A 55,206-nucleotide genomic window follows, 5' to 3' on the forward strand; every position below is an offset into this window, starting at 1 on the left:
ATATGGATTGTACCGCATGGCAATACAGGTCCTGATATCGAGCGATTTGGGGTCGGGCGTCGGTTGTCGCAGGTCTATATCCTGATTTCTACACCCGAGAAGTGGTGCCCGTTTGCCAACCATTGGTTGGGATATACCGGATCGTTGCGCTCCGTTTATCCGGAGGTCGGCGTGGCGCGGCGGGGGTCGTCGGAAGCCGCCCGGGTGAATTCGATGGCGAGGCGGGGTCGGGAGAGTCACATGTCGGGGGACGTGGGACGGCCGTCGGGCGGCCCGAGGGCACGAGTGGGCCGCGACTCCTCGGCGTCGGTACCGCCCAGCCCGGACCGATTCCGCCGCCTCGTACACCGCCCGCGCGTCGGTTGTCCGCCGGCTATTAGTCGACCTGTACCTACATCGATCAAGTGCCCCGACAGCCGGTCGTGTTGCGCGGGGAGGCTGCTGGAGGCATGCCGCTCCGGCCCCGGGTCGGCGCCCGGTCGACGGCGATTCGGCACCGAACCTGTCCCGTTCGGGCATGACTCGCCCCGGTTCGGTGCCGAACTCCCGGTCAGCGGCGGACCGCTCCCGCGGTGAGGGCGATGACGGCCACGAGTACCGCGGGGATGGCCAGAGCCGTGGTCAGGCTGGTGTGGTGGGCGATGAAGCCGATCACCGGAGGGCCGGCCAGCAGGCCGATGTACGCGATGCCGGTCACCCGGGAGATGGCCCATGCCGCCGGAACCCCGGGGGTGTTGCCGGCCGCGCTGAACGTCACCGGGGCGACCGGGGCCACGCCGATGCCGAACAGGGTGAAGCCGAGTACCGATACCGCCGGCCAGGGGGTGACCAGCGCGATCGTCATGCCCAGCGCGGCGATCAGCGCGCCCACGCGCAACACGCGCACCGGGCCGAAGCGTTCCACCACGTGGTCGCCCGCGAAGCGGCCGGCCGCCATGGCCACCGACATCCCCGCGAAGCCGAGGCCGGCGACGCCCGCCGAACTGTCCAGCGTTTCGCGCAGGTGCACCCCGCTCCAGTCGGCGACCGCGCCCTCGCCGACGAAGGAGCACAGGCCGATCAGCGCGAGCAGGACCACCGCACGGTAGCCCGCGAGCAGTCGGCCCAGGCCGCCCTCGGTCGGGGCGGGTGCGCGGTCCGCGTCGGTGGTGGTCTCCGGCGCGCGTACCGGCTCGCGGACATGGGGGTCGTCCGCGGGACCCAGAAGTGCCCGCGACCCCACCCACACCGCGACCGCCAGTACGCCGGCCATGATCGACAGGTGCACCCTGGGGGTGATGCCGAGCGCCGCCGCGCCGGAGCCGATCAGGGCCCCGAACAGGCCGCCCAGACTGTAGCCGCCGTGCAGGCTGTTCATGATCGGGCGGCGCAACCGCTGTTCAATCGCCACGCCCTGGGCGTTGGCCGCGACATCGGTGAAGCCCATCAGGCCACCCAGGACCAGCAACCCGACCGCGAGCGAGGGCAGGTCCCACGCGAACGCCGGCAGCAGCAGGGACAGGCAGCCGCCGATCACCGACACCCGGGCGACGCGTCTGCTGCCCCAGCGCCCGGCGGCGGTGCCCGCGAGTTGCACCGCCACCAGCGCGCCGACCGGCGAGCCGAGCAGGGCCAGGCCCAACTGGGCGTCGTCCAGGTCCAGATCCTCCTTGAACTGGGGGATCCGGGCCAGGAAGTCGGCCACCGCGGCGCTGAACGCGAAGAAGACGAACAGTGCCGCGAACCGCGCGCGACGCAGCCGCGCGACGGACGGTGTCTCGGCCCGTTCCCCCAGCGTGCTCACACCGCGCAGGAGCCGTCGGCGCAGGCGTCGCCGGCGGCCGGCTCCGGGGCGGACGACGAGCCGTCGCGCTCGCGCATCCCCTCCTGCACCTGCTTGAGCACCCGGAGGAAGGTGGCGGACTCCTCCGCGCCCTGCACCGCCCACGTGCCCTCGAAGACGAACGTCGGCACCGCCGTGACGCCCATCTCCCGCGCCTCGTCGATCTCCCGCCGCACCTCGGCGACGCCCTCGTCGGAGGCCAGGTAGGCGAGCACCCGATCACGATCCAGGCCGGCCTCGACCGCGAACTCGGCCAGGCGGGTGTGGTCGGCGACGTTCTCGCCCTCGGTGAAGTACGCGGCGAGCAACCGGTCCTTGAGCGTGGCCTGGGCCGCCGGGCCGTACTCGGTCAGCGCGAGCCGCAACACCCGGTGTGCGGTCAGCGTGTTCACGGCCAGCGCGTTGGCGAAGTCGAAGGTGATGCCCTCGCCCGCGCCGATCTCGGCGAGCCGGGCGTTCATCGCGTCCAGGTTGCCCGCGCCGAACTTCTTCGCCAGCCGCTCGCGCAGTGGGGCCGGTTCCGTGGGCGTGCTCGGGTCCAGTTCGTACGGGCGGTACGTGACCTCGACGTCCTCGCCGCCGGGGAACACGGCCAACGCGCGCTCGAAGCGCCGCTTGCCGACGTAGCACCACGGGCACGCGATATCGCTGTAGATCTCGACCTTCACTTGCTCTCCAGCCTTCCGGATCGGGGGCCCGGGGTGGGCGCGCGGTGTCGGCCGCGACGGCGCGTCGGGACGCGGGAAATTCGGGCGGTGTACGGGTCGGGCGCGGGTCGGGTGTACCGGCGGCCCCGGTGCCGGACGCACCCGAGACGAAACATTCGTGCAGGCGTCATCATTCCCCAACCGCGACGTATCGCGGCTTCGGGGCCTGGGCATAGCCTGTCCGCTGCTCGTCTCCCGTCACCCGGACATCACGCCGCGTGGGCGCGGCGTCACCCCCGAGGAGTCATCGTGGACCAGATCACCCAGTATCGGCGCGCCGTCGAGAGCTTCCGCCTGCTGCTGGCCGAGGTCGGCGACGCGGAGTTGACCCTGCCCTGTCCGTGTTCGGAATGGGACGTCCGGGCCCTGCTGGCACATGCAACCGGCGCGCAGCGCGGCCTCGCGTCGGCGCTGACCGGGCCGAACGAGCCGGTCTCCGAGGACCCCCGCGAAGACTTCGAGGCGGCGGTCGAGACGATGGTCGCGACCTTCACCCCGGAGCGGGTCGCCGCCGCCATCAAGACCCCGTTCGGCGAGCGGACCGGCGGCTTCCTGCTCGGCATGGCCACCGGCGACATCTTCGTGCACGCGTGGGACCTGGCCCGGGCGCTGGGCCGGCCGAGCGACCTGGACCCCGAACTCGCCGAGGAACTGCTCGAGCGTATGCGGCAGACGCTTCCGGACGCGGCCCGCGGCGAGGGCCGCGCGTTCGGCCCGGAGCAGCCGGTCGACCCGGACGCGCCGGCCGCGGACCGACTCGCCGCGTTCACCGGACGCGTGGTCAACTGACCGCAAATCGCCGATCGGGCCCGGGACATCCCGGGACAAGCCCTCCCGGACGCGGCAACTGACGGTACGTCAGGCTGCGCGGAGGGCGGTCGGCGGTGTAAGCACGTCAACGCACACCCCCAGTCGATCGGGAGTATCGATGAGCACGTCGCAGCACGATCACGGCCGGATGGATCCGCCTCGCGTCCAGGAGGTGGCCGACGGAGCGTACGCGTACATCCAGCCGGACGGCACCTGGTGGATCAACAACACCGGGTTCCTGGTCGGTCCGGAGGGCGTCGTCGCGATCGACGGCTGCGCCACCGAGGCCCGCACCCGGACCTTCCAGGAGACGATCGCCAAGCACACCGATGCACCGGTGCGCACGCTGATCAACACGCACCACCACGGGGACCACACGAACGGGAACTACCTGTTCGAGACGGCCACGATCGTCGCGCACGAGAAGACCCGGACCGAGATACTGAACCTCGGGATCATGGAGGTCGAGTCGATCTGGCCGGGCGTGGGCTGGGGCGGCGTGCGGGCGGTGCCGCCGTTCCTCACCTTCACCGAGGGCGTCACCGTGTACGCGGGCGAACTGCGGGCCCAGGTCCGGCACTTCGGTGCCGCGCACACCTCGAACGACTCGGTGGTGTGGCTGGAGGAGCAGAGCGTCCTGTACACGGGCGACCTGATCTTCAACGGCGGTACTCCGTTCCTGCTGATGGGTTCGCCCGCCGGCTACCTCGAAGTGCTGGAGAAGGTAAAGGAGTTGGGCGCGACGACGTTGGTCCCCGGGCACGGCGAGGTGTGCGGTCCGGACCAGATCGACTACGCCATCGGGTACACCGAGTTCGTGCTGGAGACCGCGCGCAAGGGCCTCGACGCGGGTCTGGACCCGTTGAGCGTGGCGCGGGAGACGGACCTGGGCGAGTACGCGGCGCTGTCCGACTCGGAGCGGATCGTGGGCAACCTGCACCGGGCCTACGCGGAGTTGGGCGGGGTGGAGCGGGCGGGGGCGATCGACATCTACGCGGCGCTCGGGGACATGGTGACGTTCAACGGGGGCAAGCCGCTCTCGTGCTACGCGTAGTTGTGGTTGGCCGGCCTGGCGGCCTGGCCGGCCTCGAACGCCGGCCGGGCTGATCTGTCCGGCCTTCGGCCGAGTGGCCTCAAACGCCGGCCGGGCTGAGATTTTGGCCCGGTCGGCGTTGTCGTGTGCGGCTTCGGGTTCCCGGCGTGTTGTTGCCCCCCTCGGGCTTTCGGTATTGCGTGTGGCTTCGGAGTGCACCTCCATGGGCTTCCGGTGAGTGGAAGGGGGCTGTGGGGGGTTGGGCGGGGTGGGGTTAGCGTCCGGGGGCGGGGCGGTGAATGGAGATGGTGTGGACAAGGTGGTCGGGGCGGCTGCTGAGGCGGTTTCGGATGTGTGGGACGGGGCCTCGATTGCCGTTGGGGGGTTCGGGCTCTGTGGGATTCCTTCGGTGTTGATCGGTGCCCTGCATGCGCAGGGGGCCACCAGGCTGAGGGTGGTTTCGAACAACTGCGGCGTCGATCGGTGGGGGCTCGGCATCCTGCTGCATGCCGGGAGGATCGCTCGGGCCACCGGTAGCTACGTGGGGGAGAACAAGGAGTTCGCCCGGCAGTACCTCGCCGGGGAACTGGAACTGGAGCTGACCCCTCAGGGCACACTGGCCGAGCGGTTGCGGGCCGGTGGTTGTGGGATCCCGGCGTTCTACACGCCGGCCGGGGTCGGGACGCAGGTCGCCGACGGTGGACTGCCCTGGCGCTACGACGCCGCGGGCAACGTACTGGTGGCCTCGCCGCGCAAGGAGGTCCGCGTCTTCGACGGCGTCGAGTACGTCCTGGAGGAGGCCATCACCACCGACTTCGCCCTGGTCCGGGCGGCCCGCGGCGACCGGCACGGCAACCTGGTGTTCGACAAGTCGGCGCGCAACTTCAACCCCCTCGCGGCGATGGCCGGTCGGATCACCGTCGCCGAGGTCGAGGAACTGGTCGAGCCGGGCGAGCTCGATCCCGACGCGGTACACCTGCCCGGGGTGTTCGTCCAGCGCGTGGTGGCGCTGACCCCCGCCCAGGTCGCCGAGAAGCCGATCGAGAAGAAGACCACGAACGGCGTGCCGGCGGTGCGCGGAACGGTGCGCGACTGATGGCCCTGACCAGGGACGAGATGGCCGCGCGGGCCGCGGCCGAGCTGATCGACGGCTCCTACGTCAACCTCGGGATCGGGCTGCCCACCCTCGTGCCCAACCACATCCCGGCCGGCGTACACGTCGTGCTGCACTCGGAGAACGGCCTGCTCGGCGTGGGGCCGTACCCGACGGAGGACGCGGTCGACCCGGACCTGATCAACGCCGGCAAGGAGACCGTCACGGTCCTGCCCGGCGCCTCCTACTTCGACTCGGCGCTCTCCTTCGGGATGATCCGAGGCGGCCACATCGACACCGCCATCCTGGGCGCGATGCAGGTCAGCGTGGTCGGCGACCTGGCGAACTGGACCGTCCCCGGCAGCATGATCAAGGGCATGGGCGGCGCGATGGACCTCGTGCACGGCGCCCGCCGGGTGATCGTGCTGATGGAGCACGTGACCAGGAAGGGCGAACACAAGATCGTCGACGAGTGCTCCCTGCCGCTCACCGGGAAACGGTGCGTGCGGCGGATCATCACCGACCTCGCGGTGCTCGACGTGACCGATCGCGGCCTGCTCCTGGTCGAGACCGCCCCCGGGGTGACCGCGGACGAGGTGCGCGCGAAGACCGGTGCGCGGCTGCTGACCTGACGCCGTCCGCCGAGGTCGGGGCGTGGATCGACCGGCGCCGATGTGATCATTTAGCGATACCGACGCATCGTCGCCGGTCCTCGGCACGTACCGGAACAAGGAGCACCAATCGTGAAGTTCGCGACCTTCGACCTGAATGGCTCGATCCACTCCGGAGTGGTGTCGGGCGAGGAGGCGGTACATCCGCTGCCGGCCGGAGAGACCCTGCTCGGCCTGATCGAGCGTGGCGCCGAGGCCCTGCGCGTGGCGGGCGAGCAGGCCCTGGCCGGCCCCTCGGTCGCGCTCGCCGACGTACGCCTGCTGCCGCCGCTCCAGCCGCCCACGGTCCGCGACTTCGTGGCGTTCGAGGAGCACGTCGAAGGGGCCATGATCACCGTGCAGGGACCGGACGCGGTCGTGGTCCCGGAGTGGTACGAGCTGCCCACCTTCTACTTCACCAACCCGTACGCGATCATCGGCCCGAACGACCCGGTCCCGATGCCGCCGGGGTCGGCCGTGCTCGACTTCGAGTTGGAGGTCGGCATCGTGATCGGCCGGGCGGGTCGGGACCTGACGGTGGATCAGGCGGCCGAACACATCATCGGCTACACCATCTTCAACGACTGGTCGGCCCGCGACCTCCAGTCCCGCGAGATGCGGGTCGGCCTCGGCCCGTGCAAGGGCAAGGACACCGCGACCACGCTCGGCCCGTGGTTGGTGACGGCGGACGAGTTCGAGGAGTATCGCGACGCGGACGGCTTCCTGGACCTCGCCATGCGCGCCTCGGTCAACGGCGTCGAGGTCGGTCGGGACTCGCTGGTCAACATGGGCTGGCCGCCCGCCGAACTGGTCGCCTACGCCTCGCGCGGCACCTGGATCCGGCCCGGCGACGTGCTCGGCACCGGCACCTGTGGCAACGGTGGTTGCCTGGGCGAACTGTGGGGCCGGGGAAGCGAGTTGCCGTCGCTGCGCGCCGGCGACACGGTCTCGCTGACGGTCGAGGGCATCGGTACGGTGGCCAACACGGTCGTCGAGGGCGCGGCCCCGCAGCCCATCCCGGCGGCGCGCAAGCGCCCGCGCACCCGCAGGGACTCCTTCGACGCGTGAGCCGGCGACGCCCGGCCGGCGAACCCCGCCCGGGGCCGCCGACCGGGCGCGGGTTCGGCCGTTCGGCCGCCGCGACCACCTCGAAGCCCTCGCCGGCCGGCAGCAGGGTCAGGACTTCACGCAGCAGCGCGTCATCCTCGGCGATCACCACCCGCACTGCGACCCCGCCCGCAGCCGGGTCGGTCCGCCGGCCGGACCGTGCAGCGTCACCCGGCCGTCCAGGGCGTCCGCGCGGCGGCGGCGCCGTCCAGGCCGCGTTCGTCCAGGATCGGCGACTCGTCACCGAAAGCGTCGATGCGACGGGAGGCGGGCTCACGCGCCGACCGGCGCGGGCCGGCCGCGTCGCGTCGGGTCCAGTGCCCACAGCAGCAGCGCGAGCGCGCCGAAGCCCGCGCCGAGCAGGCAGACGGCGGTCCAGCCCGCCGCCGCGTACAGCGTGGTCGAGGCGATCGCACCGCCCGCGCTGCCGATCGAGTAGAAGATCATGTAGCCGCCGATCAGCCGACTGCCGGCGTCCGGACGGAGTGGGTAGATCAGGCTCTGATTGGTCACGTGTACCGCCTGGACGGCGAGGTCGAGCACGATCGTGCCCACCACCAGGGCCCACAACGACCGGCGGGTCAAGGCGAGCGGCAGCCAGGACACGGTCAGCAACACCAGCGCGATCCCGGTGACCCGGTGTGCGTGGCCGAGGTCGGCCAGCCGCCCGGCCGGGATCGCGCCCAGCGCGCCGGCCGCGCCGGCCAAGCCGAACGCGCCGATCGCGGTGTGCGACAGGGACAGCGGAGGTTCGCTCAGCGGCAGGGCGATGCTGCTCCAGAGGGTGCTGAACGCGGCGAAGATCAGCAGGGCGAAGCCGGCCCGGACGCGGAAGACCGGTTCCTCGACGAACAGCCTCACGGTCGAGCCGAGCAGCCTGCGGTACGACAGCGGGGCAGTGCCGGCGCGCCGCCTCGGGAGTACGCGGTACAGCGTCGCCGCCAGGACCAGGGTCAGCGCGGCCGAGCACAGGTACACCGCGCGCCAGCCCGCGAGGTCGGCCAGCACACCCGAGACGGTGCGGGCGAGCAGGATGCCGACGACCACGCCGCTGGTGACCGCGCCGACCACGCGACCTCGTTCGGCGGGGGCGGCGAGCGAGGCCGCGTAGGCGACCACCGCCTGGGTGACCACGGCGAGCAGGCCGACCGCGATCATCGCCGGGAACAGCGGGGCGGCTCCCCGGGCCGTCCCGACGGCGACCAACGCGACCGCGAGCAGCGCGAATTGACCCACGATCAGGCGGCGGCGGTCGATCAGGTCGCCCAGTGGGACGAGCAGGAACAGGCCGAACCCGTAGCCGACCTGGGTGAGGGTGACCACGACGCCGACCGTGCCGGGGGCGAGGCCGATGTCGTGGCCCATGGTGACCAGGAGCGGCTGGGCGAGGTAGACGTTGGCGACCGCGACGCCGGCGGCGATCGCGAAGAGCAGGGTGAGGGCGCGAGATATCCGGTTGCAAGTTGCCACCAGGTGACCATAGGCAACCTTGGTAGCATGTTGCAACCGGTGGGGTGAGTGAGAGGACGAGCCATGGTGCAGCGCACGCGGTTGGACGAGGACAGTTGTCCGGTGGCGCGCTCGGTGGACGCGATCGGCGACTGGTGGTCGCTGCTGATCGTGCGCGACGCGTTCGACGGGAGCCGCCGGTTCGGCGAGTTCCAGCGCAGTCTCGGGGTGGCCAAGAACATCCTGACCGCCCGACTGCGGGCCCTGGTGGCCGGCGGGATCCTGGAGACGGTGCCCGCGTCGGACGGCAGCGCCTACCGGGAATACGTGCTGACCGCGAAGGGGCGCGACCTGTTCCCCGTGGTCGTCGCGCTGCGGCAGTGGGGCGAGGCGCACTGGTTCGGGCCCGGCGAGCCGATGTCCAGGCTCCTGGACCGACGCGACGGCCGCCCGCTGCGCACCCTGGAGGTGCGTGCGGCGGACGGCCGCCCGATCCGGCCGGAGGACACCGAGGTGGAGCGGGTCGGCGAGGTCGGCCAAGACTGACCGACCGGGCGAACCCGCGCTACCTGCCCGGGACTTCGGTGAGCCCGAGGTGGTCGAGCAGGGTGAAGAACAGCTGCTCGACGAACGGATCCCGGCACAAACCCAACAACTCCAGGATCGGCTCGGGCCGCACCTCGTAACCGGCCGCCGCCGCCCACCGCACCGCCGCCTCGGCGACGCGCGGCCGGTCCTGCTCCAGCCACGCGGCGGCCTCGTCTTGGAACCGGGCGAAGTCGCCCCGCCCGCCGCCCCGATCCCACCGGTTCTGCGCCAACCGCGAGGCGGCGGTGCCCGGGTCGAGCCACCCCTCCCAAAAGTGCGTCCCGCTCAGTCCCTGGACATGCGCGACATCGCTCTCGAACACCCCGCACACCAGCACGGGGGAGCCGGTCCGGGCGGCCAGGTCGGTCAACCACGGGCCCTGGAAGGCGTACGGATCCTCGAAGTGGCGCACGTGCACCGCGCGCCAGCCGTCGCGGTAGGCCCACTCGGCATAGACCGGATGGCCCTCCCCGCCGACATACGGCGCCAGGTCGGCCAGCGGCGTGTCCGCACGTAAAACGACGATGTCCCCGTTGAACCCCATGGCCACCCCTTCGGTCGCGATGTCCGTTGCGGCCCAAGGTAGGTACCGCGTCCGACAACCGACCGGGTGCCGGGGACGGAGGGTGTGCCGAGGGTCCTCGCGCGACGGCACCGGGCGACTCTCCCGTCGCGGCCCGGACCCACCGCCGGCGTCAGTTCCCGGTCTCGGCGACCTGCTCCACCGCGCTCGTCCCGTTGCCCTCGCGCGACTCCCACTCCCAGGTCTCGTCCAACCGGATCCGACCGTCGGGCAATACGACGACGGCGCTCACGCAGTGCCCGGAGGCGGTGCCCCCGGAGCGGTTCAACTGCACATAGCGGAAGTCCAGCGTGTCCCCGTCGCGGGTACCGACGAGGTGACCGTGCACGATGTCGCCGCCGTCGTACTCGGCCCAGATCCGGCCGTCCACCTCGTGGTACGCGAACAGCGTGGACGCGTCCACCTCTCCGTGCTCGGGCCGACCGAGCGGGGCGAAGCGAAGTCCATCCAGGGAAGGTGCGGTCATTGCGGGCTCCTTCGGGTGCGAGCGCGAGGCGCATCGGCGCTTGGTAGCCCGCAGCGTAGGTGCCGTTTCCCGGGGCCCGATTCCGGGGTCGGATCGTCGACCGGGGAAGAATTCCGCTCCCGAAGGATCCTCACTCCCGAACGTTTTCCGGTTTCGAACGTTTCCCGCTCTACTCGTCCGGGGTGCCCTTCCAACGCCACTTGCCCACCCGGCGCGGATGGCCCGGCAACTCGGTGCGGCCGGTACACCACAGCAGGGCCGGCCACGGCTCGAAGCCGGCGGGGGCGTCGGGGAACATCCGGGCCAGGACGCGGGCGCAGATCTCCGGGTCGGGCCGGTAGTCGAAGCCGAGCCCGGCCGCCATGTCGTGCATGTGGACCATCACCTCGACCATGCCCATCGCGGCGAAGCCGTCCGGGTCGGAGACGCCGTACGGGTGATAGGCGCGGTTCGAGTCCGGCTGCGTGGTGACCACCGACGCCAGGATCGTGCCGCCGGCACGGACCGCGTACAACATCTGGGCCGGCGTCGGGTCGTCCTCGGCGTGGATGTCGACCGGGACGTAGTCGTCCATCCGACTCGACGCGACCTGACCCGCGTAGCCGTACAGATCCCCGACCACGTGGACCAGCGTGTCCCAGCAGTCCCAGTCGAGGTCGCCGGCCGGCCGCGACCAGTCCCGATCGCCTTCGGTCGCCTCGGCCAACACGGCGACGGCGTGCGCGACCGTCGCCTCCAGATCCTGCGCTGCGTGTGTTCCCATCCGGCGAGTTATACCGGCGCGACTGCGGGAACGCACGCGACTATCGCCGGCGGCCACCCCCGTGTGGGGCCCGTGGGGGCGCGGGTGAGGATGGAGCCGTGCCCGTGGCTCCGCTCACCGTCCCGTCGATCGCTGCCGACGGCCGTGTTCGCCGGATCGTCCCGTCCTCGGAGAACGCCATGACCTCGACTGCCCCAGCCCCCGACGGCCGCGATTTCGCCGCCGTCACGATCGTGCCGATGCGCGCCGAGCACGCGGAGTCGGTGCTCGCGATCTATCAGCTCGGCATCGATACCGGCAACGCCACGTTCCAGGAACACGCGCCCGACTGGGCCGAGTTCGACGCGGGCAAGCTGCCCGACCACCGCTTCGTCGCGCTCGACGGGACCGGCGGCGCGGTGCTGGGGTGGGTGGCCGCGAGCGCGACCTCGCGCCGCCCGGTCTACCACGGTGTGGTGGAGACCTCGGTATACGTCCACCCCGACGCGGCCGGCCGGGGCGTCGGCCGTGCGCTGCTCGCCGCCCAGATCGCCTCGACCGAGGCAGCCGGCGTATGGACCATCCAGGCCGGCGTCTTCCCCGAGAACGCCGGCAGCCTCGCCCTGCACGCCGCCCTCGGCTTCCGCACCATCGGCGTGCGCGAACGCGTCGGCCGCCACCGCGACCGCTGGCGCGACGTCACCCTCCTGGAACGTCGCAGCCCCACGGTGGGCTGACCCGCGCGGATCCGACGGTCCGTCAGATCCCATCCCGGTATGCCTTGACCTCTCCGGACACCGATGAATAATCGAGATCGGTTGTAGTGACCAAGGATGTGAGTGTTCGGCTTGGGGTGGGCCGGTCCGGGGCGCGGCGAAAACACCTCGCGGCGGGCCGTCCGCCCGGAACGAGGAGACGGTACATGCGCGCGATCCTGCACACCGCCACGGGCGCCGAGATCCGGGACGACGTCACCGTACGTGATCCGGAGGCCGGTGAGGTCCTGGTGCGGATCGTCGCCACCGGTGTCTGCCACAGCGACGTCAGCGTGCTCGAAGGCGTGATCGAGTGGCCCACACCGTCCGTGCTCGGCCACGAGGGCGCCGGCATCGTGGAGAAGGTCGGCGCGGGGGTCGGCGCGGTCGCGCCGGGCGACCACGTCGTGATCACCACGATCGCCGCGTGCGGGATGTGTCGGCACTGCCAGACCGGACACCCGAACCGCTGTCGGCAGACGCTGGGCAACCGCGGTACGCCGTTCGCGATCGGCGACGAGCCGGTGTGGAACTTCGCCGGGGCCTCCACCTTCGCCGAGCTGACCCTGGTCAAGGAGATCCAGTGCGTGTCCATCCCCAAGGACGTGCCGCTGACCTCCGCGTGCCTGGTCCCGTGCGGCGTGGTCACCGGCGCGGGCGCCGTACTCAACCGGGCCAACGTGCTCCCCGGGCAGACCGCGGCGGTGATCGGCCTCGGCGGCGTCGGCCTGTCCGCCGTCCAGGCGCTGCGCCTGAAGGGCGCGGGCCGGGTGGTCGGCATCGACACCGTGCCCGGCAAGTTCGAACTGGCCGGCGCGTTCGGCGCGACCGACTTCGTCAAGTCCGGCAAGGGTGTCGATGTCGCCGACGAGATCCGCACCCTGTTCCCGTACAGCGACGAGGTCAAGGTCGGCGTGTTCGGCGCGGGCGGCGTGGACTGGATCTTCGAGTGCACCGGCATTCCGGCCGTGCTCGAGAACGCCATGGAGGCGCTGGACTGGGGCGGCACGCTGATCGCCGTCGGCCAACCGGCGCAGACCGCGACCGCGAGCATCCGGATCGCCAACCTGCTCCAGTGCGACCGGGGCATCCTGGGCACCCGGGCCGGTGGCGTACGTCCGCACGAGGACATCCGGACCATCGTCGAGCTGTACCGCCAGGGCAAGTTCGACCTGGACGCGCTGGTGTCCAAGGTCTATCCGGCGGAGGGCTTCCACGACGTCCTCGACGACATGCACCACGGACGGATCGCGCGCGGGGTCATCGCGTTCTGATCCGCCCGCCCCGAAACGCCGAAGCCCGACCGGGTCGCGGAGCCGTCCACCCGCTCATTCGTTCGTTCCCCCGCTCATTCGTTCACCCGTTCCCCGAGAGGATCGCGGCAGGCATGACGGAGACTCGCTCGACCGAAGGGGCCGCGTCGTCCGTCGCCCCGCCCCCCGGCGGCAACTGGGGCCGCTGGGGCGCGGAGGACGAGCGCGGGGCGCTGAACCTGATCGAACCGGAGGGGGTGCGAGCCGCCGCGCACGAGGTCCGGACCGGGCGCACGTACTCCCTCGCGCTGCCCATCACGCGCGGGAACCAGCCGGCCTTCGACTTCCGCGGCTCGCCGCAGCGATTGACCCTGGTGAGTCAGACCGACGCGATGTACGACGGCTTCGAGGGCGGCGGCGACGTCGGATCCAACGAGGACGTGCTGATCATCCCGTCACACAACCTCACCCACATGGACGCGCTCTGCCACGTCCAGGCGAAGGGCCGCTTCTACAACGGCTTCCCGGCCGACACGTTCCGCTCGCACACCGGCGCCGGTCGCTGTGGTATCGACAAGCTGGGCGCCTTCGCGACGCGGGCCGTGCTGCTCGACCTGCCCCGCCACTTCGACACGCCGCATCTGGAGGGCGGCTACCGGATCACCGCCGCGGATCTGGCGGGTTGCGCCGAGCGGCAGGGGGTCGAGGTGCGGTCCGGCGACGCGTTGCTGGTGCGGACCGGCTACCTCGACGAATACCGGGCGATCGAGGCGTCCGGCCGCGAGCCGTCCTTCGCCCAGCCCGGCCTGTCGCTCGACGCGGTCGACTACGTCCGGGACCGGGAGATCAGCGTCGTGGGCGCCGACAACAGCGCGATCGAGTGCATTCCGTTCGACGACCGGTTCCTGTCGGTACATATCGCGTTGCTGGTGGAATCGGGTGTACCGCTGCTCGAACACCTGTGGTTGACCGATCTTGCGGAGGGCATGGCGCAGGCGGGTACCTATTCGTGCCTGCTGTGCGTATCCCCGCTTCCGGTCACCGGTGCAACGGGCAGTCCCATCAATCCGGTTGCCATTGTCTGATCGTCGGACGACTGACATAGTCCATGGGCAGGTCGTCTCGGTCTCGTTTCCTCCGTCGGGACCGAGGCGACCGCTCGGATCGAGCCCGCAACACCCGCCTCCGGTAGGCCTGTACGCACTCGCACATGCCCGTACACGCACGTACATCCGTCGAGGCACCGAGGCACCCACTCCACAATGCGACGCATTTGCCGAGTCGCCCACCGGGCCGATCCGGCCGCTCGGGCACGGAATCCGGAATCCGATACGGGTAATGCACGTTATCGCACAGTATTAAATTGACGTAGTCAAGGACTGCTATCATGGCGGGGTGAACTCCACCGAAAACGTCGAAGCGATCCAGCGGGCGCTGGAGGCCCTGCTTCGGCGCCACGCCAGCCGCCGAGTGTACGCGGGCCAGGCCGCCGCGGCGGGCGCGACCATCTCGCAGCCCGCCTATGTGCTGCTGCGCCGAATCGAGAAGCAAGGCCCGCTCCCCATGGGGGAGTTGGCGCGCATGACGAACATGGACCCGGGCGCCACCGCGCGTCAGGTGGGCCAGTTGGAGCGGGACGGCTACGTCCGGCGCTCGCCCAGTCCGGACGACGGTCGGGTCAGCCTCGTCTCGCTCACCCCGCGCGGCGATTCCGTGCGGCGCCGGTTGAACGACGTCATGGATCGACGGATGAGCGAGATGCTCGACCGCTGGAGCGACGAGGATCGCGAGACGTTCGCCACGCTGCTGCAGCGATTCGTCGAGGAGATGGCCCAGGGTGAGATTCCCGCGGCCGAGGTCGAGGACAGCGCGGTCTAACCATCCGACTGTTCGTCATATTCCATATTGATTGCCGGGGTTGGCCGTACGGGCGTTCGCAGCAGCTGCGTTCGTGACATTCGACGGCGGGCCCCGGCAATTTTTGTGGGCAATCGCGCGGGTGCGGTGGGCGGTCGGAATGCGCGAAGTCATCACTTGATTTGGTCAAGGATCCCGCTTACCGTCCCAGGGTGATCAAGTTCGACATCCGCGACGGGGTTGCCGTCGTCACGCTGGATCGGCCCGACAAACTCAATGTGTTCTCCGGGGGTATGGGTTCGGCCCTCGGGGATGCCTACGCGCGGTGCGACGCCGACGACGCGGTGCGCGCGGTGGTACTCACCGGCGCGGGGCGGGCGTTTTGCGCGGGCGCCGACATGTCGCCAGAGGCGGACAGCTTCGCGGGGCCTGGGCCTGGGCCGGCGCCGAGCGCGGGGGGCGGAGTGGCGGCGCGGTCGCGGGAGTTCAGCGCGTCGCCGGTGCGGCCGGCCGCCTGGGAGGTGCGCAAGCCGGTGATCGCGGCGATCAACGGGCACGCGATCGGCATCGGTTTCACGCTGGCGATGCAGTGCGACATCCGGCTCGTGGCCGCGGACGCCAAGCTGGCGATTCCACAGGTTCGGCGCGGCATGGTCCCCGACGCCCAGTCGCACTGGACGGTACCGGCGGCCACGTCGCGGGCGGTGGCCGCCGACATCCTGCTGACCGGGCGCACCTTCCGCGGCGCCGAGGCGGCCGTACTCGGCCTGGTGTCCCGCGCGTTGCCCGCCGACGAGGTGCTGCCCGCCGCGCTGGAGATCGCGCGCGACATCGCGACCAACGTGCACCCGATGTCGGCGGCGCTCACCAAACGACTGCTGTGGGCCGATGCCGGGCTCGACGAGGTCGAACGCCTGGAAACCGCCTACCACCGCGTGCTGATGGGCACCGACGACGCCCGCGAGGGCCCGCGCGCGTGGTCCGAACGGCGCACACCACGCTGGACCGGCACGGTCACCGGCGCGTGGGACGGTGTACTGGCGGCGGAATCATCGCAACAGCCGGCCCCTTCGGTACGACAGGAGCACCAGTGACCCCCTCTCCGCCGACACCCCGTCGCCTGACAACCCCTCAGCTCGATGTCATGGCAGCCGGCCTCACCCTCCGCGACATGCAACGGGCCGCCGCCGCCACAGAGCGCGCCGGGTTCGACGGCCTGTGGCTCACCGAGGGCGGCCGCACCGCGTACACCGCCGCCACCGCCGCGGCGCTGGCCACCGAGCACCTGACCGTCGGGACGGGCATCGCGGTCGCGTTCGCCCGAAGCCCGATGGTCACCGCGTCGGCGGCCTGGGAGTTGGCCGAGGCGACCGGCGGCCGGTTCGTACTGGGCCTGGGTACCCAGGTGCGGCCGCACATCGAACGGCGCTACTCCGCCGAGTTCGACCGGCCGGGCCCACGACTGCGCGAGTACGTCGGCGCGCTGCGGGCGATCTGGGCGGCCTTCCGCGGCGAGGAACGGCTGCGGTTCAAGGGCGACTTCTACCGGTTCACCCTGATGACGCCGGAGTGGACGCCGGGCGGCTCGATCGCCGACCCGCCGATCTACCTGGCCGGGGTCAACCCGTGGATGTTGCGCATGATCGGCGAGGTGGCCGACGGCCTGCACGTCCACCCGCTGCACAGCGTGCGCTACATCGACGAGGTGGTCCGCCCCGAACTGGCCACCGGCGGCGCGGCCGACGACTTCGCGCTGGTCTGCCCGGTGATGACGGCCACCGGCGACACCGACGAGGAGATCGAGACCGAACGCGAGAAGCTGCGCCTGCGCCTGGCCTTCTACGGCTCGACCCCCGGCTACGCGAAGGTCTTCGAAACCCACGGCTGGAACGACCTCCAACCCCGCCTCAACCGCCTCTTCGCCACCAAGGACCGCCAGGCCATGGCCACCGCCATCACCGACGAGATCCTGGACACCCTCACGGTAACGGCCCCGTGGACCGACCTGGCCCAGTCCCTCCTGACCCGCTACGAAGGGGTGGCAACCCGAGTGGTTGCATACTCGGCGGTGAGCACTTGGCGCGAGAACCCGACCTTGCTCGAACGCTGGACAGAGGTGACACGCCAGTTCCACGAAGGGAGCTGAGCGTTCCCGGCGAGCGTTGCACTGTCGGTGGCGGGTGGCGGGTGGCGGGTGGCGGGTGGCCGGTGCGGCGTTGGTCGGAGTCGGTGGTGGGCCGCCGCCGGCGTGCGGGGATCCGAGACTCCGGCTTTTGGCGAGGCGGGTGTGTTGGTCGGCGGAAAAGCGGCCGGCAGCGGCGGGCGGGGTGGGTGCTCGGGTTGGGTTCGCCGGGGGTGCGTTTTGGAGTGGGTCGGGTGCTTCCGTTCGTGCGTTGTGCTTGTGGTTGCGGGTGGCCGGTGCGGGGTTGGTCGGAGTCGGTGGTGGGCCGCCGCCGGCGTGCGGGGGTCCGAGACCGGAAGCTTCCGGCGAGACGGGCGCGTTGGTCGGCTTAAAAGCGGCCGGCGGCGGCGGGCGGGGTGGGTGCTCGGGTTGGGTTCGCCGGGGGTGCGTTCCCGAGTGGGTCGGGTGGTTTCGGCACGCGTTGCGCTTTGGGTTGCGGGTGGCTGGTGCGAGGTCGATCTGAGTTGGTGGTGGGTCGCCGCCGGCGTGCGGTGCTCCGAGACTTGGGGCTTCCGACGAGGCGGGTGTGTCGGTCGGCGAAAAAGCGACCAGCGGCGGCGGGCGGGGTGGGTGCTCGGGTTGGGTTCGCCGGGGGTGCGTTTTGGAGTGGGTCGGGTGGTTTCGGCGTGCGTTGTGCTTGTGGTTGCGGGTGGCTGGTGCGGGGTTGGTCGGAGTCGGTGGTGGGCCGCCGCCGGCGTGCGTGGTTCCGAGACCGGAAGCTTCCGGCGAGGCGGGCGTGTTGGTCGGCGAAAACCGGCCGGCAGCGGGGGCCGGAGAGCGCTTGGGTCGTGCCCTCCGGGGAGCCTTCCCGGGTGGGTCGGGACGTTGCGGGGGCGTTGGAGGGGAGTTGGGGCTCGAAACCGGATAGCGATGGGTGGTTGTGGGCTTCGAGGCTCGGTGGCCTGCGGTTTTGCGAGGCCGAGGCGGAAAGTCGGGCGACGAGTGCCGGTTTCGTGCGCTCCGACCCCCTCAACGCCGGAGCGAAGACCGAAACCGCACACTCGGAGCCGGCTTCGAGCACTGCCACTCCAAAGAGGCCGTCAAGGCGACCGAAAGTGCCCAGCGAGAGCCGAAACCGGATCCCGAGGCACCCCAAACGCTCTCCTCTCCGCGCTGACCTGCGGTTTTCTCCCACACCGAGGCCACGGCGCCCAACGCCGTCCGGTTTCGTGAACTCTCGCCCCACACCCGCCCACTGCATCTCGAAAAAATGCCCTGCCCGACCCACTCCGGAAGGCTCCCAACCGCACCGCCCTCCCTCCCGCCGCTGCCGGCCGGCTTTCGCCGACCACCACGCCTCCCTCGCCGGAAGCTTCGAGTTTGGAGCCCCGCACGCCGGCGGCGGCCCACCACCGACTCTGACCGGCCCCGCACCAGCCACACCCGCAGCCAAAGGCGTAACGCGCGCCGGGACGTGCGGCCAGATCGGGAAGGCTCCCCGGGAACCTGACCCGACTCGCCTCCCTGCCCGCCGCTGCTGGTCGCTTTTTCGCCGAGCAACGCGCCCGTCTCGCCGGAAGCCGGAGTCTTGGAGCCACGCACGCCGGCGGCGGCCCACCACCGACTCTGACCGGCCCCGCACCAGCCACACCCGCAGCCAAAGGCGCAACGCGCGCCGGGACGCGCGGCCAGATCGGGAAGGCTCCCCGGGAACCTGACCCGACCCGCCTCCCTGCCCGCCGCTGCTGGTCGCTTTTTCGCCGAGCAACACGCCCGTCTCGCCGGAAGCCCCAAGTCTCGGAGCACCGCACGCCGGCGGCGGCCCACCACCGACTCCGACCGGCCCCGCACCGGCCACCCGCAACCACAAGCGCAACGCGCGCCGGAAGCACCCGACCCATTTGGGAACGCACGCCCGGCGAACCCGACCCGAGCGCCCTCCCTGCCCGCCGCTGCCGGCCGCTTTTTCGCCGACCAACACACCCGCCTCGTCGGGAGTCCCAGGTCTCGGAGCACCGCACGCCGGCGGCGGCCCACCACCGACTCCGACCGGCCCCGCACCGGCCACCCGCAACCACAAGCGCAACGCGCGCCGGAAACACCCCACCCACTCGGGAAGGCTCCCGGCGGACCCGTTGCCCGGTGCCCGCTCGGGGCCAACGGCCTTGTCTTGCCGGAGAACCCCGTGCCCCCGTGCGACCGGTCGGGCACGGCAGAGTCGTAACGCCCCCACTTCCACCCCCGCCCCCATGCACCTTGGGCCGCCAGACCCCGTCCCAGACCCCGTCCCAGACCCCGACAGGGAGCTGACGGCCCGTCAGGGAATTTGTATACTAAAGCGGGAACAACCGCCCAAACCTCCCGCCCTCACCCTTCCGCGCACTTCCCCGGCGTGCTAAACACTGTCAATCAGTTCGGCTGGAGTGCACCGATCCGGTTGGCGATGTCCACGAGACATGCCGGCCTCATCGAGGCCGAGTGGCGTTTTGCCCCCGCATATTCCGTACAAAACCGGGCGTGTCGCCCTAGTGACACGTGTCCGGTGCGCGTCCCTGCACAGAACGGAAAGTACCGGTATGTCTGCGACCGTTGAAGTATCCGCGAAGCCGCCGGAGCCCGGATCCGACCCGTCCTCCGTCGATACCGGTCGACTGGAAGGGGTCTCCAAGGGCCGGGTGTTCGCCGTCCTGGCCGTCGTCGTGATGTTCTCCGAGGTCGTGCCGCTCCAGTACGCGATGATCTCCTCGGCCGTGCCGGAGATCGCCCCGTCGTTCCGGTCCGTCGGCGAGAGCATTTCGTGGATGGTGGTGATCCTGGGCCTCGTCGGCGGCGCGGTCAGCCCCCTGATCGGCAAGCTTTCCGATGTCTACGGGAAGAAGCGGCTGCTGCTCGCGACCAGCGTGTCGTTCCTGGTCGGGTCGTTGATCTGCGCGGTGACCAGTTCCTGGCCGCTGTTCCTGGTCGGCCGGGCGCTCCAGGCGGTGGCCTTCGGCATGACCGCCGTGGTGTACGGGCTGATTCGCGACCTGATGCCGCGCAAGTTCATCCCGGTCGCGATCGGCGTCTCGGCCACCGGGCTCGGGTTGTCCGCCGCGCTCGCGCCGGTGGTCGGCGGACTGCTCACCGAGCACTACTCCTGGCGCTCGTTGTTCTGGTTCCTGGTCGTTTACATGGCCGTGCTGATCCCGCTGCTGCTGATCGTGGTGCCCGAGTCCAAGCTGCGGGTTCCACAGAAGGTGGACTACGTCGGCGGCGTCATCCTCGGCGGCGGACTCGCGCTGATCCTGCTGTACATCAGCCAGGGACAGGCCTGGGGCTGGGGCAAGCCCTCGGCGTTCGGGTACGCGCTCGCCGGCGTGGCCGTGATCGGGCTGTGGGTGCTGTGGGAGAAGCGGGTGGAGAACCCGATCATCGACCTGAAGTTGCTCACCGCGCCGCGCGTGGCCCTGGTGCTCGGGATCGCGTTCCTGGCCAACATGATCATCGGCATCCAGAACTACCTGACCAGCTACATGGGCCTGACCCCGGACAACGTCAAGCAGAGCACGCTCGACAAGTACGGCGACGGCGCCGTCCAGAGCGCCAAGGCCATGGGCGCGCCCGAGGCGATGTGGGCCGGCATCGCCGACCAGGTCAAGGCGGCGGTGTCGTTCAACGACTCGCTCGACTACGCGCTCGGCTTCACCCTCCTCGGCCTCGCCCTGCACGTACTGATCTGGCAGTCGATGTCCAGCATGATCGCGGGCCCGCTGGCCGGCCTCTGGGGACAGCGCAGCGGGTTGCGGATGCCGATGATCGTGGGTGTCACGACGCTGACCCTGGCCGGCTTCATGTACGTGTTCATGCACGACTCTTGGCAGCTCATGCTGATCTGCGGCGTGGTCTACGGCATCGGCTTCGGGATGTACTACGCCGCCGCGCCGAACCTGATCATCGAGGCCGTGCCGCAGGAGCAGCAGGGCATCTCGTCCAGCATGCTGGTCGTCGCCCAGTCCTTCGGCGCCTCGGTCGGCGTCGCGCTGCTGTCGCCGATCTTCACCAACAACCGCCTGCGGATCACCGGTCCGGCGCCGAGCGGCCAGGGCCTGGCCACTCAGGACGCCTGCGACCCGCGCGGCTGCACCTACACCACGGACGCCTTCACCACCGGCTTCTGGATCCTGATCGTATGCGGACTGCTGGCGCTGGTGATCGCCCTGGTCATGCGGCACGGCCGCAAGCCCGCCACGGGCGGCCTGCTCCACTAGCGCCTGTGTGTGCGCCCGCGCAGGCGCGAGCCGGCCGCACCACCGATCGCACACCCGCTCGCGGTGTGTGACGCGGCGTCAGGACCCGTGGATCCGAGGGGGATTCACCGGATCTGACGCCGCGTCGGCGATACCCCCCAGTGATTCGGTCGGCGACCCGGCCGACTATCCCTCGCCCACCATCGTCTCCAACAAAGCCAGCAGCCGCTCCGCCTGCTGTTCCGGGTCGCCGTCCGCCGGGGTGAGGCGCAACTCCGGCTTCTCCGGAGCCTCGTACGGGGCGGAGATGCCGGTGAAGTCGCCGATCTCGCCGCGCCGGGCCTTCGCGTACAGGCCCTTCGGGTCGCGGCGTTCGCACTCCTCGATCGGGGTGTCGACGAACACCTCCAGGAACGGCAACCCGTCCCGGGCGTGCAGCGCGCGGACCCGGTCGCGGTCGGCGCGGTACGGGCTGATCACCGGGACGATCGCGACCACGCCCGCGTCGGCGAACAGCCTGGCCACCTCGCCGACCCGGCGGATGTTCTCGGTCCGGTCCTCGGCGCCGAAGCCCAGGTCACCGTTCAGGCCCAGCCGCACGTTGTCGCCGTCCAGGCGATACGCGGTGACCCCGCGCTCGACCAGCAGCCGTTCGGCGATCACCGCGACCGTCGACTTGCCCGAACCCGACAGGCCGGTGAACCAGACCGTCGCCCCGAGCGACGGACGCTGCTCGCGCGTCACTCCGCCCTCGTGCCAGACCACGTTGCGCTCGCTCACGACTCTCCATCCGCCCGTTCGCATTGAACCCGAGGATTCGTACCGTACGGGGCGCCCGGGCGCGGCCCGGTCCCGGTCCAGCACCCGGACGCCGAGCAGGGGATCCGCGAAACCGATCCGCGAAACCGATCCGCGAAACCGACGCGAATCTGACGCCTCTTCAGATTTACCTTCACAAAGAGCTAACCTGCGCGCGGGACCGAGCCACACCCGCCCGGCCCGAGACGCGACACACGAGACGCGAGATGTGAGACCCGAACGTGAGGGAGGCCGACCGGCCATGGCCTGGACACCACCACAACGCGCCGCCTGGACCGAGACCCTGGCGGCCGGCGCCATCCCACCGCTCACCGACGACCTCGACCGCCCCTTCGACGCCGACACCCTCCTCGGCGAGGCCCGCGCCCGGGCCGGCGGCGCGGTGGACCCGGCCGGCGACCCGGAGACCGCCGACGTCGACCTCACCCTCACCGATACCGACCCCGCCTTCCGCGAGGGCCTGGACCGCCTCCTCCATTCCCTCGAACACGAGGCGAATCTGGACCGGGTCGGCCGCTGGTGGGCGTACGCCTGGGTGAATCGGCTCCTGGACGTCCGGCTCCAGGTCGCTCGCTACGTCCGCGCCGACCCCGGCGTGCGCGACGAGCCGATCGAGCGCCCGATCTTCGTCACCGGTGGCCCCCGCACCGGCACCTCGATCCTGCATGCGCTGCTCGCCCGCGATCCGGCCAACCGGGTGCCCACCACCTGGGAGTTCCTGCGCCCCGTCCCGCCGCCGGAGCCCGCCACGCGCGACGCCGATCCGCGCATCGCGCTCGCCGAGCGGGAGATTCGCTTCGTCACCGCGGCCGTTCCCGCGATGGATGCGATCCACGAGAAGAGCGGCACGCTGCCCAAGGAGTGCATCAGCGCGCACGCGCTCGCGTTCCGCTCCGAGGACTTCACCGGGCAGTTCGCGATCCCGTCGTACGCCGCGTGGCTGGCCGACTGCGACATGCGGCCCGCGTACGCCTACCACCGGCTGGTCCTGCAGATCCTGCAGCGACGTACGCCGGGGGCGACCCGCTGGGTGCTCAAGTCGCCCGCGCACCTGCTGACCCTGGACGCGCTGGTCGAGGTGTATCCCGACGCGCGCCTGGCGGTGACCCACCGCGACCCGCTCACCGTGCTGGCCTCGCTGAGCAGCCTGATCGCCACCATTCACCACGCGTACGGGAATCGCTCCGACATCCGCGACGTCGCGCGGACCCAGAGCGATCTGTGGTGCACCGCCTATGCCCGGCTCACCGCGTTTCGCGACGCGGGCCGGATCGCCGAATCCGACTGGCACGACTCGACCTACGCGGACTTCATGCGCGATCCGATCGTGGTGGTACGGGAGTTGTACGCCGGGTTCGGGCTGGAGTTCGGTGCGGAGGCGGAGGGCCGGATGCGGGCGTATCTGGCCGCGCGCCCGCAGGGGCGGCACGGGCGGCACGCCTATGCGTTCGGCGACCTCGGCCTGGAGCGGGAGGACGTACGATCCCGACTGACGGACTATCAGAAGCGGTTCCGGGTTCCGACGGAAGAGATCTGACGTGCACTTGGACCCGAACGACCGGCCCCGGCCCGACACTTCCGCCTCCGGTGTGGTCGACGGCACTGCCTGGCGCGCCTATTGCGAGCGCATGGCCGCGCTGGGCGATCGTATTCTCGAGGCCGACTTCCCCGGCGCGACCGACGCCGACCGGGCCGAGGGCATCCGGCACCTGGCCAATCAGGTCGCGTGCTGGTTGACCTACCAACTCGCCGCGACCGATCCGGAGAACCCGGCCTTCTTCACCCACAACGACCTGGCCTACCGCTGGGGCGGCCCGAACGTGGACCAGAACGCGCGGCGTGCGCCGATCGCCTGGGACGGCGTGTACCGCCTGACCGTGACCATGAACGCCTGCGAGAAGTTCGTACTCCAGGTCAAGCCGGGGGACATGCACGCGGGGCGCACCGAGGTGTTGGCGGAGACCTCCTCCACCGTGCTGGGTGTGGGGCCGGGCGATACGGTCGAGATCGTGCTCAGTGCCGACCGGCAGCCGGGCAATTGGATCGAACTCACGCCGGACGCGCGGGTGTTGCATGTGCGCGACTACTACTTCGACTGGACGCCGGAACAACCCGCGATGCTCGCTCTGGAACGCCTGGACACCCAGGGGCGACCGGCCTCGCGGGTCACCCCGGAGCGGGTCGCGGGCATGCTGGCCGGCGCGGCGACCTCGGTGGAGAACTCGATCGAGGTCTGGAACGACTGGGTTCGGGCGACGGGTGATCGGCAGCCGGTGAACACGTTCAGTACGCCCTCGACGGTGGCCGGTGGGGTCAAGGAGGTCGTCTACGGCTTTGCGCGGGTGCGGCTGACGGATGATCAGGTGCTTGTGGTGGAGACCGATCCCCGGGTTTCCGGGCAGTGGGACCTGCAGCTGTACAGCCCCGGCTGGTTCGAATCGCTCGACTTCGCCAACCGGCAGACCTCGCTGAACCACGTGCAGGCCGAGCACGATCCGGACGGGTGGATCCGGGTCGTGATCGGGGCGGTGGATCCGGGCGTGCCGAATTGGCTGGACACCGAGGGGCGGGCGGAGGTCTTCGCCACGCACCGGTGGCTCGACCCGTACGCGCAGCCGGCGGTTCGGGCGGTGGTCGTTCCGCGCACGTCGGTGCGGGAGCACGTGCACCCGTCGACGCGCACGATCGGGGCCGCCGAGCGGCACGAGTCCCTGCGAAGGCGCGCGGAACACGTGGCCTGGCGGTTCCGGGCCTGAACCCGGGCTCGGGCCCGGGCCTGGGCCTGGCGGCCGGGTGGTGGGTCGTTGCGTGCGGCCGGCGGCTGCGGTTGGTGGCGCCTGCGGCGGGCGTCCTCAAGCGCCGGACGGGCTGGAGGTGGTGCCGTTCCCCTCGGCGCGCGGGCTTCGCGCCGGGTGGGCTGGTGTTGGTTGTGCTTGGTGCCGTTGGTTGCGGTCCGTGGCGCCTGCGGCGGGCGTCCTCAAGCGCCGGACGGGCTGGAGGCGGTGCCGTTCCCCTCGGCGCGTGGGGCCCGGACGGGGTGGGGTGGGTGTCTCGCGGTTGGTGTGGGCCCACGCGAGGTTTGGGTCAGACCTTGGCCGGTTCCGTGGACGGGGTCGGGGTTGTCGGGGTGGGCTCCGGGTTTTTGCGGAGTGTGGAGGCTGCGTCGTTGTCGCGGATGGTCAGGGCGGCGATGGCGCCGAGGACTGCCAGGGCCGCGGCGACCAGGAACGCTACGTGGTACGCGTGCAGGTTCGGGGTCGGCGCGCCTCCGCCGTGGCCGGTCATCGTGCCGATGCCGGCCAGGATGCCGGCCAGCAGTGCCACGCCCAGGGCCGAGCCGAGCTGGCGCTGCACGTTGAAGATCGTCGAGGCGCGGCCGTTGTCCGCCGGCGCGGTCCGCGCGAACGCCGCCGCCTGCATCGGGATCATCACGTGCGCCATCGACGCGCCGGTGCAGAACATCAGCACCACGATCAGCACGGCCGCCGTGTCCCCGTCGACCAGCGCGAGCAGCGACGCACACGCGCCGATCCCGAGCAGGCCGCCCGCCATCAGCCGACGCGGGCCGACCACCGGGTACAGGCGCGAGACCCACTGGGTGGCGATCACCACGCCGAACGCCTCCGGGAAGGTGAGCAGACCCGTCTCCAGGGCCGACTTCCCGAACGCCTGCTGCTGCATCAGTGGGAAGACGTACAGCACACCCAGGAACGCCGCCGAGTTGACCATCGACACCACGTTCGTGCTGACGAACAGCCGGTCCCGGAGCAGCCGCAGGTGCAGCATCGGCTCCTTGACCCGCAGTTCGACGAAGACCATCGCCACGCACAGGAGCAGCCCCGCGATCCCGGTGGACAGGATGATCGGCGAGCCCCAGCCCTTGGTCGCGCCCTCGCTCAGCGCGTACATCAGCAGTGCGAAGCCGGCCCCGGACAGTACGAAACCGGGCAGGTCGAAGCGGCCCGCCTTGGGGTTGCGGTACTCCTCCAGGAACATCAGGCCGAACACGAACGCGGCCACGCCCACCGGCAGGTTGATGTAGAAGACCCAGTGCCAGGACGCCTTGTCCACGAGCAGCCCGCCGAGCACGGGACCGAGCGCGGGGGCCAGCGCCGTGGGCACCATCAGGATGCGCGAGGCGCGGACCCGCTCCTCGGGCGGGAAGACCCGGAACATCATCGCCATGCCGACCGGCGTCAGCATGCCGCCGCCCGCGCCCTGGAGGATGCGGAAGAGCACCAGTTGGTCGATGCTCTGCGCCAGGCCGCACAGCGCGGACGCGCCGGTGAACAGGGCCAGCGCGATCAGGAAGACGCGCTTGGTGCCGAACCGGTCGCCCAGCCACCCGGACGCGGGGATGAACACCGCGAGACTGACCAGGTAGCCGACGGCGACCGTGGCGAGCGACGCCTGGGACGCGCCGAGGTCCTTGCCGATGGCGGGCAGCGCGACGTTGATGATGGTGACGTCGAGGATGTTGACGAACATCGCGGCGACGAAGACGGCGCCGACCACGACCTTCTGGCTGAGACGTGACGCGGATATGGGCGGCATACGGGTGGGGCCTTCAATCAGGAGGCGAGGAGGGGAGAGCGGGCGCAGCTTATTTATACTGAGCGAAGCTCAGTATATCTTTTCGTACGCGTGTAGCCGACAGGTTATTTGCGGCCCGGGCGCGTTCCCGGCCCCCGCGCCCCGGACACCACAACGCCGACGGTCCGGGAGACCTTCCTCCCGGACCGTCGGCGTGACGCTCGTTACCCCGTTCTTTACCCCGTCCTACAGGTGGTCGGGCCGCTTCGCCCGTCGGTTCCCCGCTCGCGCGCTCAGTGCTCGCCCTCGCCCCGGGGCGGCAGGCCCAATGCCTCGCACGCCGCGTTGTACTGCGCGACGACCTCGATCCGGACGTCCCGGCGCTCGGTGATCGAACGGCTCCACGGCACTCGGACCTCGACCGGCGCACCCGCCACGATCGCCGAGTAGTAGGCCGCGTCGCCGTCCAGGCCGGTCATCGTCGCCGAGGTGGCCTCCGGCCGGCCGCCCAGACCGCGTGCGATCAGCAGGCAGTCGTCGGGGTGGTCGTCGTTCATGTGCTTGCAGACGGCGGTGATCGCGTCCGCTCCGAACGGGTTGACGGTCGCCTCGCTCATGCGGGTCGCCTCCGGCGGTCGGCGGTGGGGATGCGGTGGGGGATACGGGTGGGGGAGTGCTCAGCCGGACACGGAGTCGCGGCGCCGACGCGACGCGAGCACCGAGCCCACGCCGAGCACCAGCATGCCCGCGCCCACGTAGCCGAGCTGCGTGCTCGACGCGCCCGTCTTCGGCAGTTGCGGCTGACCGGCCTCGTTGGTGGTGCCGGTCTGCGGCGGGGTGTCGGTCGGGGCCTTGGCGGCGGGTGCGCCGGCCGCGCCGGCGAAGGACACCGGGAGCCACACGTCCTGGTCGCGGTTGGCGAGGTCGGTGTGGTCGTTGAAGGTGGCCACGAAGCACGCCGTGGCGGCGCAGTCGACCTTCGCCTTGTCCTTGCCCTCGAAGCTCTGCGTGGGCTTGAGCTTGACCGTGAACGTGCCGTCCGGGCCGACCTGCGGGACGTAGCCCGCGTTGCCGTACTGGGTCGGCACGCCGCCGGCCGGCTTGGCCACGGTCTGCGCGACGTACACGCCCTTGCCCGGCTTGTAGCCCTTGCCGGTGACGGTGATCTCCTCGCCGCCGGCGGCCAGGCCGGTCGACTTGGACAGGGTGATCGTCGGCGCGTCGGCGGCCGAGGCCGGAGCGCTCGCGAACGCGGTGAGGCCGAGGCCGGCGATCGCGGTCGCGGCGACGGCCGCGGCCGTACGGGACTTGTGCATGTGGACTCCGAACGAAGACTGGCTGGTGAGGAGGTAGGGGAGGTGCGGGAGCGGGCCGGCGGATCAGGCGCTCGGGCGGCGGCGCTTGACCAGGACACCGGCGACGACCAGGACCACCACGACGCCGGCGACCACGCCGATGATCAGGCCGGTGTTGCTGTCGTCGTCGTCCTTGTCCGCGGCCGAGGCCTTCGCCGGAGCGGAGGCGGTCGCGGCCGGTGCGCCGGCGGAGGCCGGGGGCTGCGCCGTGCCGCCCGCGCCCGGGGCGCCGGCCTGCGGGGCGGCGGTGGCCGGACCCGGCGTGGCCGGCAGGCCCGCGATCTCGCCCTCGAAGCCGATCGGCAGGTAGACCTCCTGGGTCCGGTCCTTGCCGTTGGCCGAGTTCGAGGTGGCGATCGCGCATCGCGTCTTCAGGCAGTCGACCGCGCCGAACTTGGCGGCCACCTTGATGTCGGTGCTGAACGAGCCGGTCGCGTCCGCCTCGGTGGGGCCGGCGAACGAGCCCATGTCGCACGCGCGGCCCGCGCCCTGGGCGGGGTCGCACGGGAGGATGAACAGCCGTACGCCCGGCGTGAAGCCCTTGCCGACCAGCTTGACCACGTCGCCCGCCGGGTTCAGGCCGGTGGTCTTGACCGCGCTCAGCGTGGCCTTGCCCGCCGCCGGCGTGCCGGTCGCGTGCGCCGGGCCCGCGAGGCCGAGAACCAGCCAGGCGAGAAGGAGGGTCGCGGTGGCGGCGACGGCGCCGCCGAGGCGTCCGGTGCGGGCTGGGCTCACGTTGTTTCCTCTGGGCCGACCGTACGCTTGCGTACGGAATGATTGGAGGTGAGGCTATCCTAAGACGGGTCGGGTCACCGGAAGGCTCGGGGGTGGTTCCGAGACGCTTCCGAGATGCGTTCCGACGGGCGCTGTAGGCCCGTTGCCATGTTCCTCCCGGGTCGTCTCCGGGTCGTCTCCGGGTCGACTCCGGGTTTCTCCCGGCCCGCCGGCCCACCCGATGTGACCCCACCGACAACGTGCCGACAAGTTGTCGGTAACTTATTGACGGCACCGTACGGCGCCGCACAGACTGCGGGGGCCGGCGGAAACGGGCGAAGAACCGATTCCCCGCAGATGCTTTGTCATGGGCTTCGCCATGGCCGAAGCGCCGACTCCGCACGGGCAAAGGCGCCCGATCCTCCACAGTTCGCACCGTACGCACCCATTCGTGCGTGTCCGGTAGATCTTGTCGCACCTAGGGGAAACCTCATGACCACGACCGAGACCGCCGAAACCGCCGGTGCCACCCCGACCTTCGCCGAGACGCTGCGCAAGCGCTCATGGGCCTTCCACCAGGAGGCCGAGGGCTCGGGCTTCCTGGAGGCCCTGATGAAGGGCGAACTGACCCGCGACGCCTACACCGCGATGGTGGCCCAGCACTACTGGGCGTACGTGGTGCTCGACGACGCCGCCGACACCATGCGCGAGCACCCGATCGGCGCCCCGTTCGCGGACGCGCGCCTCGACCGCCGGGCGATCCTGGAGGCCGACATGCTCTTCCTGGCCGGCGAGGGCTGGCAGGAGCGCTGGCCCGCCAACGAGGCCACCCGGCGCTACACCGACCGGATGCGGGAGAAGTGCTACGACTGGGCCGGCGGCTTCGTCGCCCACCACTACACCCGCTACCTCGGCGACATGTCCGGCGGCCAGTTCATCGCCAAGCAGATGCGCAAGCACTACGACCTGCCCGGCACGCGGGGCAGCGACTTCTACGTCTTCGACGGACTGGGCGACCTGACCGTGTGGAAGGACGCGTACCGCGCGGCGATGAACGACGCCCCGTGGGACGAGGCCGAGCAGGAGCTGGTGATCCAGGAGGTGCTGTTCGCGTACGACATCAACAGCGCCGTACTGCGCGAGCTGGGTCAGGACCTGGACCGCTACCGCAAGGCCGCCTGACCCGCCCGCGGCCCTCGGCACGACCGGCCGGCAGACCGCCTCCGGCACCGTTGCGAACCCGCCGCTTCGGACTCACCGCACGACCCGGGGGCCCACCGTCCGATGCGCCGTCCGACAATGGATGGCGCATCGGATCGGCAGGGGGAGCAATGACGAACTACCTGGCACGGCGCGTCCTGGGCGTCGTGGTGGTGATGTTCGCCGTCCTGACCGGCCTGTTCCTGCTGCTGCACGCCTCCCCGGTCAGCCCGGTCAACCAACTCGCGCCGCAGGTCGCGGCCGACCCCGTGGCCCGGGCCGCGGTCGAGCACCGGATGGGTCTGGACCGGCCGCTGGTGACCCAATACCTCGACTACGTCGGCGACGCGCTGCGCGGCGACCTCGGCACCTCGCTCTACGACGGCACCCCGGTCGCCGACCAGATCGGCCGGGCGCTGCCCGTCTCGCTCGAACTGGGGCTGATCGCCTCGGTGTTCGCGGTGATCCCGGCCGTCGTCCTGGGCGCGTGGTCGGTGCTGCGCCGCGGCGGGGTCGTCGACCACGGCACCCGCGTGCTGACCGTGCTCGCGATGTCCCTGCCCGGCTACTGGCTGGCCGTGGTCGCGCTCGTGGTGGTCGGCGACAGCCATCCCGATCTGCTGCCCAACGCCGGCGGCTTCGTCACCTTCGGCGAGGATCCCGCGGCCAATCTCCGGGTGCTCGTGCTGCCCGCGATCGTGCTCGGCCTGGCCACCTTCGCGATGCTCACCCGTTCGCTGCGCGGTGGCCTTGCCGACGCGATGGCCTCCGACCACGCGATGTTCGCCCGCGCGATGGGCGGCTCGCGGCTGCTCACCCTGCGTCGGGTGGCGCTGCGCGGGGCGCTGGTGCCGACGCTGACCGTGGCCGGCGTACTGATCGGCGGCCTGCTCTCGGGCACCGTGCTGATCGAGAACGTGTTCCAGATCCCCGGGATCGGCCAGCTGATGGTCACCGCCTTCCAGCGGCAGGACTATCCGCTCGCGCTCGGCGCGTGCGTCGCGACCTCGGCGATCTTCCTGCTCCTGAACCTGGTGGTCGACCTGCTCTACCCGCTCGTCGATCCGCGCACCGCCGCGGGCGTGACCGGCGACCTCGCGGGGCGGACCGCGTGAGGGCCCGGAAGCTCGGCGTGGCCGGGTGGATCGGCGTGGTCTGTGTACTGCTCTATCTCCTGGTCGCCACCGTCGGCCGGTTGCAGGGCGATCCCGCTGCGCTGGTGGCCGCCGGACCCGAGGCGCCCTCGCTCGGGCACCCGTTCGGCACCGACCACCTGGGCCGCGACCTGCTGGCCCGGACCGCCGAGGGCGCCTGGACCTCGCTGCTGATCTGTCTGTCCTCGGTCGGCCTCGCGATCGTGGTCGGGGTGCCGCTGGGCGTGCTGGCCGGGCGTCGGCACGGCGGCCGGCTCGACGGGCTGCTGATGCGCGCGGTGGAAACCCTCCAGGCGCTGCCGCAGTTCGTCTTCGTGATGTTCCTGATCGGTCTGATGGGCACGGCCGACATGCACTTCGGGCCGCTCACCGTGGGTAACGGGGCCCGGGTCGCGTTCGCCATCGGCCTCGGCTTCGTGCCCTACTTCGCCCGCGTCGCGCGCGCCGCGACCGTGGTGGAGATGCAGGAGGACTACGTGGCCAACCTGCGCGGCCTGGGAGTGCCGGAGCGGGAGATCCTGTTCCGCGAGGTGCTGGTCAACGTCTGGCCGCCGGTGCTCGGTCAGGCCTGTCTGGCGATGGCCATCGCGGTCTTCGCCGAGGGGGGTCTGAGCTTCCTTGGTCTGGGCGTGGCCCCGCCGCATGCCACCCTGGGCAATCTGATCGCCGACGCGGGCGGGCAGATCATCGGCGGCGACTGGTGGTACGCCACGCTGCCCGGCACGGTCCTGATGCTCGGCATCCTGGGCTTCAACCTGCTCGGCGACACGGTCGGCGGCCGACCGCACCGCCGCGCGCGACCGGCCCCGAGCGCCACTCGCGTCCCGGGCCAACGACACAGCTCCACCCCGACCCCCAAGGAGACCCAGTGACCCCGGTGCGCAGAGTCGGCCTGAACCGTCGAGGCTTTCTCGGCCTCGCGGCGCTCGCGGCGGCCGGCGGCACCGGCGTGCTCACCGCATGCTCCGGCTCCTCGGGCGCCAAGCGGGTGGCCGATCGGCACAAGGACGGCATCCTGCGGATCGGCGTCGCCTCCGCGCCCAGCAGCCTCAATCCGCTCGACTCCGGCTCGGAGATCACCCGCTGGATCGCCGAGCCGATCATGGAGAGCCTGTACCGCTACGACAACACCCTCGCCTCCGTGCCGTTGCTCGCCGACGGCGAACCGCAGATCAGCGACGACGGACTCGCCTGGACCATCCGGCTGCGTCAGGGCGTGCTCTGGCACAACGGCACGCCGTTCACCGCCGACGACGTGGTGGCCACCCTCGCGCACATGCTCGACCTGTCGGCCGGCAGCGAGTGGATTACCTACATGCTCGGCTACCTCTCCCGGTTCGAGAAGGTCGACGAGCACACCGTGCGGATCGTGCTGAGCAAGCCGTACGGGCTGCTGCGCTCGCATCTGACCAACCTGCCGATCACCCACCGGGACTTCGTGGCCCGCAAGGACACGATGATGGGCACCGGGCCGTACCGACTCGACACCTTCGTGGCCGGCCAGAGCTTCACCCTCTCCCGCTTCGACCGCTACCACGGCGGCCAGTACCCGGCCGGTACCGCGCCCGCGTTCGCCGGCATGCAGTACACCGTTTTCACCGACGCCAACACGCGCGTGCTGAGCCTGCGTCAGGGCAAGGTCGACCTGATCACCGCACCGTCCTTCGCCACCTTCGACACCATCCGCAAGGAGCGCTCGCTCGCGCTGGTGCTCACCGAGGCGCCGCTGGACGTGCTCAGCTACGTGATGATGCGCAAGGAGCCGTTCAGCGACCCGGACTTCCGCAAGGCGGTCGCGCTGTCGATGGACCGCCAGGGCGTGTTGCAGCGGGTGTACGGCGGCGAGGGCACCATCGGACAGGGCCCGATCGGGCCCGCCGAACTCGGCTGGGACGCCGGGTTCGCCCCGTTCGCACCCGCGCCCGACCTCGCCCGGGCCCGCGACCTGCTGGCCCGGGCCAAGACCGGCAAACGCTCGTTCACCGTGACCATCGGTACCAACCAGGGCATCCGCGACGTCGCCCAGGTGCTGGTCGCCGGCTGGAAGCAGGTCGGACTCGACGTGACCATCGAGCAGTTGGCCGGCGGTCCCTGGTCGAACAAGTGGCTCTCGCGCGACTACGACATGTTGATGAACACCTTCTCCTCCGGGTTCACCTCCGGCCCGGCGAACTACCTCACGCTCGCCCCCGCCGGATCCACCAACGTGCTCTCCTGCGGCTACGCCAACCCCGAGGTGGACCGGCTGATCGACACCGTCTGGCAGACCTCGAACGACGCCGAGCGGGTGGCCGCGCTGTCCCGGGTGGACCGGCTGCTCGCCGAGGACGCGGTGATCACCCCGCCGGTCTACCCCAAGCTCGCGCTCGCCCAGCGCGCCGAATTGTCCCCGCTCGACCCCACGATGTTGCGGATCAGCCGGCTCGACCCGCACCACCTGCGGTTCGTGTGATGGCGGACACGCGCGCGAGTGCCGCGCCGCTGCTGCGGGTGCGCGACCTCGACGTCACCTATCCCGGCCCGGTGCCCGCCGTGCGCGGGGTCTCCTTCGACGTCGCGCCGGGCGAGATCCTGGGCCTGGTCGGCGAGTCGGGCAGCGGCAAGAGCAGCGTGTGCACCGCGCTGACGGGCCTGCTGCCGGCCGGCGCGCACCGCCGCGCCGACGCCATCGAGTTCGAGGGCACCGACCTGGCCGCGCTGCGCGAGCGCGACCTGCGCCGGGTGCGCGGCCGGCGGCTGGCGTTCGTGCCGCAACAACCGATGACCTCGCTGGCGCCGACCACGCCCGTCGTGCGCCAACTGCGCTGGTACCTGGGCGATCGGCTGGACGACGTCGAGGTCCGCGAGACACTGACCGGCATCGGCCTGGGCCCGGTCCTGGACCGCCCGCGCGACCTGCCCGGAAGCTTCTCCGGCGGGCAGCTCCAGCGGGTGGTGATCGCCATCGCCGCGCTTGCGCACGAACCCGCACTGCTGCTCGCCGACGAGCCCACCACCACGCTGGACGCGACCGTGCAGGCCCAGGTGTTGCGGCTGCTGCTGACCCTGCGGGACAAGCTCGGACTGGCCCTGATCTACGTCTCGCACGACCTCGCGGTGGTGTCCACGATCTGCGACCGGGTCGGGGTGATGTACGGCGGCCGACTGGTCGAGACCGCCCCCGTACGGGAGTTGTTCGCCGCGCCGCGCCACCCGTACACCCGAGCGCTGCTCGCCGCGATGCCCGCGACCACGCCGGCGGATCGGCCGCTGCGCGCGATCGAGGGCACCGCCGAGGGGGCGAACCTGCTGCCGGGCTGCCCGTTCGCGCCGCGCTGCCCCCAGGTGCTGGGGGTGTGTCGGGAGCGCATGCCCGAGCCCACCGCACACGGGGCGGGCATGGTGCGCTGCCACCTCGCGAGTGAGCGGGTCGGGGCATGACCGCGCTGCTCGACGTACAGGGGCTGACCCGTCGGTTCACCCTGCCGCGACCGTTCGGCCGGCGGACCGCGCCGCGCGTGGTGCACGCCGTCGAGGACGTCTCGTTCGAGGTCGCGGCCGGCGAGGTGTTGGCCGTGGTCGGCGAGTCCGGCTGCGGCAAGACCACCGTCGCCCGGGTGCTCGCGGGCCTGGACACCGCGACCTCGGGCACCGTCGCCCTGGCCGGCCGCGAGCTGACCGGCGCCCGAACCCCCGCCGACCAGCGGCTGGTCCAACTCGTCACGCAGAACCCGCGCGCCGCGTTCAACCGCCGCCGCACCCTGCGGCACGCCCTCGACCAGCCGCTGCGCGTGCACGGCCTGGGCGCCGGCCGCGCCGAACGGGACGCGCTGGTGGCCGAGATGGTGGAGCGGGTCGGCCTGTCGACGGAGCACCTGGACCGCTTCCCCGGCGAGCTGAGCGGTGGCGAACTGGCCCGTCTGGTGCTGGCCCGCGCGCTGCTCGTGCGCCCGCGGGTGCTGGTCCTGGACGAGCCCACCGCGAGCCTGGACGCGAGTGTCAAGGCGAGCGTGGTCGACCTGCTGCTGCGGCTGCGCACCGAGTCGGACCTGGCGATCGTGGTGATCACCCACGAGATCGACATCGCCCGCCGGCTCGCCGACCGGGCCGCGGTGATGTACCTGGGGCGGATCGTCGAGGTGGGTCCGGCCGCCGCGGTCCTGGCCCGGCCGCGCCACCCGTATCCGCGCCTGCTGCTCGCGAGCGTGCCGGTACCCGACCCCGAGCGCATCGGCCCCGCGAGCGCGGCCGACTTCGGCGCGGGCGCGATCGGCGAGGTGCCCTCGGCGCTCGACCCGCCGTCGGGCTGCGCGTTCCATCCGCGTTGCGCGCTCGCGACCGAGGTGTGCGCCGAGCGGCGGCCGGTGCGGGAGGCCCTGGACGACGTCGAGGTCGCCTGCCACCACCCGCACTGAGACCGGAGCGGGGCCGGCCCGAACCCGCTCCGAGACCCGGCGCGGCTCAGGCGGGAATCGGCCGGCCCGCCGCCCGGAGCAGCCGCCCGGCGACCACCTCCGGCACGATCCGGAAGAACCGGTGCGGGTGTTCCGACTCCCACATGGGCGGCAGCACCTCGGCCAAGCGCGCGCCCTCGTGCGATTCGTCCACCCCAAAAACCCGGCCGGTGACCGTGACGGTCCACCCGTCGTGCTCGCGTGCGTCCCAGGCGTCCGCCTCGAATGCGCACACGCTGTCGTGCAGCGCCGCGTGTAGCCGCCGGTCGGCGGCCAGGCGGAAGGCGAGCGTGCCCCGGTCGAGCCGGAAGCACACCGGCAGGATCGCGGGCAGCGCGTCCAGGGTGAACACGACCCGCCCGATCGGCACGGAGGCCATCAGGGCGAGCGCGTCCTCGGGCGCAAGCTCGCGCAGGGCCCGCGCGTATCGATTCGTGTCGTGCCGCATGCCTCCAGCGTGCTCGGGAGCCGGCCGCCCGCGCAGGGGCAAAAGTCCCGGATGTGTGGACCGTCGGTCGGCCGGGTGGAGGCCGATCACCGAGGAGTCGCGCATTCGGGTATCGATTCGGTGTACGGCGGCGTGTCGGCGCGCACCGCTATCCTCCGGGTATTCCGCAAATCCGGAAAGTTGATCAACATTTCGCCGAGCACTCGCTTTATCGACCCCACTTGGTCCATTGCGCACGGATAATCGCCGTACTCCTCATGCGGAAGGCGGAACTCCGCACTACTCCGCAGGGAGGGGATCGGGTGACGAAACCTCCTCAGGTGCCCGGAAACCACCGGGGCATGCCGGACGTCCTGAGTGGTACGGGGATCGTCGAGGGTGCCCCGGACGTTCGTGGTGATAACAAAAGTGTTTCGCGAAGGAAAAGTCCGGGTGAGCTATGACACGCGTGTTCTCGGTGCTTGATCGATCCGACTTCGATCGGGCAAGCTGAACCGTCAGACCGACCGGGACGGCACGAATTCCTGGCCAACTGTAATGTTGGGGATGTTTTCGGGGGCCCAGGGAGAGATATGGGGAGTGATTCCCGCGGTCTCGAGCGCGCACCCGGCGCGAGTGACGACGACACGGCGGGCATCGACGCCGCGATCATCGACCCGGACGTGGTCATGCGTCAGGCCGGGCACGAGAACTTTCCCGTGGCGATGGGGATCCTGCGCCCCGGCCACCGGCGACACCTGCTGGCCGTCTACGGCTTCGCCCGCCTGGTCGACGACATCGGCGACGAGGCCGAGGGGGACCGGGTCGCCCAGCTCGACGCGTTCGAGACGGACCTGCGCCGGGTCTTCACCGGCGAACCGCGCCTGGAGGTGCTGCGCCGGCTGCAACCGAGCGTGCGCGAACTCGATCTGCCGATCGAGCCGTTCCTGGGTCTGATCGAGGCCAACCGGCAGGACCAGGTGGTTCGCCGCTACGCGACCTACGACGACCTGGTCGCGTACTGCGCGCTGTCCGCCGATCCGGTCGGCCGGATCGTGCTGCACGTGTTCGGCCGCGCCACCGAGGAACGCATCGCCCGCTCCGACGAGATCTGCACCGCGCTCCAGATCGTCGAGCACCTGCAGGACGTGGCGGAGGACCTCGCCCGTGACCGGATCTACCTCCCGCAGGAGGACATGGACCGGTTCGGCGTCACCGAGGCCGACCTCGCCGCGCCCGCCGCCGCGCCCTCGGTGCGGCGGCTGATCGCCTACGAGGCTCACCGCGCGACGCGGCTGCTGCGCACCGGCGCACCGCTCGCGGGGACACTGCGAGGGCGCGAGCGTCTCGCGATCGCCGGGTTCGTGGCCGGTGGAAGAGCGGCCCTGGCCGCGATCGGCGACGTCGGCTTCGACGTCCTGGCCCACCGGGCGAAGCCCGGAAAGGCCGCCCTGCTGCGCGAGCTGTCCGGCGTACTGGTACGAAAGAGGTAAAAGGGGAACCATGGACGTCGACGCTTCGTATGCGTATTGCGAGCGCCTGACCCGCAATCAGGCGCGTAACTTCTACTACGGCATCAGGCTGCTGCCCGAGCCCAAGCGCCTCGCGCTCAGCGCCGTGTACGCCTTCGCGCGAGAGATCGACGACATCGGCGACGGCGACCTGCCCGCCGACCGCAAGGTCGCCGAGCTGGCCCGGATGCGCAAGCAGCTCAAGGACCTGAGCGCGGACCGCGATCCGGTCGCGGTCGCGCTCGCCGACGCCGCGACCCGGTTTCCGATCCCGCTGTCCGCGCTCGACGAACTCATCGACGGCGTCGAGATGGACGTACGCGAGACCGAATACGAGACCTTCGACGAGTTGCGGGTCTACTGCCGCTGCGTCGCGGGCACGGTGGGCCGGCTCTCGCTGGGCATTTTCGGCTCCCGCGACTCGCTGCACGCGCCCGACCTGGCCGACACCCTGGGCATCGCGCTCCAGATCACCAACATCCTCCGCGACATCAAGGAGGACAAGGACAACGGCCGGGTCTACCTGCCCCGCGAGGACCTGGCCAAGTTCGGCCTGGAGGACGCGTGGCACCGGGGCGGCCGGTTCACCCAGAGCGGCGCGTTCGACGACATGGTCCGGTTCGAGGCCGAGCGCGCCGAGCAGCTCTTCGAGCGGGGCTTGACCCTGCTCCCGCTGCTCGACCGGCGCAGCGCCGCCAGCACCGGGGCGATGGCGGGCATCTACCGCCGGCTGCTCACCCGGATCCGCGAGGAGCCGGGCCAGGTGCTGATAGGTCGGCTCTCCCTCCCGGGCTGGGAGAAGGCCGAGATCGCCGCGCGCGCGCTGGCCGGACTGCCGGTCGGCGCCCGCTCGCTGCTCGCGCGCGGGCGGTGAGACGTCGAGCGTTGACCGGCCCGGAGCCGGTGGGACAAACCGGTCGCAGGGGCCGGTACAGGGATTGATCACGTGGGTACGGAGCAAGGCATGAGCGCACGCATGGTGGTGATCGGGGGCGGCCTGGCGGGCATCACCGCCGCACTCGCCGCCGCCGACGCCGGCGTCGAGGTCACCCTCCTGGAGGGCCGACCCAGACTGGGCGGGGCGACGTTCTCGCTGCGCCGCGACGACATGTGGCTCGACAACGGGCAACACGTCTTCCTGCGCTGCTGTACCGAATACATCGCGTTCCTGGAGCGCATCGGCAGTGCCGACAAGGTCTACCTCCAGCCCCGGATGGACGTCCCGGTCCGCACCCCCTGGGGCACCCGGACCCGGCTCGCCCGCTCCGGCCTGCCCGCCCCGCTGCACCTGTCCTCGGCGCTGGCCCGCTACCCGCTGCTGACCATGGCCGGCCGGGCCCGGGTCGGCCTTGCCGCGCTCGCCCTGCGCCGGCTCGACCCGACCGACCCCGCCCTGGACGAGGTCACCTTCGCCGCGTGGCTGGACCGGTTCGGCGTCACCGCCCGCGAACGCGAGGCGATGTGGGACCTGATCGGCATCGCCACGCTCAACCTGCCCGCGACCGAGGCCTCGCTCGCCATGGCGGTCAAGGTCTTCCGTACCGGCGTGCTCGACCGCAACGACGGCGCGGACATCGGGTGGAGCCTGGTCCCGCTCCAGGAACTGCACGGCGACGCCTCCGCCCGCGCGCTCGCCAAGGCCGGGGTCCGGGTGCGACTGCGGGCCCGGGTCGACGCGCTCGACGCCGGCGCCGGGGGCTTCGTCGTGCACGCGGGCGGCGAGCGGATCGAGGCCGAGGCGGTGGTGCTGGCCGTGCCGCACTACGACGCGGCCCGGTTGTTGCCCGCGGGTGCCCTGCTGCTCGACGACGTGCTCGCCGACCCGAACCTGCTCACCGGCCTCGGCACCTCGCCGATCGTGAACCTGCACGTGGTCTACGACCGCCCGGTCCTGGACGTCCCGCTCACCGCGGGCGTCGGGAGCCCGGTCCAGTGGATGTTCGACCGCAGCGCCGGACACGGACTGGCGCCGGGCCGCTACGTGGCGGTGTCGCTGTCCGCGGCGGGTCGGGAAATCGACCTGACGAGTGCGCAGCTGCGGGATAGGTTCGTCCCGGAGCTGGCCCGCGTGCTGCCCGCTGCCCGGCAGGCCGGGGTGGAGCGGTTCGTGGTCACCAAGGAACGATCCGCGACCTTCCGTCCCGCCCCCGGTTCGGGCCGGCTTCGTCCCGGCCCCCGGACCGCGATCCCCGGTCTCGCCCTGGCCGGGGCGTGGACCGCCACCGGATGGCCCGCGACGATGGAGGGCGCCGTTCGCAGCGGCCTTTCCGCCGCTCGTGAGGCCCTCCCGCATCTCGGCCGCACCCGTGCCATTCCGGAGAGGACGACGCCGCTATGACGCTCGCCGACGCATCGATCGCCCCCGCCGTGCTCGATCGCGCGCGCGAGGCGAGCCGCCCCGCGCTGCGGGTCGCGACCGCCCGACTCGAACCGCCCCTGGCTCGCGTGGCCGCGTACCACATGGGGTGGGCCGACGAGGCGGGCCGCGAACTGCCGGGCAACGGCGGCAAGGCGCTGCGCCCCGCCCTCGCGCTGCTGTCCGCCGAGGCGGTCGGCGCGCCGACCGCCGTGGGCGTGCCGGGCGCGGTCGCGGTCGAACTCGTGCACAACTTCTCGCTGATCCACGACGACCTCATGGACGGCGACGAGGAACGTCGGCATCGGCCCACCGCGTGGAAGGTCTTCGGTCCCGGCCTCGCCGTCCTGGCCGGCGACGGACTGCTCGTGTTGGCCGAACAGGTCCTGATGGACGCCGACGAGGCGGACGGCGATCGCGCCGCCCGCCTGCTCACCGAAGCGACCGCCAGGTTGATCGACGGACAGTCCCAGGACCTGTCCTTCGAGGCCCGACTCGACGTCACCGTCGAGGAGTGCCTGACCATGGCGGGCAACAAGACCGGGGCCCTGCTGGCCTGCGCGTCGGCGATCGGGGCGGCCCTCGCGGGCGCCGACGAGCGCACCGTGCAGGCGCTGTACGGCTTCGGGCACCACCTCGGCGTCGCCTTCCAGGCGGTGGACGACCTGCTGGGCATCTGGGGCCGACCCGAGGTGACCGGCAAACCCGCCTGGAACGACCTGCGCCGGCGCAAGAAGTCCGTGCCGGTCGTCGCCGCGCTCGCGAGCGACACGACCGCCGGCCGTGAGCTGGCGCGCATCTACACGGACGAAGGACCGCGCAACGAGGAGGGACTGGCCCTGGCCGCGCGCCTGGTCGAGGAGTCGGGCGGACGTGCCCGCACCGAGACCGAGGCGGCTCGGCGCCTGGAGCAGGCGATGGCCTGCCTGGATTCCCTGGACGTCCCGCAAGGTACCTACACGGACCTGACCTCTCTCGCGGCCTTCACCACCACTCGGGAGTTGTGAAGAGATGACAGTGACCGCCCAGCCGGGAATCGGCGATGTCAGTGATGACCGGGTCAGGGACGCGCTCGACAAGGCCGTTGCTCATCTGATGGAGCTTCAGGACGATGCGGGCTGGTGGAAGGGGGAACTCGAGACCAACGTCACGATGGATGCCGAGGATCTGCTCTTTCGCGAGTTCCTGGGCATCCGCACCGAGGAACAGACCGCGGCGAGCGCCCGGTGGATCCGGGCCAACCAGCGCGCCGACGGCACCTGGTCGACCTTCTTCGGCGGCCCCGCCGACCTGTCGGTGACGGTCGAGGCCTACGTGGCACTGAAGTTGGCGGGCGACGACCCCGACGCCAAGCACATGGCCGCGGCGGCGGAGTTCATCCGCGACGGCGGCGGCCTGGCCGAGACCCGGGTGTTCACCCGCTTTTGGCTGGCCTTCTTCGGCTGGTGGTCGTGGGACGAACTGCCGGTGCTGCCACCGGAGATCGTGTATCTGCCCAAGTGGTTCCCGCTCAACGTCTACGACTTCGCCTGCTGGGCCCGGCAGACCATCGTGCCGCTGACCATCGTCAGCTCGATGCGCCCGGTCCGGCCCGCGCCGTTCGGCCTGGCCGAACTGCGCCCGACCAAGCCGGTGGTGGGCAAGACCGCCGCATCCGACCCGTGGTCGCGGGTGTTCCGGGCGCTGGACGCCGGGCTGCACCAGTACCGCAAGCGGCCGATCAAGCCGATCCGGCAGGCCGCGATGCGCAAGGCCGAGCAGTGGATCATCCGCCGCCAGGAGGCCGACGGCGGCTGGGGCGGCATCCAACCGCCGTGGGTCTACTCGCTGATCGCGCTCCGGCTGATGGGGTATCCGCTCAACCACCCGGTGATGGCCCAGGGCATCAAGGGCCTGGACGGCTTCACCATCGTGGACACCGACGAGGACGGCGAGGTGCGCCGCCGGTTCGAGGCATGCCAGTCGCCGGTGTGGGACACGGGCCTGACCCTGGTCGCCCTGCGGGACGCGGGGGTCCCGGCGGGTGACCCGAGGGTGGTCAAGGCGGCCGGGTGGCTGATGGACGAGGAGATCCGCGAGGTCGGCGACTGGGCGGTGCGCCGGCCGCATCTGGAACCGGGCGGCTGGGCCTTCGAGTTCGCCAACGACTACTACCCGGACACCGACGACACGGCCGAGATCGTGATGGCCCTGCGCTACACCGATCACCCCGACGGGGCGCGCAAGGCCGCGGTCCTGGACCGGGCCGAGCGGTGGACCGCCGGGATGCGCAGCAAGGACGGAGGGTGGGGCGCGTTCGACGCGGACAACGTCAGCATCCTGCCGCTGAAGTTGCCGTTCAGTGATTTCGGCGCGGTCACCGATCCGCCCTCGGCCGACGTGACCGCGCACATCGTGGAGATGCTGGCCGACGGCGGCGCCCGCTACAGCTCCTATGTCGCCGACGGCGTCAAGTGGCTGATGGAGCATCAGGAGGCGGACGGCTCCTGGTTCGGCCGCTGGGGCGCGAACTACGTCTACGGCACCGGCGCGGTGGTGCCGGCGCTGGTGACCGCGGGGGTCGACCCCAGGCACGCGGCGATCCGGCGTGCGGTGGCGTGGCTGGAGGCCCGGCAGAACCCGGATGGCGGCTGGGGGGAGGATCTGCGCAGCTACGACGAGGCCGAGACCTGGTCGGGACGCGGCGAGTCGACCGCGTCGCAGACCGCGTGGGCGCTGCTCGCGCTGCACGCGGCGGGCGAGTTCGGCGAGGTCGCGCAGCGTGGGATCGACTGGCTGACCGCGCATCAGAACGCGCTGGGCGGGTGGGACGAGCCGCAGTTCACCGGCACCGGCTTCCCCGGCGACTTCTACATCAAGTACCACATGTACCGGCTCGTCTTCCCCGTGATGGCGCTCGGCCGCTATGCCAGGACGACAGGCTGATCATGCCCTTGATGGTGGTCACTCCGCTTCGGATCGAGATGCGTGCGGTCGAGGCGGGGCTGATGGGGGCCTTCAACGTGCGCGTGGTGCGCGCGGGCATGGGGGCGGACAAGGCCCGTGCCCGCGCGCGGGCCCTGTCCGCGCTGCCGGCCGAGGAGTTCGGCACTTTGGCGGTGGCGGGATTCGGCGCGGGGGTCGGCCCCGGGGTCGCGGTGGGCGACGTGGTGGTCGCCTCCGAGGTGCGCGGCCCGGATGGGACCGTGGTCGAACTGCCCACGTCCGGCGTGTTGTCGGAGTGGATGCAGCGGGTCTCGCCGAAGCTGAGGCTGCATCACGGCCCGATCGAGACGGTGGACAAGCTGGTCAAGGGCCGGGCCCGGGGCACGCTTCGCGAACGGGGCGTGCTGGCCGCCGACATGGAGTCGGTGTGGCTGCTGGCGGCGGCGGGGGAGCGGCCGGCCGGGGTGATCCGGGTGATCACCGACACCCCGGAGCGCGAACTGCTCCGGCCCCGCCTGGTGGTGGACGGGTTCCGGGCGTTCCGCACGTTGCGCCACGCCACCCCGGCCCTGCTTGACTGGGCCAACGACGAGCGAACCAAGTCAGGAGGTACGGCGGGCGATGACGTTCGACCTGGGTGAGACGTACGAGGCGTACGCGGACCGCGGCTTCGAGCTGCACGCGAAGCACCTCAACCCGCAACTCCCGCGCGTGCTGCGGACGATCGGCATGGACCGGAAGTACGTCCGGGCCGAGGGGCCGTACCTGTACGACGACAAGGGCGACCGGTACCTGGACTTCCTCTCCGGGTTCGGCACCTACGGGGTGGGCCGGCACCATCCCGTGGTGCGCAAGGCGATGCAGGACGTGATCGCGCTCGACCTGCCGGACATCGTGCACTTCCACACCCCGCCGCTGGCCGCCGCGCTGGCCGACCGGCTGCTCGCCCGCGCGCCCGGGATGGATCGGGTGTACTTCTGCAACAGTGGGACCGAGGCGGTCGAGGCGGCGCTGAAGTTCGCCCGGTTCGCCACCGGACGGCGCCGGATCGTCTACATCGACCACGCCTTCCACGGCCTGACCACGGGCGCGCTCTCCGTCAACGGCGCGGCCGAGTTCCGCAAGGGCTTCGAGCCGCTGCTCCCGGACGTGGGTATCAAGCTGGGCGATCTGGACGCGTTGGCCCGGGAGTTGAAGCGCGGTGACGTCGCGGCGCTGATCATCGAGCCGATCCTGGGCAAGGGTGTGCTCGCGCCGCCACCGGGGTGGCTGGCCGCCGCGCAGAAGTTGTTGCGCGAGCACGGCGCGCTGCTGATCGCCGACGAGGTGCAGACCGGGATGGGGCGCACCGGCAGGTTCTTCGCGTACCAGTGGGAGGACGGCGTCGAGCCGGACATCGTCACGGTCGCCAAGGCGCTGTCGGGCGGCTATGTGCCGATCGGCGCGACGCTGACCCGTGACTGGGTGTTCAAGAAGGTCTATTCGACGATGGACCGGGTGCTCGTGCACGACTGCACGTTCGGCGGCAACAATCAGGCGATGGCGGCAGGTCTGGCCACGCTGGCGGTGCTCGACGACGAGGACCTGATCGGGAACAGCACGCGGATGGGCGACGCGTTCACGGCGGCGCTGACCCCGCTGATCGACAAGTACGAGCTGTTCGCGGAGGTGCGCGGGCGGGGCCTGATGATCGGCCTGGAGTTCGGCAAGCCGCGCTCGCTGAAGTTGCGCGCCGGGTGGACGGCGCTCCAGGCGGCCCGGCACGGGTTGTTTGCGCAGATGGTGGTGGTACCGCTGTTCCAGCGGCACCGGGTGCTCACCCAGGTGGCGGGCGACCACATGGACGTGATCAAGCTGCTGCCGCCGTATGTGATCGGGCAGGAGGACGTGGATCACTTCGTCGCGGGCTTCGTGGACGTGATGGACGACGCGCACAAGGGCACGGGGCTGATGTGGGACTTCGGTCGGACGCTGATCAAGCAGGCGATGACCAACCGCTGACGCCCGCGCCGCTCGCGCTCGTTGCCTATGGCTGTTGCCCCTTGCTGCTGTTAAGTTGATGGAGTCAATCAACTGATGGGCAGGGGGTTCGCCATGTCCGAAGCCGGGTCCGCCGGTGCCTTGGGTGCGGTCGATCTGATGATCGGCTTCCCGAGTGCGCAGGCCAGGAGCCACTACGACTTCCTGAAGCCGCAACTGCGTGACGCGGAGAGCGGCGAGATGGAGTTTCCCGCCGAGTACATGTTCAAGGGTGTGCCGAACCGGCTGGACGAAGGAGCCGATCCGGTCGAGGTGACGATCGGTCGGATGGATGCGTGCGGCGTCGAGATCGGCCTGGTCGGGCTGAGCGAGACCGCGCTGCGCGCGATCGCCGCGCATCCGAAGCGGTTCCGGCCGACGTTGGAGGTGGATCCGAACGACATCACCAAGGCGGTGCGGCGGATCCGGGCGGCGTACGAGGAGCACGGGATCGTCGCGGTGACCACGTTCCCGGCGGGCTGCAATCCGCAGGTGCCGGTCAGCGATCGGCGCTACTACCCGATCTACCAGACCTGCATCGACCTGGACCTGCCGATCGTGTCCAACGCGGGCATCGCCGGTCCGCGGGTGCCGTCCGCGTGCCAGGACGTGATGCACTTCGACCAGGTCTGTTACGACTTCCCCGAGCTGCGGATCGTGATGCGGCACGGCGCGGAGCCGTGGGAGGACCTGGCGGTCAAGCTGATGCTCAAGTGGCCGGGGCTGTACTACATGACCTCGGCGTTCGCGCCGAAGTACTACCCGAAGGCGATCGTCGACTACGCGAACACGCGTGGGGCGGACAAGGTGATGTACGCGGGCTACTACCCGATGGGGTTGTCCCTGGAGCGCATCTTCCGCGAGTTGCCGGATGTGCCGTTCAAGCCCGAGGTGCGGGCGAAGTTCCTGCGGGAGAACGCGATGCGGGTATTCAAGCTGGGGGAGCGGTGATGGGCGGGTCGGGCGCGGTCGGTTCAGGCGGGTCGGGCGGTTCGGGGCGCTACACCGTCATCTCGGCGGACGGGCATGCCGGCGCGGGCATGGACGTCTACCGGGAGTTCCTGGATGCGGCCTGGCATGAGGAGTTCGACGCCTGGCGGGGGCGCTACCGCAACCCGTTCCGCGACCTTCAGGGCGACGGGCGTACCCGCAACTGGGACGACGAGCGGCGGATCGCCGAACTGGCCGCCGACGGGATCGTCGCCGAGGTGGTGTTCCCGAACACGGTGCCGCCGTTCTTCCCCACCGGCCAACTACTCGCGCGCCCGCCGTCGTCGGCGCACTCCTACGCCCGCCGGCTGGCCGGGATCCGGGCGCACAACCGGTGGCTGGCCCAGTGGTGCGGCGGAGCAAATGCCGTACGCCGGGCCGGACTTGCCCAGGTGTTCCTGAACGACGTCGACGACGCGGTGGCCGAGGCGGTGTGGGCGAAGGAGAGCGGGCTCGCGGGCATCCTGATCCCGACCACGCCGCCGGACGCGACCGGGATCCTGCCGCTGTACGCGCCGGAGTGGGATCGGCTGTGGGAGGTCTGCCAGGACCTGGAGTTGGCGGTGGTCAACCACGGCGGCTCCGGCAGTCCGGACTATGGGGACTACCCGGCGGCGACGTTCCTGTGGATCGCCGAGGCGACGCTGTTCTCCCGTCGGCCACTGACCCACATGCTGCTGTCCGGAGCGTTCGCGCGCTTTCCCCGGCTGAAGTTCGCGATCACCGAGCAGGGCGCCGCGTGGGTTCCGCCGCTGCTGCGGCAACTGGACGCCTATCACGCGCAGATGGCGTCGGGGCGGATCGGCGAACTCAAGTACACCGAGGCGGACCGGCTGCCCGAGCCGCCGAGCGTGTACTTCGCCCGGAACTGCTGGGTGGGCGCGAGCTTCCCGTCGCCGACGGAGGCCGCGGCGCGGCACGAACTGGGCGTGGACCGCTACATGTGGGGCGCGGACTACCCGCACGACGAGGGCACTTACCCGTACACGCGCGAGTCGTTGCGCCGCTCGTTCCACGACGCGTCGCCCGAGGAACTGCGCGCGATCCTGGCCGGCAACGCGGCGACGCTGTACGGCTTCGACCTGGCCGCACTGGACGCGCTCGCGGCGGAGGTCGGACCGACACACGCGGAGGTGGCCGAGCCGTTGGCGACGGTTCCCGAGGACAGCAACAGCCCGGCGTTCACCCGCTCCTGACGGGGACTCACGGGACCTGGCCCGCCCCCGGCTCAGGGCCCGGGGAGGATCCGGCGCGTTTCGTAGGCCCACATCGCGATCTCGACCCGGTTGCGGGCGCCGAGTTTGGCCATCAGGCCGGCCAGATGCGTCTTCACCGTGCTGAGGCTGATGTGCAGTGCGTCGGCGATCTCGGTGTTGGTCAGTCCGCGAGCGACGGCGAGGAGCACCTGCTCCTCGCGGGCGGTGACGGGGGAGATCGGCTGGGCCACGGGCCGGCCGACGGGCAGGTCCGCGAATGCCTGGAGCAGCCGGACGGTCACGCTGGGCGCGATGAGCGCCTCACCGCCGGACGCCGACCGTACGGCCTGGGCCAGAAGGTCCGGTCCCGTGTCCTTGAGGAGGAATCCGCGGGCGCCGGCACGCAGCGCGCCGTAGACGTACTCGTCGAGGTCGAACGTGGTGATGACGACCACGGCCAGTGGGTCGGCGACGCCCGGGCCGGCGACCAGCCGGGTGGCCTCCAGTCCGTCGATCACGGGCATGCGGATGTCGAACAGGCAGACGTCGGGGCGCAGTTCGCGGGCCATCCGGACCGCTTCCCGTCCGTCGGCGGCCTCGCCGACCACCTCGATGTCGGGCTGGGCGTTCAGCATGATCCGCAGCCCGGTGCGGATGATGGTCTGGTCGTCAGCGACGAGGACGCGGATGGGCACCGCTCTCGGTCCTCCCTCTCGGCAGCTCGGCTTCGACATGCCAGCCCAGTTCGGGGCCGGGGCCGGCGTGTAGTTCGCCGCCGAGCAGGGCGGCGCGCTCGTGCAGTCCGGCAAGTCCGAATCCGGCACGGCCTCGGCCGGTGCGGTGGCCGTTGTCGCGCACGCTCACCCGTACCGTACGCCGTTCCGCGGTGACCCGGACGACGACCTCGGTCGCGTCGACCGCATGGCGCATGGCGTTGGTCACCGACTCCTGCACAATGCGGTAGACGGCCGCGTCCAAGGCCGGGGGCAGCGTATCCAGCTCGCCGTCGAGCCCCAGGTCGACCCTGAGCCGACCACCCGGGGTGCGCACCAGGCGCTCCAGATCCGCGACACCGGCAGGCGGCGCGAGCTCGGCCCCGGCCCCGCGGTCGCGCAGCGCGGTGACCATGGCTCGCATTTCCTCCAGCGTGCGCGCCCCTTCCTCCTCGACCCCCTCCAGCGCCTCGACGGCGGCGGACGGGTCGGTGCCCGCGAGCACCCGGCCTGCCTGGGCGCTGATCACCATGGCCGAAACGTGGTGGGCCACCGTGTCGTGCAGTTCCCGGGCGAGCTGCTCACGCTCGCGGGAGCGTACCTGCTCCAACTGCCGCTCGCGAGCGGTCACCAGGAACCGCACGGCTGCCCCGATCAAGCCGGGCAGCAGCAGGAAGACCAAACCCCCGACCAGTTGGGTGACCGGGGTTTCGTACGTGACGACACACAGCGCGAAGGCCGTGAGGATCACCCCGCCGCCCAGCACGATCTCCCGTCCCGATCCCCACCGGGGCAGCGCGTACACCAGCACGAGCACGACCGCGCCGGTGTCCAGGCCGACGGGCCCCGGTGCGGCGATCAGCGAGACCAGCTGGAGCAGGATCACCGAGCCGAACGCCAACGTGACCATCGCCAGTGGGCGGGTCCGGCGCCACAGGAGCAGCAGGCACAGCCAAACGGCGAAAACCGCCGCCACCGGCCGCCACACGACGTTCTCGCGCAGGCCGGCCTCCAGCACCACACCGCCCAGGGCCGCGGCGAGCAGCGCCCAGTCCCGCCACACCCGGGCGGGCGCGTCGGGCGGTCGGGGTTCGGTCCACAGGGTTCGCAGGTCGTTTCGCAGCACGGTTCTCAGCCTAGGGACCGCGCCGTACCGCGCATCGGCCGAAAGTACGGGGCGTCTTTCCGCCCCGGGGCCGAAGGATCCGCGGCCCGCGAGCCGATGCCGCGGAGCGCCGTGGCGACGAACCTCGGCATCGGCGGCCGGACAAGGACGGCCGACGAGGTGGTTGGAGAAATCGATGCTCTCGAAAGCCCTGTTGCGCCTGGGCGCAAGCGCCGCCCGCCATCCCTGGCGGGTGATCGCGGCATGGCTGATCGCCGCCGCGCTCGCCGTCCTCGCCGCGATCGCCATCGGCGGGCGGACCGCGGACTCGATGACCGTTCCGGGACTGGACTCCCAACGGGCCGCACAACTGATCGAGCGGGCCGGCACCGGCCAGGAGGGCATGACCGCCCAGGTGGTCGTCACCCCCCGCGACGGCGGCACGACGTTCTTCGACCACGGCAACGCGCGCGCCGCGCTCACGCGGTTGCAGACCGAGATGCGGCGGCTGCCGCACGTGCTCGGCACGAGCGACCCGGCGGGAGCACTCGACGCGGGCGGGGACACCACCGTGCGCGGCGGGCTGGTCTCGGCCGACGGGCGGATCGCGGTCGTCCGGGTGCAGTACCCCGACCAGAGCCGGCTGTCGGCGAAAGACCTCGACGCCCTCGTGGACCTCGGCGACCGGCTGCGCGCCGAACTGCCCCTGCGCATCGAGATGGGCGGGGACCTCTTCTACGCCTTCTCCAGCCCCGACGGCGGCGTGAGCGAGCTGATCGGCATCCTCGCCGCGGCCGCGATCCTGTTCCTGGCGTTCGGTTCGCTCGTCGCCGCCGCGCTGCCGATCGGCATGGCGGTCTTCGGGCTGACCGTCGGGGTTGCCACGATGACGGTACTGGCGGGGGTGACGGACGTCCCGACCTTCGCCCCGGTCCTGGGCAGCATGGTCGGGCTCGGAGTGGGCATCGACTACGCGCTGTTCGTGCTCGCCAGGCACCGGGAGTACCTCGCGCGCGGGGTCGATCCCCGCGACGCGGCGGGGCGAGCGGTGGCCACGGCGGGGCGGCCCGTGGTTTTTGCCGGCGGCACCGTCGTCGTATCGATCCTCGGCATGGCGGTCGCGAACGTACCGTTCATGACGGTGGGCGGGTTCGCCGTCTCGATCGTCGTCCTGACCATGGTGCTCGCGTCGGTGACGCTGCTGCCGGCCTTCCTCGGCGCGGCCGGCCCACGCCTGGCCCGGCCCGGCCGGATCGGCCGGGCTCTGCGGACGAGGAAGCCGGGCCGACTCGCACGGCGGCGGAATCCGGCGGCAGGCGCCGCCCACGCCGCCGGGTGGCGTCGCTGGATCGGGCACGTCAGCCGGCACCCGGTGCCGTACGCGGTCGGCGCGGCGGGGCTGCTGCTGACCGCGGCGCTGCCCGTGCTCGGCCTGCGCGTCGGCCTGCCCGACGACGGCTCACTGCCCCACAGCCGTACCGAGCGCCGGGCCTACGACCTCGTCGCCGAGGGGTTCGGCCCGGGCATCAACGGCCCCCTCGTCATCGCCGCGGACCCCGCCGGTGATCCGGGAGTGCTGGACCGACTCGTCGGGGAGGTCGCGGCGGATCCGGGCATCGCATCCGTCGCGCCGACGCACGTCGATCGGGCCACCGGCATCGCGACGCTCGTGGTGTTCCCGACCACCAGCCCCCAGGACAAGGCCACGGCCGACACCATCGCCCGGCTGCGCACCGACGTGCTGCCCACGGCGATCGGGCACGGTCCGGCCAGGGCCCACGTCGGCGGTGCCGCCGCGAGCCTGTCCGATGTGGGCCGACGCACCAGCGAACGCCTGCCGCTGTTCGTCGCCACCGTACTGGCGATGTCGTTCCTGCTGCTGATGCTGGTCTTCCGCTCGATACTCGTACCGCTGAAGGCGGTACTGCTGAATCTGCTGAGCATCGGCGCGGCCTACGGCGTCATGGTTGCGGTCTTCCAGTGGGGCTGGGGAGGCGCACTCATCGGGCTGGAGGCGACGGTTCCGATCGTGTCGTTCATCCCGATGTTCCTCTTCGCCATCCTGTTCGGCCTGTCGATGGACTACGAGGTGTTCCTCCTCTCCCGCGTACGCGAGGAGTACCTGCGCACCGGCGATAACGGCACGGCGATCGTCGACGGCATCTCGGGCACCGCCCGGATCATCACCTCGGCCGCCCTCATCATGGTGGCGGTCTTCCTGTCCTTCGCCGTCACCGACGACCCCTCCACCAAGATGTTCGGGCTCGGCCTGGCCACCGCGATCTTCATCGACGCCACGGTCGTGCGCATGGTGCTGGTACCGGCGACCATGACACTCCTCGGCCGGGCCAACTGGTGGCTGCCGAAGTGGCTGGACTCGATGCTTCCCGGCGGCCTGGTCGGGGCCGACGACATCGACGCGGAATCCGCGGGTGAGGCCCCGCGTCCACGGCTGGTCGACCGGTGACTCGACTCCTGCCCGCCATTGGCGTCCGGGACCTCGGCGCGTCATCCAGGCCCTGTCCGGCGGATCTTGGCGGGTCCGCGCCGCCCGGCACCGCACCTCGCCGCACCGGAGAAACAGCCGAATGGAACCACTATGCGGCTGCTTCTCCGGCACGCCGATGCACGGCACCGGGATCCACCAAGATCCGGCGGACAGGGCCTAGCGGCCCAGGACGTGGCCGCCGCTGACGTTGACGAACTCGCCGGTCATGTAGCCCGCTTCGGGGGAGGCGACGAAGGCGACCGCGGCGGCGATGTCGTCGGGGCGGCCGACGCGCTTGACGAGCGTGGCCTCCGCGCGGCGGGCGTGTTCGGCGGCGTCCTGGACCATGTCGAAGGCGAACTCGGTGTCGGCGATGTAGCCGGGGACGACGATATTGGCCGTGATGCCGTCGGGGCCGACCCGGGCGGCGAGGGTGTGGTTCCAGGCGTGCACGGCGGCCTTGGCGGCGCCGTACGCGTTGTTCCCGCGCAGTCCGGCGGTCGAGCCGATCGACACGATGCGGCCGCCGGGGCGGGCGATGCGGGGGAGCAGGGCCTCGGTGAGCAAGATGGTGGGCAGGACGACGTGGTCGTACATCCCGCGCCAGTGGTCGGCGACGGCGGCCAGGTCGGGGTCGTCGAGCGCGGGCAGCCGCCGGCCGGCGTTGTTGACCAGTACGTCCACCCGCTCGGGCAGCGATTCCCGGGCCCGCTCCACCGCATGAGGGTCCGTCAGGTCGACGGCGACCGCGACGCCGCCGATCTCCTCGGCGACGGCGGCGATCGGCCCGGGACGGCGGCCCAGCACGGTCACGTGGTCGCCCTGCGCGGCGAACCGGCGTGCGATGGCCCGTCCGATGCCGCTGCCCCCGCCGCTGACCACCACGAATCGCCGTGCGTCCATGCCCCGTTGTCCCCTCGTAGGATTTGTCGCGATCCTACGAGGGGGAGGGCGCCCCGACCTGCCGGTGTGGGTGTGATCACCGGCACTGCGCGGCGCGCGGGCGGGTTCGGTCAGGCCGTGACGGCGGGCCGCAGCACCTCCTCGCACCACCGGCGGAACGTGGTCGGTGCGGTCTCGGGCGTGCTGCCCGCGTCGGCGCCGTAGTAGCCCTGGGCGTCCAGCGAGTCCACCATGTCGGCGAGCCCCTGGGCCCATGCCTCGCTCGCGCCGTGGCCGATCAGGGTCGCCTTGTACTCGGCGCTGCTCGTGCGCCGGAAGCCGATCGGCCGGCCCAGCACCTCGGACAGGACCTCCGCCATGGCCGGCGGGGTCAGGTCGTCGGGGCCGACCAGCGGGACGTCGGCCGAACCGGTCCAGGAGTCGTCAAGGAGCAGTCGGACGGCCGTGGCGGCGATGTCCACGGTGGCACAGGTGCGCAGGATTCGGTCCTCGGTGGTGGCCAGGAAGAACATGCCGGTGCGGCGGATCGGCTCGACCTGGTGCAGCAGGTTCTCCATGAGGAAGGGCGGACACAGCGCCCGGTAGTGCACGTCCATGGTGGTGATCGCCTCGTCCATGGCGAGCGAGGCCGAGATCTGCCCGGCGTTCTCGGCCACGCCGCGCCCGAGGGTGGAGACGGCGACGACACGTCGGATGCCGTCGTCGCCGACCACGTCGCGCAGCGGCTCGGTGAAGGCGCGGAAGTGGCCGTCGACGCTCGCCGCCCCGGGCGTCGGCGGCACCAGCCAGAAGATGCGGTCGGCGCCCGCGCACGCCTCCTTCAGCACGACGGGGTCGGCGTGCGAACCGGCGACGACCTCGACCCGCTCGCGGATGTTCGCGGGCAGGCGCGCGGGGTCGCGGGCGATCACCCGTACGGGCGGGACGGCGCCCGGGGCGTCGAGAAGGCCGGTGAGAACCTGCGCGCCGATCTGTCCGGTCGGGGTGGTGACGACGATCACGAATACTCCAGGGGAGATGTTCGAAGGGATGTCGTCGAGCCTGGTGGCCGGCAGCCCCGAACTGAAGGATCGATCGGCTCCCGGTTGTTACCCTCAGGGCAATACCGAACCGAACGTAGGGGAGAGGGTGAGTACGTGGAGTCCCGCCCGCTGCGCTATTTCGTCGCCGTCGCCGAGGAGTTGAACTTCGCGCGCGCCGCCGAGCGGCTGGGGATCTCGCCGCCACCGCTGTCGCGCGCGATCCGCGCGCTGGAGGGGGAAGTGGGCGCGGTCCTGTTCGAGCGGACCACGCACAGTGTGGCGCTGACCCCCGCCGGCACGGTGCTCCTGGCGGAGGCGCGGCCCGCGCTGGACGCGCTGGAGGCCGCCGGACGCCGGGCCCGGCGCGCCGCCGACGCCTCGCCGAAGCTGGTGCTGGCGATGAAGGCGGATGGTGACGGGGACCTGCTGGAGCCGATGCTGGCGCGCTACGCGGCCGAACCGGGAGCGATGCCGGTACGGATCCGGCTGTGCGGCTGGCAGGAACAGCCCGACCTGCTGCGCCGGGGCGAGGTGGACGTGGCCCTGGTCCATGAGCCGTTCGACCGCGCCGGCCTGGACGCAGAGACGCTGATCGCCGAACCGCGCGTGGCCGCCCTCGCCGCCGCGCACCCGCTCGCGGCCGAGGAGTCGTTGACCCTCGCCGACCTGGGGTTGCGCGCCGAGGAGGTGGACCGATACATCCAGGAGCACCGCCATGCGGGGCGCGACCTCGCCCAACTGCTGACGTTGGTGACCCTGGAGTGCCGAACCCCGCTGCTGCCGCGTTCCGTCGCCGCCCGCTACCCCCGCCCGGGCGTCGTGTTCCGGCCGGTCGTGGACGCGCCGCCGTCGGTGCTGGCCGTCGCCTGGCCCGAACGGTCCCGCTCGACGGCGGTGGCGGCGCTGGTCCGAGCGGCCTCGGCAGTGGCCCGGACGGGGGTCGGGAGCCGTGACGCGGACCACGTCCGGATCCCCGAGACCGGCATTGATGGTTGGCGAGACCCGGACTAGAGTCGCGCAACCCAACTGCCGCGCGTGCCTTTCCTGGAGCGAAAACCATCATGGCGGAACAGAAGAACGACGAATTCATCGAGCCCTCGCCCGAGGAGATCGTTCTCTTCACCAAGGAGCACGTCTCGCAGATGGAACAGTCGGACGGCGACGACGTCTGGCTGCTGGCCGGGATGGACCACGTGCTCGTACACACGGTCGGCCGCAAGAGCGGCCGGATGCACAAGGTCGCCCTGCCGTTCTGGGCGGACGAGAACGGCCACCGCATCGTGGTCGGCTCCTTCGCCGGCGCCGCCAAGCACCCGTCCTGGTACGTGAACCTGTCCGACCGCACGGCCAACCCGCAGCTCCTGGTCCGCGTGCAGCACGCGACGTACTGGAGCGTCCCGGAAATCCTCGACGGCGACGAGTACACGAAGACCTGGGCCGCCCTGACCGCCGACCGCGCCTACTACGCCAACTACCAAACCCGCACCGACCGCCGAATTCCCCTCATCCGCCTCCCGGAAACCACCCTGATCGCCACCCGAGGCTGACGCGCAGTCAGGCGGGGCCGCCGACACGGTCGTTCGGCATCCTACGAGCGGACTTGGTCGAGGAGTGCGCGGCAATCGTCGCCCATCAACGCGGCATCCGCCATCAGACGGAACAGCCCGTGACAGGTCGCGATGTCGCTCGGGTCGGTTACCGCCACGGTGGCGTGCTCCAGGCCCACGTTGACGAGTCGGTCGTCGAACATCTCGTAGCCGTGCAGCGGTACTTCGTGCACTGGCGCGCCGAGTGGGATCACTCCGATCTCGACATTGGGCAGGGTGGTCGTCGACGCGATGTGCGCAGCCTGCCCCGCTCGAACCTCCGGCGGGCAGAAGCCCCAACGCAACGCCGTCTCGGTGATGACGAAGGTGAACCGACGGGTCGTGTCGTGAGCGCCTGCTGTCTCTCCGGTCGGGGGGGGGGGGCGGGCGGGGGGGGGGCGCCCCCCCCCGGGGGGGGGGCCGGGGGGGGGGTGTGGGGGGGGGGGGGGTGGGGGGGGGGGGCGCCCCCCCGCGCGCGGAGCTACAGACAGACG

Annotated in this window: 50 protein-coding genes; 33 read left to right on the forward strand and 17 right to left on the reverse strand. The window is 71.3% G+C overall.

The features are described 5' to 3' along the window. Positions 1-550 precede the first annotated feature (550 nt). Both ACFXKZ_RS05050 and ACFXKZ_RS05055 read right to left on the reverse strand, forming a co-directional pair. The gene (locus ACFXKZ_RS05050) at positions 551-1,783 is read right to left on the reverse strand and encodes an MFS transporter (protein ID WP_379996486.1); all 1,233 of its coding nucleotides are present in this window, start codon (positions 1,781-1,783) and stop codon (positions 551-553) included. Then, the gene (locus tag ACFXKZ_RS05055; protein ID WP_379996488.1) at positions 1,780-2,490 is read right to left on the reverse strand and encodes a DsbA family oxidoreductase; all 711 of its coding nucleotides are present in this window, start codon (positions 2,488-2,490) and stop codon (positions 1,780-1,782) included. Before ACFXKZ_RS05055 ends, ACFXKZ_RS05050 begins: the two co-directional genes overlap by 4 nt. A 288-nt stretch (positions 2,491-2,778) precedes the next feature. Here ACFXKZ_RS05055 and ACFXKZ_RS05060 point away from each other — a divergent pair, with 288 nt between their 5' ends. The 5 genes from ACFXKZ_RS05060 (at position 2,779) to ACFXKZ_RS05080 (ending at position 7,183) form a co-directional block, all read left to right on the forward strand. Beyond that, positions 2,779-3,318: a TIGR03086 family metal-binding protein gene (locus ACFXKZ_RS05060; protein WP_379996490.1), complete on the forward strand. Its 540-nt coding sequence runs from the start codon at positions 2,779-2,781 to the stop codon at positions 3,316-3,318. A 139-nt stretch (positions 3,319-3,457) separates the two neighbouring features. After that, the gene (locus tag ACFXKZ_RS05065; protein WP_379996493.1) at positions 3,458-4,393 is read left to right on the forward strand and encodes an MBL fold metallo-hydrolase; all 936 of its coding nucleotides are present in this window, start codon (positions 3,458-3,460) and stop codon (positions 4,391-4,393) included. Between the two features lie 289 nt (positions 4,394-4,682). Further along, positions 4,683-5,468 carry a CoA transferase subunit A gene (locus ACFXKZ_RS05070; protein WP_379996496.1) on the forward strand — a complete coding sequence of 262 codons (786 nt, stop codon included), beginning with the start codon at positions 4,683-4,685 and terminating at the stop codon, positions 5,466-5,468. Next, positions 5,468-6,097: a CoA transferase subunit B gene (locus tag ACFXKZ_RS05075; RefSeq protein ID WP_379996499.1), complete on the forward strand. Its 630-nt coding sequence runs from the start codon at positions 5,468-5,470 to the stop codon at positions 6,095-6,097. The genes ACFXKZ_RS05070 and ACFXKZ_RS05075 overlap by 1 nt, the downstream gene beginning before the upstream one ends. 111 nt (positions 6,098-6,208) lie before the next feature. Further along, positions 6,209-7,183 carry a fumarylacetoacetate hydrolase family protein gene (locus ACFXKZ_RS05080; protein WP_379996502.1) on the forward strand — a complete coding sequence of 325 codons (975 nt, stop codon included), beginning with the start codon at positions 6,209-6,211 and terminating at the stop codon, positions 7,181-7,183. A gap of 312 nt (positions 7,184-7,495) precedes the next feature. Here ACFXKZ_RS05080 and ACFXKZ_RS05085 read toward each other — a convergent pair whose 3' ends face one another. Then, positions 7,496-8,692: an MFS transporter gene (locus ACFXKZ_RS05085; RefSeq protein WP_379996504.1), complete on the reverse strand. Its 1,197-nt coding sequence runs from the start codon at positions 8,690-8,692 to the stop codon at positions 7,496-7,498. 63 nt (positions 8,693-8,755) lie between these two features. Here ACFXKZ_RS05085 and ACFXKZ_RS05090 point away from each other — a divergent pair, with 63 nt between their 5' ends. Then, entirely contained in the window at positions 8,756-9,217 is a 462-nt protein-coding gene (locus ACFXKZ_RS05090) for a winged helix-turn-helix transcriptional regulator (protein ID WP_379996506.1), read from the forward strand. 19 nt (positions 9,218-9,236) lie between these two features. Here ACFXKZ_RS05090 and ACFXKZ_RS05095 read toward each other — a convergent pair whose 3' ends face one another. From ACFXKZ_RS05095 to ACFXKZ_RS05105, 3 genes are all read right to left on the reverse strand, one after another. Further along, positions 9,237-9,803, reverse strand: coding sequence for a hypothetical protein (locus tag ACFXKZ_RS05095; RefSeq protein ID WP_379996508.1), 567 nt, complete (start codon positions 9,801-9,803; stop codon positions 9,237-9,239). Positions 9,804-9,954: 151 nt separating this feature from the next. Further along, complete coding sequence (locus ACFXKZ_RS05100; protein ID WP_078974814.1) at positions 9,955-10,308, reverse strand: hypothetical protein; 354 nt, start codon at positions 10,306-10,308, stop codon at positions 9,955-9,957. Positions 10,309-10,477: 169 nt separating this feature from the next. Further along, positions 10,478-11,071 carry a hypothetical protein gene (locus ACFXKZ_RS05105; RefSeq protein ID WP_379996510.1) on the reverse strand — a complete coding sequence of 198 codons (594 nt, stop codon included), beginning with the start codon at positions 11,069-11,071 and terminating at the stop codon, positions 10,478-10,480. 239 nt (positions 11,072-11,310) lie between these two features. On the opposite strand from ACFXKZ_RS05105, the gene ACFXKZ_RS05110 reads away from it, so the two are divergent. The 7 genes from ACFXKZ_RS05110 (at position 11,311) to ACFXKZ_RS05140 (ending at position 21,284) form a co-directional block, all read left to right on the forward strand. Then, on the forward strand, positions 11,311-11,787 hold the full coding sequence (locus ACFXKZ_RS05110; protein WP_379997308.1) for a GNAT family N-acetyltransferase: 477 nt from the start codon (positions 11,311-11,313) through the stop codon (positions 11,785-11,787). 185 nt (positions 11,788-11,972) lie between these two features. Beyond that, positions 11,973-13,079, forward strand: coding sequence for an alcohol dehydrogenase catalytic domain-containing protein (locus tag ACFXKZ_RS05115; protein ID WP_379996512.1), 1,107 nt, complete (start codon positions 11,973-11,975; stop codon positions 13,077-13,079). A 113-nt stretch (positions 13,080-13,192) separates the two neighbouring features. Beyond that, a complete protein-coding gene (locus ACFXKZ_RS05120) occupies positions 13,193-14,143 on the forward strand; it encodes a cyclase family protein (protein WP_379996514.1) in 951 nt (316 codons plus the stop codon). A gap of 310 nt (positions 14,144-14,453) precedes the next feature. Beyond that, positions 14,454-14,936 carry a MarR family winged helix-turn-helix transcriptional regulator gene (locus tag ACFXKZ_RS05125; RefSeq protein ID WP_160161547.1) on the forward strand — a complete coding sequence of 161 codons (483 nt, stop codon included), beginning with the start codon at positions 14,454-14,456 and terminating at the stop codon, positions 14,934-14,936. Between the two features lie 191 nt (positions 14,937-15,127). Then, positions 15,128-16,009: an enoyl-CoA hydratase/isomerase family protein gene (locus ACFXKZ_RS05130; RefSeq protein WP_379996517.1), complete on the forward strand. Its 882-nt coding sequence runs from the start codon at positions 15,128-15,130 to the stop codon at positions 16,007-16,009. Between the two features lie 50 nt (positions 16,010-16,059). After that, complete coding sequence (locus ACFXKZ_RS05135; RefSeq protein ID WP_379996519.1) at positions 16,060-17,061, forward strand: TIGR03617 family F420-dependent LLM class oxidoreductase; 1,002 nt, start codon at positions 16,060-16,062, stop codon at positions 17,059-17,061. A gap of 2,552 nt (positions 17,062-19,613) precedes the next feature. Further along, positions 19,614-21,284, forward strand: coding sequence for an MFS transporter (locus ACFXKZ_RS05140; RefSeq protein WP_379996521.1), 1,671 nt, complete (start codon positions 19,614-19,616; stop codon positions 21,282-21,284). 165 nt (positions 21,285-21,449) lie between these two features. Here the strand turns inward: ACFXKZ_RS05140 and cysC are convergent, their stop codons facing one another. Beyond that, positions 21,450-22,043: an adenylyl-sulfate kinase gene (gene cysC / locus ACFXKZ_RS05145; protein WP_078974805.1), complete on the reverse strand. Its 594-nt coding sequence runs from the start codon at positions 22,041-22,043 to the stop codon at positions 21,450-21,452. Between the two features lie 280 nt (positions 22,044-22,323). Here cysC and ACFXKZ_RS05150 point away from each other — a divergent pair, with 280 nt between their 5' ends. Then, positions 22,324-23,619 carry a sulfotransferase family protein gene (locus ACFXKZ_RS05150; protein ID WP_379996523.1) on the forward strand — a complete coding sequence of 432 codons (1,296 nt, stop codon included), beginning with the start codon at positions 22,324-22,326 and terminating at the stop codon, positions 23,617-23,619. A 1-nt stretch (position 23,620) separates the two neighbouring features. Then, positions 23,621-24,838 (forward strand): hypothetical protein, encoded by a 1,218-nt coding sequence (locus ACFXKZ_RS05155; protein WP_379996525.1) that lies wholly within the window; start codon positions 23,621-23,623, stop codon positions 24,836-24,838. A 328-nt stretch (positions 24,839-25,166) separates the two neighbouring features. Here ACFXKZ_RS05155 and ACFXKZ_RS05160 read toward each other — a convergent pair whose 3' ends face one another. The 4 genes from ACFXKZ_RS05160 to ACFXKZ_RS05175 all read right to left on the reverse strand — a co-directional run bounded on the left by ACFXKZ_RS05160 (position 25,167) and on the right by ACFXKZ_RS05175 (position 28,705). Further along, positions 25,167-26,636, reverse strand: coding sequence for an MDR family MFS transporter (locus tag ACFXKZ_RS05160; RefSeq protein WP_379996527.1), 1,470 nt, complete (start codon positions 26,634-26,636; stop codon positions 25,167-25,169). A gap of 272 nt (positions 26,637-26,908) precedes the next feature. Further along, positions 26,909-27,232, reverse strand: a complete 324-nt coding sequence (locus ACFXKZ_RS05165) for a DUF2470 domain-containing protein (RefSeq protein WP_379996529.1) — start codon at positions 27,230-27,232, stop codon at positions 26,909-26,911. Positions 27,233-27,292: 60 nt separating this feature from the next. Then, positions 27,293-27,931 carry a neocarzinostatin apoprotein domain-containing protein gene (locus ACFXKZ_RS05170; RefSeq protein ID WP_379996532.1) on the reverse strand — a complete coding sequence of 213 codons (639 nt, stop codon included), beginning with the start codon at positions 27,929-27,931 and terminating at the stop codon, positions 27,293-27,295. 63 nt (positions 27,932-27,994) lie between these two features. Next, positions 27,995-28,705 (reverse strand): neocarzinostatin apoprotein domain-containing protein, encoded by a 711-nt coding sequence (locus ACFXKZ_RS05175; RefSeq protein ID WP_379996535.1) that lies wholly within the window; start codon positions 28,703-28,705, stop codon positions 27,995-27,997. Between the two features lie 471 nt (positions 28,706-29,176). Here ACFXKZ_RS05175 and ACFXKZ_RS05180 point away from each other — a divergent pair, with 471 nt between their 5' ends. The 6 genes from ACFXKZ_RS05180 (at position 29,177) to ACFXKZ_RS05205 (ending at position 35,432) form a co-directional block, all read left to right on the forward strand. Next, positions 29,177-29,866, forward strand: coding sequence for a heme oxygenase (biliverdin-producing) (locus ACFXKZ_RS05180; RefSeq protein WP_379996537.1), 690 nt, complete (start codon positions 29,177-29,179; stop codon positions 29,864-29,866). 149 nt (positions 29,867-30,015) lie between these two features. Continuing rightward, positions 30,016-30,999, forward strand: a complete 984-nt coding sequence (locus ACFXKZ_RS05185; protein ID WP_379996539.1) for an ABC transporter permease — start codon at positions 30,016-30,018, stop codon at positions 30,997-30,999. Continuing rightward, on the forward strand, positions 30,996-31,910 hold the full coding sequence (locus ACFXKZ_RS05190) for an ABC transporter permease (protein WP_379996541.1): 915 nt from the start codon (positions 30,996-30,998) through the stop codon (positions 31,908-31,910). The genes ACFXKZ_RS05185 and ACFXKZ_RS05190 overlap by 4 nt, the downstream gene beginning before the upstream one ends. Beyond that, positions 31,907-33,490 (forward strand): ABC transporter substrate-binding protein, encoded by a 1,584-nt coding sequence (locus ACFXKZ_RS05195; RefSeq protein ID WP_379996543.1) that lies wholly within the window; start codon positions 31,907-31,909, stop codon positions 33,488-33,490. The genes ACFXKZ_RS05190 and ACFXKZ_RS05195 overlap by 4 nt, the downstream gene beginning before the upstream one ends. Then, positions 33,490-34,458, forward strand: coding sequence for an ABC transporter ATP-binding protein (locus ACFXKZ_RS05200; RefSeq protein ID WP_379996545.1), 969 nt, complete (start codon positions 33,490-33,492; stop codon positions 34,456-34,458). The genes ACFXKZ_RS05195 and ACFXKZ_RS05200 overlap by 1 nt, the downstream gene beginning before the upstream one ends. After that, positions 34,455-35,432: an oligopeptide/dipeptide ABC transporter ATP-binding protein gene (locus ACFXKZ_RS05205; RefSeq protein ID WP_379996547.1), complete on the forward strand. Its 978-nt coding sequence runs from the start codon at positions 34,455-34,457 to the stop codon at positions 35,430-35,432. The genes ACFXKZ_RS05200 and ACFXKZ_RS05205 overlap by 4 nt, the downstream gene beginning before the upstream one ends. Positions 35,433-35,478: 46 nt before the next feature. Here ACFXKZ_RS05205 and ACFXKZ_RS05210 read toward each other — a convergent pair whose 3' ends face one another. Next, positions 35,479-35,919, reverse strand: coding sequence for a pyridoxamine 5'-phosphate oxidase family protein (locus tag ACFXKZ_RS05210; protein WP_379996549.1), 441 nt, complete (start codon positions 35,917-35,919; stop codon positions 35,479-35,481). Between the two features lie 572 nt (positions 35,920-36,491). Here ACFXKZ_RS05210 and hpnC point away from each other — a divergent pair. The 9 genes from hpnC (at position 36,492) to ACFXKZ_RS05255 (ending at position 46,895) form a co-directional block, all read left to right on the forward strand. Beyond that, complete coding sequence (gene hpnC, locus ACFXKZ_RS05215) at positions 36,492-37,391, forward strand: squalene synthase HpnC (protein ID WP_379996551.1); 900 nt, start codon at positions 36,492-36,494, stop codon at positions 37,389-37,391. Between the two features lie 10 nt (positions 37,392-37,401). Next, positions 37,402-38,283 (forward strand): presqualene diphosphate synthase HpnD, encoded by an 882-nt coding sequence (gene hpnD / locus ACFXKZ_RS05220; protein WP_379996553.1) that lies wholly within the window; start codon positions 37,402-37,404, stop codon positions 38,281-38,283. Positions 38,284-38,373: 90 nt separating this feature from the next. After that, positions 38,374-39,747, forward strand: a complete 1,374-nt coding sequence (gene hpnE, locus ACFXKZ_RS05225; protein WP_379996555.1) for a hydroxysqualene dehydroxylase HpnE — start codon at positions 38,374-38,376, stop codon at positions 39,745-39,747. Next, on the forward strand, positions 39,744-40,772 hold the full coding sequence (locus tag ACFXKZ_RS05230; RefSeq protein WP_379996557.1) for a polyprenyl synthetase family protein: 1,029 nt from the start codon (positions 39,744-39,746) through the stop codon (positions 40,770-40,772). Before hpnE ends, ACFXKZ_RS05230 begins: the two co-directional genes overlap by 4 nt. A 4-nt stretch (positions 40,773-40,776) precedes the next feature. After that, the gene (gene shc / locus ACFXKZ_RS05235; RefSeq protein WP_379996559.1) at positions 40,777-42,690 is read left to right on the forward strand and encodes a squalene--hopene cyclase; all 1,914 of its coding nucleotides are present in this window, start codon (positions 40,777-40,779) and stop codon (positions 42,688-42,690) included. An 11-nt stretch (positions 42,691-42,701) separates the two neighbouring features. Continuing rightward, on the forward strand, positions 42,702-43,331 hold the full coding sequence (locus ACFXKZ_RS05240) for a 1-hydroxy-2-methyl-2-butenyl 4-diphosphate reductase (RefSeq protein ID WP_379996561.1): 630 nt from the start codon (positions 42,702-42,704) through the stop codon (positions 43,329-43,331). Further along, the gene (locus tag ACFXKZ_RS05245; protein ID WP_379996563.1) at positions 43,312-44,691 is read left to right on the forward strand and encodes an aspartate aminotransferase family protein; all 1,380 of its coding nucleotides are present in this window, start codon (positions 43,312-43,314) and stop codon (positions 44,689-44,691) included. Before ACFXKZ_RS05240 ends, ACFXKZ_RS05245 begins: the two co-directional genes overlap by 20 nt. A gap of 93 nt (positions 44,692-44,784) precedes the next feature. Continuing rightward, entirely contained in the window at positions 44,785-45,660 is an 876-nt protein-coding gene (locus ACFXKZ_RS05250; protein WP_379996565.1) for an amidohydrolase family protein, read from the forward strand. After that, positions 45,660-46,895 carry an amidohydrolase family protein gene (locus tag ACFXKZ_RS05255; protein ID WP_379996567.1) on the forward strand — a complete coding sequence of 412 codons (1,236 nt, stop codon included), beginning with the start codon at positions 45,660-45,662 and terminating at the stop codon, positions 46,893-46,895. Before ACFXKZ_RS05250 ends, ACFXKZ_RS05255 begins: the two co-directional genes overlap by 1 nt. Before the next feature lie 32 nt (positions 46,896-46,927). Here the strand turns inward: ACFXKZ_RS05255 and ACFXKZ_RS05260 are convergent, their stop codons facing one another. Both ACFXKZ_RS05260 and ACFXKZ_RS05265 read right to left on the reverse strand, forming a co-directional pair. Further along, positions 46,928-47,590 (reverse strand): response regulator, encoded by a 663-nt coding sequence (locus ACFXKZ_RS05260; protein ID WP_379996569.1) that lies wholly within the window; start codon positions 47,588-47,590, stop codon positions 46,928-46,930. Beyond that, positions 47,565-48,734: a sensor histidine kinase gene (locus tag ACFXKZ_RS05265; protein ID WP_379996571.1), complete on the reverse strand. Its 1,170-nt coding sequence runs from the start codon at positions 48,732-48,734 to the stop codon at positions 47,565-47,567. The genes ACFXKZ_RS05260 and ACFXKZ_RS05265 overlap by 26 nt, the downstream gene beginning before the upstream one ends. Positions 48,735-48,909: 175 nt before the next feature. Here ACFXKZ_RS05265 and ACFXKZ_RS05270 point away from each other — a divergent pair, with 175 nt between their 5' ends. Further along, positions 48,910-51,180 (forward strand): MMPL family transporter, encoded by a 2,271-nt coding sequence (locus ACFXKZ_RS05270; RefSeq protein ID WP_379996573.1) that lies wholly within the window; start codon positions 48,910-48,912, stop codon positions 51,178-51,180. 198 nt (positions 51,181-51,378) lie between these two features. On the opposite strand, the gene ACFXKZ_RS05275 is transcribed toward ACFXKZ_RS05270, so the two are convergent. Both ACFXKZ_RS05275 and ACFXKZ_RS05280 read right to left on the reverse strand, forming a co-directional pair. Beyond that, the gene (locus ACFXKZ_RS05275; RefSeq protein ID WP_379996575.1) at positions 51,379-52,104 is read right to left on the reverse strand and encodes an SDR family NAD(P)-dependent oxidoreductase; all 726 of its coding nucleotides are present in this window, start codon (positions 52,102-52,104) and stop codon (positions 51,379-51,381) included. Positions 52,105-52,214: 110 nt separating this feature from the next. Continuing rightward, positions 52,215-53,105, reverse strand: coding sequence for an NAD(P)H-binding protein (locus ACFXKZ_RS05280; RefSeq protein ID WP_379996577.1), 891 nt, complete (start codon positions 53,103-53,105; stop codon positions 52,215-52,217). 135 nt (positions 53,106-53,240) lie between these two features. Here ACFXKZ_RS05280 and ACFXKZ_RS05285 point away from each other — a divergent pair, with 135 nt between their 5' ends. Continuing rightward, positions 53,241-54,137, forward strand: a complete 897-nt coding sequence (locus ACFXKZ_RS05285; protein WP_379996579.1) for a LysR family transcriptional regulator — start codon at positions 53,241-53,243, stop codon at positions 54,135-54,137. 50 nt (positions 54,138-54,187) lie between these two features. Next, positions 54,188-54,673 carry a nitroreductase/quinone reductase family protein gene (locus ACFXKZ_RS05290; RefSeq protein WP_379996581.1) on the forward strand — a complete coding sequence of 162 codons (486 nt, stop codon included), beginning with the start codon at positions 54,188-54,190 and terminating at the stop codon, positions 54,671-54,673. Positions 54,674-54,714: 41 nt separating this feature from the next. On the opposite strand, the gene ACFXKZ_RS05295 is transcribed toward ACFXKZ_RS05290, so the two are convergent. Further along, positions 54,715-55,203 (reverse strand): Scr1 family TA system antitoxin-like transcriptional regulator, encoded by a 489-nt coding sequence (locus ACFXKZ_RS05295; RefSeq protein ID WP_379997310.1) that lies wholly within the window; start codon positions 55,201-55,203, stop codon positions 54,715-54,717. Between the last annotated feature and the right edge of the window lie 3 nt (positions 55,204-55,206).

The sequence above is a fragment of the Embleya sp. NPDC059237 genome (assembly GCF_042754105.1).
GTDB lineage: Bacteria > Actinomycetota > Actinomycetes > Streptomycetales > Streptomycetaceae > Embleya.

Excerpts from the sequence above, each read along its gene's own strand:
- ACFXKZ_RS05065 (WP_379996493.1), top strand. The coding sequence starts at position 3,458 with ATGAGCACGTCGCAGCACGATCACGGCCGGATGGATCCGCCTCGCGTC.
- ACFXKZ_RS05075 (WP_379996499.1), top strand. The coding sequence starts at position 5,468 with ATGGCCCTGACCAGGGACGAGATGGCCGCGCGGGCCGCGGCCGAGCTG.
- ACFXKZ_RS05090 (WP_379996506.1), top strand. The coding sequence starts at position 8,756 with ATGGTGCAGCGCACGCGGTTGGACGAGGACAGTTGTCCGGTGGCGCGC.
- ACFXKZ_RS05095 (WP_379996508.1), bottom strand. The coding sequence starts at position 9,803 with ATGGGGTTCAACGGGGACATCGTCGTTTTACGTGCGGACACGCCGCTG.
- ACFXKZ_RS05100 (WP_078974814.1), bottom strand. The coding sequence starts at position 10,308 with ATGACCGCACCTTCCCTGGATGGACTTCGCTTCGCCCCGCTCGGTCGG.
- ACFXKZ_RS05105 (WP_379996510.1), bottom strand. The coding sequence starts at position 11,071 with ATGGGAACACACGCAGCGCAGGATCTGGAGGCGACGGTCGCGCACGCC.
- ACFXKZ_RS05110 (WP_379997308.1), top strand. The coding sequence starts at position 11,311 with ATGCGCGCCGAGCACGCGGAGTCGGTGCTCGCGATCTATCAGCTCGGC.
- ACFXKZ_RS05115 (WP_379996512.1), top strand. The coding sequence starts at position 11,973 with ATGCGCGCGATCCTGCACACCGCCACGGGCGCCGAGATCCGGGACGAC.
- ACFXKZ_RS05120 (WP_379996514.1), top strand. The coding sequence starts at position 13,193 with ATGACGGAGACTCGCTCGACCGAAGGGGCCGCGTCGTCCGTCGCCCCG.
- ACFXKZ_RS05135 (WP_379996519.1), top strand. The coding sequence starts at position 16,060 with ATGGCAGCCGGCCTCACCCTCCGCGACATGCAACGGGCCGCCGCCGCC.
- ACFXKZ_RS05140 (WP_379996521.1), top strand. The coding sequence starts at position 19,614 with ATGTCTGCGACCGTTGAAGTATCCGCGAAGCCGCCGGAGCCCGGATCC.
- ACFXKZ_RS05150 (WP_379996523.1), top strand. The coding sequence starts at position 22,324 with ATGGCCTGGACACCACCACAACGCGCCGCCTGGACCGAGACCCTGGCG.
- ACFXKZ_RS05160 (WP_379996527.1), bottom strand. The coding sequence starts at position 26,636 with ATGCCGCCCATATCCGCGTCACGTCTCAGCCAGAAGGTCGTGGTCGGC.
- ACFXKZ_RS05165 (WP_379996529.1), bottom strand. The coding sequence starts at position 27,232 with ATGAGCGAGGCGACCGTCAACCCGTTCGGAGCGGACGCGATCACCGCC.
- ACFXKZ_RS05170 (WP_379996532.1), bottom strand. The coding sequence starts at position 27,931 with ATGCACAAGTCCCGTACGGCCGCGGCCGTCGCCGCGACCGCGATCGCC.
- ACFXKZ_RS05180 (WP_379996537.1), top strand. The coding sequence starts at position 29,177 with ATGACCACGACCGAGACCGCCGAAACCGCCGGTGCCACCCCGACCTTC.
- ACFXKZ_RS05185 (WP_379996539.1), top strand. The coding sequence starts at position 30,016 with ATGACGAACTACCTGGCACGGCGCGTCCTGGGCGTCGTGGTGGTGATG.
- ACFXKZ_RS05200 (WP_379996545.1), top strand. The coding sequence starts at position 33,490 with ATGGCGGACACGCGCGCGAGTGCCGCGCCGCTGCTGCGGGTGCGCGAC.
- ACFXKZ_RS05205 (WP_379996547.1), top strand. The coding sequence starts at position 34,455 with ATGACCGCGCTGCTCGACGTACAGGGGCTGACCCGTCGGTTCACCCTG.
- ACFXKZ_RS05210 (WP_379996549.1), bottom strand. The coding sequence starts at position 35,919 with ATGCGGCACGACACGAATCGATACGCGCGGGCCCTGCGCGAGCTTGCG.
- hpnC (WP_379996551.1), top strand. The coding sequence starts at position 36,492 with ATGGGGAGTGATTCCCGCGGTCTCGAGCGCGCACCCGGCGCGAGTGAC.
- hpnD (WP_379996553.1), top strand. The coding sequence starts at position 37,402 with ATGGACGTCGACGCTTCGTATGCGTATTGCGAGCGCCTGACCCGCAAT.
- hpnE (WP_379996555.1), top strand. The coding sequence starts at position 38,374 with ATGAGCGCACGCATGGTGGTGATCGGGGGCGGCCTGGCGGGCATCACC.
- ACFXKZ_RS05230 (WP_379996557.1), top strand. The coding sequence starts at position 39,744 with ATGACGCTCGCCGACGCATCGATCGCCCCCGCCGTGCTCGATCGCGCG.
- shc (WP_379996559.1), top strand. The coding sequence starts at position 40,777 with ATGACAGTGACCGCCCAGCCGGGAATCGGCGATGTCAGTGATGACCGG.
- ACFXKZ_RS05240 (WP_379996561.1), top strand. The coding sequence starts at position 42,702 with ATGGTGGTCACTCCGCTTCGGATCGAGATGCGTGCGGTCGAGGCGGGG.
- ACFXKZ_RS05245 (WP_379996563.1), top strand. The coding sequence starts at position 43,312 with ATGACGTTCGACCTGGGTGAGACGTACGAGGCGTACGCGGACCGCGGC.
- ACFXKZ_RS05250 (WP_379996565.1), top strand. The coding sequence starts at position 44,785 with ATGTCCGAAGCCGGGTCCGCCGGTGCCTTGGGTGCGGTCGATCTGATG.
- ACFXKZ_RS05255 (WP_379996567.1), top strand. The coding sequence starts at position 45,660 with ATGGGCGGGTCGGGCGCGGTCGGTTCAGGCGGGTCGGGCGGTTCGGGG.
- ACFXKZ_RS05270 (WP_379996573.1), top strand. The coding sequence starts at position 48,910 with ATGCTCTCGAAAGCCCTGTTGCGCCTGGGCGCAAGCGCCGCCCGCCAT.
- ACFXKZ_RS05275 (WP_379996575.1), bottom strand. The coding sequence starts at position 52,104 with ATGGACGCACGGCGATTCGTGGTGGTCAGCGGCGGGGGCAGCGGCATC.
- ACFXKZ_RS05290 (WP_379996581.1), top strand. The coding sequence starts at position 54,188 with ATGGCGGAACAGAAGAACGACGAATTCATCGAGCCCTCGCCCGAGGAG.